This is a genomic window from Tunicatimonas pelagia, assembly GCF_030506325.1.
GTDB classification, from domain to species: domain Bacteria; phylum Bacteroidota; class Bacteroidia; order Cytophagales; family Cyclobacteriaceae; genus Tunicatimonas; species Tunicatimonas pelagia.
In genome coordinates, this window is sequence record NZ_CP120683.1 from 3,110,689 (window position 1) to 3,167,197 (window position 56,509).

General features: G+C 44.4%; 61 protein-coding genes (2 of these 61 running past the window's edge). 24 read left to right on the forward strand and 37 right to left on the reverse strand.

Features of this window, described 5'->3' with window-relative positions; translation table 11 throughout:
• A protein-coding gene (locus P0M28_RS13265; protein WP_302210391.1) for a DUF4270 family protein crosses the window boundary here: on the reverse strand, positions 1-316 show its start. The gene continues 1,019 nt to the left of window position 1, outside the view; only the first 316 of its 1,335 coding nucleotides appear in the window; its start codon is at positions 314-316; its stop codon lies beyond the left edge, outside the window.
• Positions 300-1,112, reverse strand: coding sequence for a glycogen/starch synthase (locus tag P0M28_RS13270; RefSeq protein ID WP_302210392.1), 813 nt, complete (start codon positions 1,110-1,112; stop codon positions 300-302). The genes P0M28_RS13265 and P0M28_RS13270 overlap by 17 nt, the downstream gene beginning before the upstream one ends.
• 125 nt (positions 1,113-1,237) lie before the next feature.
• On the opposite strand from P0M28_RS13270, the gene panC reads away from it, so the two are divergent.
• The 6 genes from panC (at position 1,238) to P0M28_RS13300 (ending at position 6,879) form a co-directional block, all read left to right on the forward strand.
• Entirely contained in the window at positions 1,238-2,113 is an 876-nt protein-coding gene (panC, locus tag P0M28_RS13275) for a pantoate--beta-alanine ligase (protein WP_302210393.1), read from the forward strand.
• 48 nt (positions 2,114-2,161) lie between these two features.
• Positions 2,162-2,512, forward strand: coding sequence for an aspartate 1-decarboxylase (gene panD, locus P0M28_RS13280; protein WP_302210394.1), 351 nt, complete (start codon positions 2,162-2,164; stop codon positions 2,510-2,512).
• A 3-nt stretch (positions 2,513-2,515) separates the two neighbouring features.
• Positions 2,516-3,544: a lysylphosphatidylglycerol synthase transmembrane domain-containing protein gene (locus P0M28_RS13285; RefSeq protein ID WP_302210395.1), complete on the forward strand. Its 1,029-nt coding sequence runs from the start codon at positions 2,516-2,518 to the stop codon at positions 3,542-3,544.
• A 114-nt stretch (positions 3,545-3,658) separates the two neighbouring features.
• Complete coding sequence (locus P0M28_RS13290; protein WP_302210396.1) at positions 3,659-4,363, forward strand: zinc metallopeptidase; 705 nt, start codon at positions 3,659-3,661, stop codon at positions 4,361-4,363.
• A 289-nt stretch (positions 4,364-4,652) separates the two neighbouring features.
• Entirely contained in the window at positions 4,653-5,792 is a 1,140-nt protein-coding gene (locus P0M28_RS13295; RefSeq protein WP_302210397.1) for an acyl-CoA dehydrogenase, read from the forward strand.
• Between the two features lie 163 nt (positions 5,793-5,955).
• Entirely contained in the window at positions 5,956-6,879 is a 924-nt protein-coding gene (locus tag P0M28_RS13300) for a helix-turn-helix domain-containing protein (protein WP_302210398.1), read from the forward strand.
• Positions 6,880-6,932: 53 nt separating this feature from the next.
• Here P0M28_RS13300 and P0M28_RS13305 read toward each other — a convergent pair whose 3' ends face one another.
• The 4 genes from P0M28_RS13305 to P0M28_RS13320 form a co-directional block, all read right to left on the reverse strand.
• Complete coding sequence (locus P0M28_RS13305; RefSeq protein ID WP_302210399.1) at positions 6,933-7,391, reverse strand: methylglyoxal synthase; 459 nt, start codon at positions 7,389-7,391, stop codon at positions 6,933-6,935.
• A 17-nt stretch (positions 7,392-7,408) separates the two neighbouring features.
• The gene (locus P0M28_RS13310) at positions 7,409-7,870 is read right to left on the reverse strand and encodes a hypothetical protein (RefSeq protein ID WP_302210400.1); all 462 of its coding nucleotides are present in this window, start codon (positions 7,868-7,870) and stop codon (positions 7,409-7,411) included.
• 70 nt (positions 7,871-7,940) lie between these two features.
• Positions 7,941-8,678, reverse strand: a complete 738-nt coding sequence (locus P0M28_RS13315) for a YqjF family protein (RefSeq protein WP_302210401.1) — start codon at positions 8,676-8,678, stop codon at positions 7,941-7,943.
• Between the two features lie 23 nt (positions 8,679-8,701).
• Positions 8,702-9,307 (reverse strand): IMPACT family protein, encoded by a 606-nt coding sequence (locus tag P0M28_RS13320; protein ID WP_302210402.1) that lies wholly within the window; start codon positions 9,305-9,307, stop codon positions 8,702-8,704.
• A gap of 342 nt (positions 9,308-9,649) precedes the next feature.
• On the opposite strand from P0M28_RS13320, the gene P0M28_RS13325 reads away from it, so the two are divergent.
• Positions 9,650-11,776 (forward strand): GAF domain-containing protein, encoded by a 2,127-nt coding sequence (locus tag P0M28_RS13325; protein ID WP_302210403.1) that lies wholly within the window; start codon positions 9,650-9,652, stop codon positions 11,774-11,776.
• Here the strand turns inward: P0M28_RS13325 and P0M28_RS13330 are convergent.
• Entirely contained in the window at positions 11,773-13,296 is a 1,524-nt protein-coding gene (locus P0M28_RS13330; RefSeq protein WP_302210404.1) for an NAD(P)H-hydrate dehydratase, read from the reverse strand. The genes P0M28_RS13325 and P0M28_RS13330 overlap by 4 nt on opposite strands.
• Positions 13,297-13,440: 144 nt before the next feature.
• Between P0M28_RS13330 and P0M28_RS13335 the strand changes: the two genes are divergently transcribed.
• Both P0M28_RS13335 and P0M28_RS13340 read left to right on the forward strand, forming a co-directional pair.
• Complete coding sequence (locus P0M28_RS13335; RefSeq protein WP_302210405.1) at positions 13,441-13,821, forward strand: Rid family detoxifying hydrolase; 381 nt, start codon at positions 13,441-13,443, stop codon at positions 13,819-13,821.
• Position 13,822: 1 nt separating this feature from the next.
• Positions 13,823-14,302 carry a hypothetical protein gene (locus P0M28_RS13340; RefSeq protein WP_302210406.1) on the forward strand — a complete coding sequence of 160 codons (480 nt, stop codon included), beginning with the start codon at positions 13,823-13,825 and terminating at the stop codon, positions 14,300-14,302.
• A gap of 50 nt (positions 14,303-14,352) precedes the next feature.
• Here P0M28_RS13340 and P0M28_RS13345 read toward each other — a convergent pair whose 3' ends face one another.
• Positions 14,353-15,711, reverse strand: a complete 1,359-nt coding sequence (locus P0M28_RS13345; protein ID WP_302210407.1) for a glutamine synthetase family protein — start codon at positions 15,709-15,711, stop codon at positions 14,353-14,355.
• A gap of 283 nt (positions 15,712-15,994) precedes the next feature.
• On the opposite strand from P0M28_RS13345, the gene P0M28_RS13350 reads away from it, so the two are divergent.
• Positions 15,995-16,189, forward strand: a complete 195-nt coding sequence (locus P0M28_RS13350) for a hypothetical protein (RefSeq protein ID WP_302210408.1) — start codon at positions 15,995-15,997, stop codon at positions 16,187-16,189.
• A gap of 9 nt (positions 16,190-16,198) precedes the next feature.
• Here the strand turns inward: P0M28_RS13350 and P0M28_RS13355 are convergent, their stop codons facing one another.
• The 12 genes from P0M28_RS13355 to P0M28_RS13410 form a co-directional block, all read right to left on the reverse strand.
• On the reverse strand, positions 16,199-17,044 hold the full coding sequence (locus P0M28_RS13355; protein WP_302210409.1) for a TMEM175 family protein: 846 nt from the start codon (positions 17,042-17,044) through the stop codon (positions 16,199-16,201).
• Between the two features lie 20 nt (positions 17,045-17,064).
• Positions 17,065-17,547, reverse strand: coding sequence for a DUF2306 domain-containing protein (locus tag P0M28_RS13360; RefSeq protein WP_302210410.1), 483 nt, complete (start codon positions 17,545-17,547; stop codon positions 17,065-17,067).
• 5 nt (positions 17,548-17,552) lie between these two features.
• Positions 17,553-17,858 carry a winged helix-turn-helix domain-containing protein gene (locus P0M28_RS13365; RefSeq protein WP_302210411.1) on the reverse strand — a complete coding sequence of 102 codons (306 nt, stop codon included), beginning with the start codon at positions 17,856-17,858 and terminating at the stop codon, positions 17,553-17,555.
• Positions 17,851-18,414, reverse strand: coding sequence for a hypothetical protein (locus P0M28_RS13370; RefSeq protein ID WP_302210412.1), 564 nt, complete (start codon positions 18,412-18,414; stop codon positions 17,851-17,853). Before P0M28_RS13370 ends, P0M28_RS13365 begins: the two co-directional genes overlap by 8 nt.
• 217 nt (positions 18,415-18,631) lie before the next feature.
• Positions 18,632-19,690: a glycoside hydrolase family 5 protein gene (locus P0M28_RS13375; RefSeq protein ID WP_302210413.1), complete on the reverse strand. Its 1,059-nt coding sequence runs from the start codon at positions 19,688-19,690 to the stop codon at positions 18,632-18,634.
• On the reverse strand, positions 19,683-21,578 hold the full coding sequence (locus P0M28_RS13380; protein WP_302210414.1) for an ADP-ribosylglycohydrolase family protein: 1,896 nt from the start codon (positions 21,576-21,578) through the stop codon (positions 19,683-19,685). Before P0M28_RS13380 ends, P0M28_RS13375 begins: the two co-directional genes overlap by 8 nt.
• A complete protein-coding gene (locus P0M28_RS13385; protein ID WP_302210415.1) occupies positions 21,575-21,757 on the reverse strand; it encodes a hypothetical protein in 183 nt (60 codons plus the stop codon). Before P0M28_RS13385 ends, P0M28_RS13380 begins: the two co-directional genes overlap by 4 nt.
• Positions 21,754-23,163, reverse strand: a complete 1,410-nt coding sequence (locus tag P0M28_RS13390) for a purine-cytosine permease family protein (RefSeq protein WP_302210416.1) — start codon at positions 23,161-23,163, stop codon at positions 21,754-21,756. The genes P0M28_RS13385 and P0M28_RS13390 overlap by 4 nt, the downstream gene beginning before the upstream one ends.
• Positions 23,164-23,414: 251 nt before the next feature.
• Complete coding sequence (locus tag P0M28_RS13395; protein WP_302210417.1) at positions 23,415-24,896, reverse strand: sulfatase; 1,482 nt, start codon at positions 24,894-24,896, stop codon at positions 23,415-23,417.
• A gap of 34 nt (positions 24,897-24,930) precedes the next feature.
• Positions 24,931-26,193, reverse strand: coding sequence for a M14 family metallopeptidase (locus P0M28_RS13400; RefSeq protein WP_302210418.1), 1,263 nt, complete (start codon positions 26,191-26,193; stop codon positions 24,931-24,933).
• Between the two features lie 73 nt (positions 26,194-26,266).
• Complete coding sequence (locus P0M28_RS13405; protein WP_302210419.1) at positions 26,267-27,187, reverse strand: bile acid:sodium symporter family protein; 921 nt, start codon at positions 27,185-27,187, stop codon at positions 26,267-26,269.
• Positions 27,188-27,240: 53 nt separating this feature from the next.
• Positions 27,241-27,648, reverse strand: coding sequence for a DUF4332 domain-containing protein (locus P0M28_RS13410; RefSeq protein ID WP_302210420.1), 408 nt, complete (start codon positions 27,646-27,648; stop codon positions 27,241-27,243).
• Between the two features lie 316 nt (positions 27,649-27,964).
• On the opposite strand from P0M28_RS13410, the gene P0M28_RS13415 reads away from it, so the two are divergent.
• The 3 genes from P0M28_RS13415 to P0M28_RS13425 all read left to right on the forward strand — a co-directional run bounded on the left by P0M28_RS13415 (position 27,965) and on the right by P0M28_RS13425 (position 29,399).
• A complete protein-coding gene (locus P0M28_RS13415) occupies positions 27,965-28,258 on the forward strand; it encodes a type II toxin-antitoxin system HigB family toxin (RefSeq protein WP_302210421.1) in 294 nt (97 codons plus the stop codon).
• Entirely contained in the window at positions 28,255-28,644 is a 390-nt protein-coding gene (locus tag P0M28_RS13420) for a helix-turn-helix domain-containing protein (RefSeq protein ID WP_302210422.1), read from the forward strand. The genes P0M28_RS13415 and P0M28_RS13420 overlap by 4 nt, the downstream gene beginning before the upstream one ends.
• A 98-nt stretch (positions 28,645-28,742) precedes the next feature.
• Positions 28,743-29,399 carry a carbohydrate-binding family 9-like protein gene (locus P0M28_RS13425; protein WP_302210423.1) on the forward strand — a complete coding sequence of 219 codons (657 nt, stop codon included), beginning with the start codon at positions 28,743-28,745 and terminating at the stop codon, positions 29,397-29,399.
• A 105-nt stretch (positions 29,400-29,504) separates the two neighbouring features.
• Here P0M28_RS13425 and P0M28_RS13430 read toward each other — a convergent pair whose 3' ends face one another.
• The gene (locus tag P0M28_RS13430; RefSeq protein ID WP_302210424.1) at positions 29,505-30,119 is read right to left on the reverse strand and encodes a hypothetical protein; all 615 of its coding nucleotides are present in this window, start codon (positions 30,117-30,119) and stop codon (positions 29,505-29,507) included.
• A gap of 102 nt (positions 30,120-30,221) precedes the next feature.
• Here P0M28_RS13430 and P0M28_RS13435 point away from each other — a divergent pair, with 102 nt between their 5' ends.
• From P0M28_RS13435 to P0M28_RS13455, 5 genes are all read left to right on the forward strand, one after another.
• A complete protein-coding gene (locus P0M28_RS13435; RefSeq protein WP_302210425.1) occupies positions 30,222-31,691 on the forward strand; it encodes a hypothetical protein in 1,470 nt (489 codons plus the stop codon).
• A gap of 20 nt (positions 31,692-31,711) precedes the next feature.
• Positions 31,712-32,659, forward strand: coding sequence for an SMP-30/gluconolactonase/LRE family protein (locus tag P0M28_RS13440; protein WP_302210426.1), 948 nt, complete (start codon positions 31,712-31,714; stop codon positions 32,657-32,659).
• Between the two features lie 368 nt (positions 32,660-33,027).
• A complete protein-coding gene (locus P0M28_RS13445; RefSeq protein WP_302210427.1) occupies positions 33,028-33,606 on the forward strand; it encodes a hypothetical protein in 579 nt (192 codons plus the stop codon).
• 222 nt (positions 33,607-33,828) lie between these two features.
• Complete coding sequence (locus P0M28_RS13450; protein WP_302210428.1) at positions 33,829-35,256, forward strand: PQQ-dependent sugar dehydrogenase family protein; 1,428 nt, start codon at positions 33,829-33,831, stop codon at positions 35,254-35,256.
• A 233-nt stretch (positions 35,257-35,489) separates the two neighbouring features.
• Positions 35,490-36,221 (forward strand): SGNH/GDSL hydrolase family protein, encoded by a 732-nt coding sequence (locus P0M28_RS13455; RefSeq protein WP_302210429.1) that lies wholly within the window; start codon positions 35,490-35,492, stop codon positions 36,219-36,221.
• A gap of 34 nt (positions 36,222-36,255) precedes the next feature.
• Here the strand turns inward: P0M28_RS13455 and typA are convergent, their stop codons facing one another.
• Positions 36,256-38,067 (reverse strand): translational GTPase TypA, encoded by a 1,812-nt coding sequence (typA, locus tag P0M28_RS13460; RefSeq protein WP_302210430.1) that lies wholly within the window; start codon positions 38,065-38,067, stop codon positions 36,256-36,258.
• 60 nt (positions 38,068-38,127) lie between these two features.
• A complete protein-coding gene (locus tag P0M28_RS13465; RefSeq protein ID WP_302210431.1) occupies positions 38,128-39,057 on the reverse strand; it encodes a mechanosensitive ion channel family protein in 930 nt (309 codons plus the stop codon).
• 720 nt (positions 39,058-39,777) lie between these two features.
• Here P0M28_RS13465 and P0M28_RS13470 point away from each other — a divergent pair.
• Positions 39,778-42,810, forward strand: coding sequence for an AsmA family protein (locus P0M28_RS13470; RefSeq protein WP_302210432.1), 3,033 nt, complete (start codon positions 39,778-39,780; stop codon positions 42,808-42,810).
• Positions 42,811-42,977: 167 nt separating this feature from the next.
• Positions 42,978-43,982, forward strand: a complete 1,005-nt coding sequence (locus P0M28_RS13475; protein ID WP_302210433.1) for an isoaspartyl peptidase/L-asparaginase family protein — start codon at positions 42,978-42,980, stop codon at positions 43,980-43,982.
• A gap of 278 nt (positions 43,983-44,260) precedes the next feature.
• On the opposite strand, the gene P0M28_RS13480 is transcribed toward P0M28_RS13475, so the two are convergent.
• From P0M28_RS13480 to P0M28_RS13510, 7 genes are all read right to left on the reverse strand, one after another.
• The gene (locus tag P0M28_RS13480) at positions 44,261-44,596 is read right to left on the reverse strand and encodes a nucleotide pyrophosphohydrolase (RefSeq protein WP_436841387.1); all 336 of its coding nucleotides are present in this window, start codon (positions 44,594-44,596) and stop codon (positions 44,261-44,263) included.
• Between the two features lie 107 nt (positions 44,597-44,703).
• Positions 44,704-45,156: a D-aminoacyl-tRNA deacylase gene (gene dtd, locus P0M28_RS13485; RefSeq protein ID WP_302210434.1), complete on the reverse strand. Its 453-nt coding sequence runs from the start codon at positions 45,154-45,156 to the stop codon at positions 44,704-44,706.
• Positions 45,153-45,833 carry an oxidoreductase gene (locus P0M28_RS13490; protein ID WP_302210435.1) on the reverse strand — a complete coding sequence of 227 codons (681 nt, stop codon included), beginning with the start codon at positions 45,831-45,833 and terminating at the stop codon, positions 45,153-45,155. The genes dtd and P0M28_RS13490 overlap by 4 nt, the downstream gene beginning before the upstream one ends.
• On the reverse strand, positions 45,830-46,858 hold the full coding sequence (locus P0M28_RS13495) for a metal-dependent hydrolase (protein ID WP_302210436.1): 1,029 nt from the start codon (positions 46,856-46,858) through the stop codon (positions 45,830-45,832). The genes P0M28_RS13490 and P0M28_RS13495 overlap by 4 nt, the downstream gene beginning before the upstream one ends.
• 3 nt (positions 46,859-46,861) lie before the next feature.
• Positions 46,862-47,491, reverse strand: coding sequence for a thioredoxin family protein (locus tag P0M28_RS13500; RefSeq protein ID WP_302210437.1), 630 nt, complete (start codon positions 47,489-47,491; stop codon positions 46,862-46,864).
• 7 nt (positions 47,492-47,498) lie between these two features.
• On the reverse strand, positions 47,499-47,927 hold the full coding sequence (locus tag P0M28_RS13505) for a YkvA family protein (protein WP_302210438.1): 429 nt from the start codon (positions 47,925-47,927) through the stop codon (positions 47,499-47,501).
• 150 nt (positions 47,928-48,077) lie between these two features.
• A complete protein-coding gene (locus tag P0M28_RS13510; RefSeq protein ID WP_302210439.1) occupies positions 48,078-48,605 on the reverse strand; it encodes a DUF7935 family protein in 528 nt (175 codons plus the stop codon).
• 114 nt (positions 48,606-48,719) lie between these two features.
• Between P0M28_RS13510 and P0M28_RS13515 the strand changes: the two genes are divergently transcribed.
• Positions 48,720-49,007, forward strand: a complete 288-nt coding sequence (locus tag P0M28_RS13515) for a HesB/IscA family protein (RefSeq protein WP_302210440.1) — start codon at positions 48,720-48,722, stop codon at positions 49,005-49,007.
• A 52-nt stretch (positions 49,008-49,059) separates the two neighbouring features.
• The gene (locus P0M28_RS13520) at positions 49,060-49,491 is read left to right on the forward strand and encodes an NUDIX domain-containing protein (protein WP_302210441.1); all 432 of its coding nucleotides are present in this window, start codon (positions 49,060-49,062) and stop codon (positions 49,489-49,491) included.
• A 59-nt stretch (positions 49,492-49,550) separates the two neighbouring features.
• Here the strand turns inward: P0M28_RS13520 and P0M28_RS13525 are convergent, their stop codons facing one another.
• The 5 genes from P0M28_RS13525 to P0M28_RS13545 form a co-directional block, all read right to left on the reverse strand.
• Complete coding sequence (locus tag P0M28_RS13525) at positions 49,551-50,054, reverse strand: Dps family protein (RefSeq protein WP_302210442.1); 504 nt, start codon at positions 50,052-50,054, stop codon at positions 49,551-49,553.
• Between the two features lie 201 nt (positions 50,055-50,255).
• Positions 50,256-51,095 carry a ChaN family lipoprotein gene (locus P0M28_RS13530; RefSeq protein WP_302210443.1) on the reverse strand — a complete coding sequence of 280 codons (840 nt, stop codon included), beginning with the start codon at positions 51,093-51,095 and terminating at the stop codon, positions 50,256-50,258.
• Between the two features lie 23 nt (positions 51,096-51,118).
• Positions 51,119-51,478, reverse strand: a complete 360-nt coding sequence (gene folB, locus P0M28_RS13535; RefSeq protein WP_302210444.1) for a dihydroneopterin aldolase — start codon at positions 51,476-51,478, stop codon at positions 51,119-51,121.
• 11 nt (positions 51,479-51,489) lie between these two features.
• A complete protein-coding gene (locus tag P0M28_RS13540; protein ID WP_302210445.1) occupies positions 51,490-52,368 on the reverse strand; it encodes a DivIVA domain-containing protein in 879 nt (292 codons plus the stop codon).
• 28 nt (positions 52,369-52,396) lie between these two features.
• Entirely contained in the window at positions 52,397-53,335 is a 939-nt protein-coding gene (locus tag P0M28_RS13545) for a WD40 repeat domain-containing protein (protein ID WP_367281911.1), read from the reverse strand.
• Positions 53,336-53,353: 18 nt separating this feature from the next.
• Here P0M28_RS13545 and P0M28_RS13550 point away from each other — a divergent pair, with 18 nt between their 5' ends.
• Entirely contained in the window at positions 53,354-53,986 is a 633-nt protein-coding gene (locus P0M28_RS13550) for a 4'-phosphopantetheinyl transferase family protein (RefSeq protein WP_302210446.1), read from the forward strand.
• 94 nt (positions 53,987-54,080) lie between these two features.
• Positions 54,081-54,680 (forward strand): redoxin domain-containing protein, encoded by a 600-nt coding sequence (locus P0M28_RS13555; RefSeq protein ID WP_302210447.1) that lies wholly within the window; start codon positions 54,081-54,083, stop codon positions 54,678-54,680.
• Positions 54,681-54,682: 2 nt separating this feature from the next.
• Here the strand turns inward: P0M28_RS13555 and galU are convergent, their stop codons facing one another.
• The gene (gene galU, locus P0M28_RS13560) at positions 54,683-55,552 is read right to left on the reverse strand and encodes a UTP--glucose-1-phosphate uridylyltransferase GalU (protein ID WP_302210448.1); all 870 of its coding nucleotides are present in this window, start codon (positions 55,550-55,552) and stop codon (positions 54,683-54,685) included.
• A 3-nt stretch (positions 55,553-55,555) separates the two neighbouring features.
• Positions 55,556-56,509: the 3' portion of a mevalonate kinase family protein gene (locus P0M28_RS13565; RefSeq protein ID WP_302210449.1), read on the reverse strand. It continues 51 nt past the right edge of the window; the window shows 954 of its 1,005 coding nt (coding positions 52-1,005); its start codon lies off the right edge, out of view; its stop codon occupies positions 55,556-55,558.

Sequence of the window (56,509 nt, forward strand, 5' to 3'; positions counted from 1 at the left end):
ACCTGTCCTCTGCTTCCACTTCTGCACGGGTATCTACGCCGAGTTCGGCAAACGTTGTTGCTTGCGTTTCGCCAAAAATCTCGCTTCGATACGTACCCGCTAAAAAGCGGTAAGAATCATCGTTAGGCAGTCGATTGGTGGCAACTGAATCTAACTGTACCAAGGAGTAACTAAGAGGAATTTCTTTAAAGAGAAGGCTTAAGGCTTGGTCGCCGGGTTCTTGAGGTAAACTGAGTATTTCTTCACTTTCACACGAAAAAAGAAAGGGGGTGAGCCAAAATAGCCACCCCAGTTTTTTTCTAACTAACAAGTTCATTATAAAGGTTGTAGTAGGAGTCCAATAAATCATCGCCCTGCTCAATAGTGTCAATTTTCTTTTCTTTATTAAACTCATCGAAAAGCTGAACTAAATCTTCGCTGTATTCTTCTTCAGCCTTAATTACGGCATCAGAATACTGCACTCCGATTTTGATGAAGCCTTCGTAGTCGGCTGATTGAAGATTTGCTAACATACTATCTTCAATATCCATCATTTTCACCTTTTCAATGAGGTCAGTATTGAATTTGTGTTCAAACTTGTTGTTGTAAACGGTAAAAACGGTTTTGGTAGTATGAAATAGCGGATCGTTTTTGTACGTAGTTTTCAGATACATCGGAATAAGGCTGGTCATCCAGTCGTTACAATGCACAATATCGGGGGCCCAACCTAATTTCTTCACCGTTTCAATTACTCCCTTGCAGAAGAAAATGGCTCGTTCGTCATTATCAGCGTGGAATCGGTTTTGCTTATCAAAGAACACGGACTTGCGGTGGAAGTAGTCCTCGTTATCAATAAAATAAACTTGTAACTTAGCATTGGGAATAGATGCCACTTTAATGGTTAGTGGTTTCTCTTCGTCGCCTACGGCAATATTAATTCCCGATAAGCGTACTACTTCATGCAATCGATTCTTCCGCTCATTGATCAGCCCGAAGCGAGGCACCAATATCCGGATTTCCATTCCTCGCTCCTGCATACCTTGCGGCAACTTCCGCACGAAATCGGCCACTTCAGAAGTCTGTAAAAAAGGATTAATCTCACTAGCTACATAAAGGATACGGAGTTTCGACATATTTTCGTGGATTTTTAAATGTAAGTGGAATGCAAACACAAAAGTACGAAATTATTAGCATATTTCCACTTTTTCCCCCATTTAGGCGTTAATTAGCCTCTTTAAGTACATGATGTCCCCTACTAATGAAACTGCTGCAAGATGTAAGTTCTGTACGAAATTTCACCCAAAAGCAAACTGCTAAGCAAGAAATAGGGCTAGTACCCACTATGGGGGCACTACACCGCGGCCACCGGGCACTATTGGAAGCATCCTTGCAGAATAACGATCTGACTATATGCAGTATTTACGTGAATCCAACGCAGTTTAATAACCCAGATGATCTGGATAAATATCCCCGCACTCTTGAGCACGACTTGAAGTTTCTGGAAGAGGTTGGCTGCGATGCCGTATTTTGCCCACCTAACCAGGTAATGTACCCTAAAAAAGAGCAGCAGTTGCTTCAATTAAGCTTCGGACATTTAGACAAGATACTGGAGGGGCAACACCGCCCAGGCCACTTCAGCGGAGTAGGATTGGTAGTGAGTAAACTGCTTAATATTGTGCAGCCACGGCGGGCTTATTTTGGGCAGAAGGATTTGCAGCAGTTAGCTATTATCCGTCAGATGGTGCGGGAGTTTTGTATTTCGGTAGAAATTATGTCGGTACCCATCGTTAGAGAAGCATCAGGATTAGCCCTTTCGTCGCGTAACCAGCGGTTAAGCTCAGAAGAAAAACAAGTTGCCACCCAGTTGTACCGCACATTACTTTTTGCTCAGCAGCAATACGAGATTGGTATCGATTTAACTACCATTAAACAACAAGTACTCGATCGGCTTAGTCGCGATACTGGTATTCGGGTAGAATATTTTGAGGTAGTACGAATAGATGACTTTCACTTGATTGAAGAAGCTGATAAAAGCGGAGCAATTGCTTTTTGCGTAGCAGCTTACGTGGGTGATGTACGACTGATTGATAATATAATTGTACCTCCGGCAAAATCTACACAGCAGGAACACTGATGAGGTTCTGCTCGTTAGAACAGTCGACCATTAGTAGGAGACTGAATAATGAACATTGAAGTTTTAAAATCGAAAATACATCGGGTAAAAATCACCCAGGCAGAGCTACACTACGTAGGTAGCATTACCATTGACGAAGATTTAATGGATGCCGCTAATTTTATCGAGGGTGAAAAAGTGCAAATTGTGAATGTAAACAATGGCGAACGCCTGGAGACGTACGTAATTCGAGGGGAGCGAGGCAGTGGTATGGTTTGTATGAATGGCCCCGCCGCCCGGAAGGTACAGGTGGGTGATATTGTAATTATTATTTCCTACGCTTCTATGCCCATTGAAGAAGCTAAACAGTTTCAGCCTACTATTATTTTCCCCGACCAGAACAATCGTCTGATTTACTAGTGAATGAAGGGTTCCCTGAATATTAGGAGTATTGCTAAGTACGTAGTATCGTTAGCGATTGCCGGAGGGTTGCTATACTTAGTATTTCGCAACGTAGATACTACTGCTATACTAAATAAGTTGCGGGAAGTACAGTATCAGTGGGTGATCTTGGCGGTCGTCATATTTATCGTTAGCCACATTGTTCGGGCTTACCGCTGGAATCTGATGCTGCAACCACTAGGCTACCAGCATCTTCGTACGTTCCGTACATTGCTGGCAGTACTTACGGCCTATTTTGCCAACCTTATTATTCCCCGAATGGGTGAGGTTACCCGCTGTGGTGTGCTCCGCCAATTAGATAAAGTACCGGTAACTACCTCACTAGGCACCGTGGTTGCCGAACGTCTGGTAGATTTATTATCCTTGTTTGCCCTAATGGCGTTACTGTTTCTTACAGAATTTGGTCGCCTCAGCGATTTTATTACCGGATTCTGGGAGGAGAAATTTAGTAACTTGGGTGAGCAGGTATTTGCTATCTACGTATTTACGGGTATCGCAACAGTTGGATTACTCACTGCTTTCTTTTTAGTCCGGGCTTTCTGGGATCGCTTGCAGCAAAACGCATTATTTCAAAAGACACAAACTTTACTGCGCGAAGTGCTCCGAGGAGTGACCAGTATCGGAAAAATTAAGAAGCAAGGGCAGTTTTGGCTGGCCACGGTTAGTATGTGGTTTATGTATTTCCTAGTATCGTATACCGTATTTTTCGCGATTCCGGAAACCAGCAATTTAGGAGCCAGTGCCGGACTAGCCGTATTAGTAATGGGCAGCTTGGGTATGGCGGCTCCGGTGCAGGGTGGTATTGGTACATTCCACGCTTTAGTAAGCGGAGTTTTACTACTCTACGGTATCGAGCAGGGCGATGGGGTGTTATTCGCTACCCTAATTCACGGGATGCAAACCCTCTCATTCATTGTTATGGGTGGTTTTGCGTTCTTTATGGTTTCAGTCTTATCTTCCCGTAAAATAAAGACCGCAACTACTTCCTGAAAGTAGAATTTTTTAAAGTAATTGCTTGTTTCTAATCAATAACCTTCACTGCTCCGTTTTCGTAGAAAATTAACAATGAGGTTAGTAACCACACTTATTTAACATACAAATAACATGTCTTTATACATTATATTATTTATAGGTGTCGGCATCCTGAGTTTTGCCGTCAGCCGACGATTGAAAAACAAATTCAGAAAGTATTCCCAGATTCGTTGGAATGCTGATTTAACTGGGCGAGAGATTGCCGAAAAGATGCTGCGGGATAATCGTATTCACGATGTAGAGGTTATCTCAGTACCAGGCAAATTAACGGATCATTATAACCCAGCTAATAAAACAGTAAACTTGAGTGAGGCGGTTTATCACGGTCGTTCAGCAGCCGCGGCAGCCGTTGCGGCTCACGAATGCGGTCACGCGGTGCAGCACGCCACGGCTTACAGTTTTCTGGAGTTTCGCTCCGCAATGGTACCAGTACAAAACGTAAGCGCCCGCATTCTAAATATGGTCGTACTATTTATGTTCTTCGGAGGAATGTTCATCTTCGGGATGGAAGGCGCTTTCCTTAATACTGCATTGCTGGTAATTATTGGTTGTTATACCGTAATTACGCTGTTCTCGCTGGTTACCTTACCGGTAGAATTTGATGCCAGTAAACGGGCCTTGGCTTGGATTCAGGCTCAAAATATTGCTTCTCCCGATGAATATGGTCAAGCGAAGGATGCCCTGAAGTGGGCCGCCATGACATATGTAGTAGCCGCTTTAGGCTCAATTGTGGGTCTGCTCTATTGGGTTTCTATTTACCTCGGAGGTCGTGACTAAGGTTTACTGACCATGACTGTTTATCATTAGCAAAATAATTGTAGCACCTTGACGCTGATCGGGGTGCTTTTTTTTATCTCAGTATGTCAGTATATTGCAAAATACTCGTCATGCATACTATTTTAGTTGAAAATTGACATTGGAAAATTGATAATGAATAATTAGTAATGACAAATGAGCAGCAAAGAGCTGAGAGCATGGTGTAGGGAGTAATAACCTCTATCGCCCCGCCCCAGGCTCACGGCTCCTTGTCATTGAGCAGTTGAACAATAGAATAATCGAGAAAGACATGAACTTTACACTAACGGAAGAACACATAGCAGTGCAGGAAGCAGCCCGGGAATTTGCTCAGAAAGAGTTATTGCCCGGCGTAATTGAACGAGACGAAGAGCAACGGTTTCCGAAAGAACAGATTAGGCAAATGGGGGAGTTAGGGTTTATGGGGATGATGGTTGATCCAAAACACGGTGGCGGAGGTATGGATACCAAATCTTACGTGCTGGCGATGGAAGAAATATCTAAGATAGATGCTTCGGCTTCCGTTTGTATGTCGGTGAATAACTCGTTGGTTTGTTGGGGTATTGAACAGTACGGCACCGAAGAGCAGAAAGAGAAATATCTTAGTCGTTTGGCCACCGGAGAAATTATCGGAGCGTTCTGTCTATCCGAACCTGAGGCCGGCTCCGACGCCACTTCTCAAAAGACGACAGCGATTGACCAAGGCGATCATTATCTGCTGAACGGTACCAAAAACTGGATAACAAACGGTAATAGCTCATCCGTCTATATTGTAATTGCCCAGACTGATTCGGAAAAGGGGCACCGAGGTATTAATGCTTTGATAGTAGAACGCGAATCGGAAGGTTTTGTCGTTGGTAAAAAGGAAAACAAAATGGGTATTCGGGCTTCCGATACGCACTCACTCATGTTTACTGATGTAAAAGTACCCAAGGCCAACCGAATTGGTGAAGATGGATTTGGGTTTAAATTTGCTATGTCGGTGCTAAACGGCGGACGCATCGGTATTGCCGCACAAGCCCTTGGCATTGCTTCGGGAGCGTATGAATTCGCGCTACAGTACGCTCAAGAACGCAAAGCATTCGGAAAAGAACTTGTACAACATCAAGGAATCCAGTTTAAGTTAGCCGATATGGCAACCCAAATTGAAGCGGCTCGCTTGTTATGCTTGCAAGCAGCAGACCTAAAAGACCAAGGGCTTCCCTATGCTAAGCAAAGCGCAATGGCCAAGTTATTTGCCTCGCAAGTAGCGATGGACGTAACCACTGAAGCGGTACAAGTACACGGGGGCTACGGCTATGTGAAAGAATACCATGTGGAACGATTGATGCGTGATGCTAAGATTACTCAGATTTACGAGGGGACTTCCGAAATTCAGAAGATTGTAATATCTCGAGAATTGATACAATAAGTAAGTTGTATGTAAGATTTCTGATGGAAATCGATAAAATTTGCATTTTCTTGAATAAGAATCCAAAAAATATTTGTAAAGTTACATAAGTTTTGTAATTTTGATTATCTTACATCTACCAGAGAAACGTATATATTCTACACAAATTTAGCGATTTAGACGAATGGAAGACTATAATAAGATAATTGAATCCCTCAACGTTCGATTTATCAAATCCAAAAATATCAGAATCTTACAACCGGTCAAGATTCAGAATTATTACGATGTTGAGAATTCTATCCTTATTTTGAACCGAGGTGAAATTCACTACGGGGAAGATGAAGATGTAGTATCAGACGAAAGTATTCTCTTCATTCCCGGTGGAAAAATGATGTCTGTCACCTACGGTTCGGGTGATCCAGTAAGTTTGTCAAACGACGACTTTATCAATAATAAAGAATTATACTTCCAATCGCTAGAGACAACTGACATCACCAAACTTGAGGTAGAGAATTTTAGCTTCATTAATTTTGAAGCAAAAGTTTTTGATTCGGTAAACTTCTTTGCTTCACTGGATATTCCTCCGTTTGAGATTAAAGATAATCCGAGGATCGTAGAGATTATCAAAGACATTACGGGCGAGAACAACTCGGAGACTCCAGGGAAAGATCGGATTATTAAGATTAGCACTGAGCGATTGGTAATTGAAATTGTTCGCCACATTCTGGAAACTCGAATGTTTGTGGAGCAGTTGGCCACCAATAGCACCTACTTTAAAGACCCTCGCTTGATCGATATTTTTGCTTACATTAAGAATAATATTGGGGGCGATTTGTCTAACAAGGTACTAGCCAATGTAGCTAACGTATCTGAAGATTACGTAGGTCAGTATTTCAAAATGTTGACGGGTATTAATCCGCAAGACTATATTGAATACCAACGAATGGAACACGCGGTTAATCTGCTACGCACCACCAAAAAGAGCATCCGCGAAATCGGTAAAGAAGTAGGGTACAAAGATACTGCTTACTTCTGCCGTCGGTTTAAGATGATGTTCGGTATTCCGGCCGGAAAAATGCGCCGTCGCGAATCTTTGATGAACGTCTAGAAAATCAAATTACTGTGTGAATTAATTTAAACCCCGAGCAAACCGGGGTTTTTTTATGACTTTTGGTGTACCGACCGTTGAAGGTAATCACTAAAATCGGGGGCTTGCCGTTGGTAATTGTCCGCTTCTTGCGCTGAGGAAAACAAAAAGTTAGCCGAAGCTCGGTTACAAGCAAACGGAATATCCCAAGTGACGGCAATCCGTAGCAGTGCTTTTACGTCAGGGTCATGGGGCTGCGGTTCCAACGGATCCCAGAAAAAGACCAGAAAATCAATTTCGCCCTCGGCAATCTTCGCTCCAATTTGCTGGTCGCCCCCTAGCGGACCGCTCAATAGCTTCTGTATTTGAAGGGCACCTACGTCCTTCGTTCCATTCTCTAGAAAATTGCCCGTAGTACCTGTCGCATACAGTCGGTAATTTACCATTAAATCAATGTGCTCCCGAACCCAGTCAAGCAGGTCAGGCTTTTTATTGTCGTGGGCTACCAGAGCCACGTTTTTTTTATTTTTCATCGGCCTACGGTATCTATTTAATCTATAATTCTTTCCAATTTTTGGTAAATCAGATTTACTTCTTCTTCTCGGTTCTCTACGCTGAACTTCAATCCTGCTAGTTCAGCACCTCTATACGATTTGCCTTCTACCCTTCTTATATTTTCAATTTTCTCATCCCACTCTTTAACAAACAAAAAGCCCTCAGCACAGATATTGTCTCCCTGAATATGGATTTTCATAAATTCTTGTCCATCGTTTTCAACGTATTCACTAAACCAATAGGATAGCGAAGTAAGACCATTTTCTTCTATTTGAGTAGCCAGTTCCTTCTTGTACTCTAAAGAGTTTGACGGAAATGTCGTAAATATTCTGTTCGTAGTATCGCAACCTGGCCTATCACAAGAATAAAACACTGCGGTAATAAGACTAAGTATTATGATTTTTTGATTCATCTTTTCCTTTTTTACGCGCTTAATAGCGGGAATAACTAAAAACATAAATTCATTCTTTTAAAGTAATCAGAAATGGTAGGGAGCGAATAATAGACTGAAACTCAAACCTGCTCTGCTATTTCACCTTAATTTTACCTCCTTGCCGAACTACTACATTAGAGCCATCAGCAATAAATACTGAATCAGGTTTACGCTCAAGATACGGAACAAAGGCTGAACCATAAAGGGCTTTAGTGTGATAATGTGCCTCAAAATCAGTTACCGGAAAATACGACCAAGCCGGATGTTCCACTCCGTACTCTAACGTAGTTTTTTTACTGTACGCATTGTAGCCCCAGTAGTGTTGAGCAATAAACTCTTCAATAGAATTCGGTGCTAATGGCTTTGTTGTTGGCTGAGCTGTTGCCATTATAAAATTACGGGTTCCACCTTTCTTCCAGGTATACTCAACACTTAGCTCATCTTTTTGATGGTCAATCCAATATTGGGTTGGGGCGTAGGTGTAGTGTTCCCGATACACCAGATTCGCCACCCAGGCGATAGCAGGTTTAGGCACAATCTCACTAATAAAAGATGTACCTCTCCGCCAACCTTGCTGGCTGCGGTAGCGGACATAAAAGCGCAGGTTCACTTCAGTGAAATTCCGATGAAAGGGTACCGGAATACCTAACAACTTAGTATCCAGAAATCGGAAGCCCACAATACTTACGTATGTTTTGCCCTGAAAATAGTCTAGCTCGGTGGCTTGGGGAACGTAGGGTTTTAGTACCGATGGATCTACTGCGTAGTTGGCCATTAGTAGATACTTCCACCGGGCGGTTAAAAAAGCGGATTTAGGTGAACCTGATTTCATAGGGTGTTAACCTGTCAAAAAAATCAATGTTTTACTTTCACTTGCTCTAGCGCAGAGAAGCCTGCTAAAGCCGCTTCGTAATCGCGCAGTCGCACTGATAGGTAGTAGTAACAAATTTCGGTAAAAGCCTGATCGATAATAGTCAGGGAGTAGTGGTCAATAATTTTCATTACAGCACTAGTAGCCGCATAATCAAATTCGACACTAATCGTTCGTTCTACGTATTTTTCTAAAATAACACTGTTACTCAGCGCATCGGCGGCAGCGGTTTTGTACGCATTTATTAGCCCAGCTACACCTAGCTTAGTTCCACCAAAATACCGAACAACTACTACCAATACATCCAGCAATCGATACGACCGAATCTGCCCCAAAATAGGATCTCCCGCTGAATGGGGAGGCTCGCCATCGTCACTGGCGCGGTAGGTCTCTTCTTGTCCTGGTTGTGGTTTCAGCACAAAAGCGTAGCAGTGATGCCGAGCTGTATGGTGAAGTTTCTTCAAGTCAGCTAAGTGTTGCTGCACCTCAGTTTCTGAACTGACTGAATAGGCATACGCCAGAAATTTACTTCCCTTCTCTCGATAAGAACCTTCGGATTTGTCTGATAGCGAAAAGTAATGGTCAGGCATTTTTTTAACCGATAAACAGCAAACGGAGGTTCATAATTACGATTTCACCTCAGCAGATGCATGATAATGGAATTCATAAAATAGCAAAATATTTCGTGAAGCATTCATTCTGCTTATGGCACTTGCGGTGCGTACCGGATGGGTAAAACTCACACAAAAATTACTATGTAGGAAACACGCTCAAAAGTCTTTGTCCTGGCAGCATATTCTTTCTAGTATTAACGAACGGCTTTACTACAAATTTTTATGGAGTCAGGATCAGCGTCAAAATGGTCAGACAAGTTCAGGTTATCTACCCTGAGAGGGCGTATTACCGGATTAGTTGTATTTCTTTTGCTAATCATGCTAGCCTTCTCGCTAACTATGTGGCAGCAAAGTAAGCAAGTGGAAGGTGCCATGAGGCATGTGCTGGATACCCGAATGTACATTCGAGATCAGTTAGATGCCATTGCTGCCCAAGCAAATGGGCAAGTATCGGAAGCGCGAGGTAGTGTAATCCGGCATAGTGAACTGACTAAAGACAAAAATGGGCAATTTCCGCAGGAGATTGCTATCTGGGCATCCTTCCAGCAACTTGACAGCCTGGAGAGTTATTTGTCTGACAGTGTTGATCTGACCGAACTAGAGATAAGCATAAATAAGTTTAATCAGGATTTTTATGTGGCTGATAGTCTGTGGCAAGCCACGTTGGAGGCGCAAAAAAACACTGCAATTCGTTTGAATAAAACTGATCCTGCCCAAACGCATTATCGTGTCGCTAGTGCCGAAGAGCAAAACTACTCACTGCCTTCCGATACCGTAGCAGAGCTGACCATAGAGGCGGAAGAGGCTTACATGCAAGGTGCCTTTTTAAACTACACTCACGCCAACTACCGAGGAAAGGGGTACGCAGATTATACTAACAAAGATCAGGATGTAGTAGAATGGAAATTTGAGACCGAGTGGAGTGGTACTCATCTAATTTCGTTTAGGTATGCCAACGGTGGAAAAAGTGATCGCCCTCTTCGTATTGAATTAGATAGCCTATTGTTAGATTCAGCCCTGTCTTTTCCCGTAACTGAGCGAGGGGCTTGGACGCAGTGGGTATTTACTGAGACTATTCCTGTGTCGCTCAATGCAGGAGGGCATACGTTGCACGCGACAGCAATTGGCAGCAGTGGAGCAAATATTGATTTCGTAAAGATTGTTACCCCGGCCCCGTACGCCGACTCGTCGCTTCTTAACAACACTGTTTACCACAAGGGGGTAATGGATGAAGAAGCCTTGGCTGAGTTTATGCAACAGGTAGCTGGACAGCAAGATGCTGCCAATACCATGAACGCTATTGCTGACATACTTAGGAATGCTGGAGTGAAATTGCGGCGAGCCATCAGCTCAATACGTGCACAAAACGAAAGCCTACTAGCATCGGATATGGCTCAGTTGCAAGACACCCTCTATCAGGCAACGCTCTTTAACTTCGGTATGTTAGTAGCGGTAATCTTGTTAGCTGCTTTTGCCACATCCTACGTACTCAAATCAATGAAAAATTCCATCGCAAAGCCTACGCAGTTCATCTATCAGTTAGCAGAAGGAAAAGTCAACGACAATTTGGTAGAAACGAAAGATGAGTTAAATGAGGTAGTGCAAGCGGGGAACCTGCTGGGTCAACAACTGCGAAAAGCTCGGGACTTCGCTATTCAGGTGGGAGATGGACAGTTAGACCAACCCTTTGAACCAGCTAGCGAACAAGACATGCTAGGAAATGCCTTACTGCAAATGCGGACTAAGCTAGTCGAGATGGCCGAAGAAGAAAAAAACCGTCACTGGATGAATGAAGGCATTACGAAGTTTTCGGAACTAGTACGCGCTAAATACGAGGATAAGCAAGAATTCGCGGTCAAGTTGGTATCAGAAGTAGTTAAGTATGTAGGTGCCAATCAAGGGGGGCTATTTATCCGAGAGCAAGGAGAGGGAGAGGGAGATGAAGTACTTGTACTGCAAGGCTGTTATGCTTACGAACGAAGAAAGTTTATAGAAAAAGATGTGATACCTGGTGAAGGGCTACTCGGACAAGCGTACCTAGAAGGAGAAACAACCTACTTAACCGAAATTCCGGATAAGTATATCACCATCCGATCAGGGCTTGGTCAATCCGACCCTAATGCTATTCTGATAGTTCCACTTACATCTAATGAGCAATTAACCGGAGTGCTAGAGCTAGCTACTTTTCGAGAGTTTACTCCCCACGCGATTGAGCTGGTAGAGAAAGTTGCAGAAATTATAGGAGCCCATATTGCCAATTTAGAAGCTAATGAACGTACCCAGCAGTTGCTGAAGTCAACGCAGGAACAAGCTGAAGAACTCCGATCTCAGGAGGAAGAAATGCGGCAAAATATGGAAGAGATGAAGGCCATTCAGGAGCAAATGCACCGCGACCAGCAGGAGGAACAACAGGCGGTGAGCACTGACGAAGCGAAACAAACCTAGCGAAGCGATACGAAAGCTGCCCCCAAGTGCTCAATAATATCCGAAGCAATCAGTGATTCCTGAGCACGTTTTTCTGCGGCCAGATCACCTGCCAAACCGTGGAGATATACTCCGAGTAAGGCGGCTGAGAGCGAGTCATACTTTTGGGCGATGAGGGCGGTGAGAATTCCAGTAAGCACATCGCCACTGCCCCCGGTAGCCATTCCGGGATTTCCACTGCTATTGAAATAAACTGAGCCTTTGGGAGTACCAATTGCAGTATGAGCGCCTTTTAGGGTGGTGTACACGTGGTATTTTTGGCAAAAGTCCCGCAATAAATCTAATCGATGAAAATCGTTCTGAGCTTTTTCGGTAAGTCGTTCAAATTCTTTAGGGTGCGGAGTTAGGATGGAGTTTTCAGGGATGAGTTCTAGCAATTCGCGGTTTTTTCCGCAAATATTCAAAGCATCGGCATCCAGTACTATTCGCATTCCCCGATCGTTAGCTGTTTTTAGCATCGCTTCCAGTCCTTGTACGGTCTCTTCTTCGGTACCCAAACCGGGGCCAATCCCAATGACATCGTAATTCTCCAAACTAGTAGCACCTTGCTGGGGTAAACTGCTGAAATACTCTTGGTGCCTGTCTACCGTAACCATAGCTTCGGGCACTGAGATTTGCATGATTTCGTAGCCACAACGCGGTACGTGCACGGTAAGTAAACCCACTCCGCTTCGAGCGCAGGCTCGGCTGCACAGTACAGCAGCTCCCATTTTCCCGTAGCTCCCGCTAATCAGTAGCGTTTTGCCGTAGTTGCCTTTATGAGAATGTACCTTTCGCTCCCGACGAAGTTCCTTCATCCAATCGTGAGTAAGGTAATGATACTGTGTATCGATTTCTTGTAAAAATTTAGTATCTAACCTAATATCCACGGTCACCCAACTGCCTACGTATACTTCGTTTTGGGGCAGGAGAAACGCCAGTTTGGGTAATTGGAAAGTGTAGGTGAAGTCCGCCTGAATAACCGGATCATTTTCATTGACCGAAGAATCAGCGTACAAACCCGACGGAATATCGACCGCTACTACCGTACAACCACTTTCATTAATAGCTTCTACTGTTTGGGCGTACAAGCCTTCCAAAGCCCGGTTCAATCCAGAGCCAAACATCGCATCGATGATGATACTCAAATTGGGTAGACTCGGCAACTGCGCTTCATCGGTTACCCGATGTACGGAAGGATGATCGGCCAACCGCTTTAGATTAGTCTCAAAATCGTCTGAACCAGCTTTACTACCGATGATAAAAACCGAAACATCGTACTGCTGCGCCAGAAGCATTCGGGCAATTGCCAGTCCATCGCCTCCGTTATTACCTAAGCCACAAAAAATATAGACCGGGCAATTATGCTCCGGAAACTGCTGCACAAAACGTTGGGTAAATTGATGGGAAGCTCGTTTCATTAAGTCAATAGAAGCAATGGGTTCGCGCTGAATCGTCGCCGCATCAGCCTGCCGAGTCTGAGAAGCCGTGAGTATTTTCATCGATCAGAGGTTAGATGTTTGCCGTTTACCTGAATAGACTATTTTTGCCAAACAAAGTTTTGACCGAATGTCGGAAGAGAGAAGCCCGAAGTCGGAAGCAATGACAGATAATAATTTTTCAATTTGTAATTTTCAATCTATATCATGCCTAAAAAAATCATTCAAACCTCGGAAGCCCCCGCACCTATTGGACCCTACAATCAGGCTATACTGGTTGGGGATACGCTGTATGCTTCGGGGCAGATCGCTATTGATGTTGCATCGGGAGAACTGCTGACCGATAACATTACGCAGGAAACCCACCAAGTGATGAAAAACCTAGAAGCTGTTCTTCGTCAGGCGGATATGCAGTTTTTAAATGTAGTTAAGTGCAGTATTTTTGTTCGGGATATGGGGCAGTTTGCTACCATCAACGAAGCCTACGGACAGTACTTTCAGGCTGACCCGCCCGCTCGGGAAACAGTTGAAGTGAGTGGCTTACCCAAAGATGTAAACGTAGAGATTTCTTGCATTGCGGTAAAATAATATGCAGTTACTTCCGGCGGAGAGTGAAACTCTGGTACTACCGTACTCGGGAAAGGAGGTTTTTGAGCGAATCCGGCAAGTAACCCGCCCACTGGAACCTTACCTCCCTCTTTCGGTGCAGGAAGAAGATTTTCGGTTTAATGGAGTGGTAGAAACGGATGAGTTTCGGCTCTCGCGAAAGATTACTCGCCCTAATAGCTTTTTACCGATCATCATCGGGAAAGTGGCTCCTACTTCTAAGGGTTGCTTGGTCTTTCTATCGTACAAACTGTTTTCATCTACTTTACTATTTATCGGCTTCTGGTCGGTGCTCACGCTGCTAATTTCACTCTACTTTTTTTTCTACGAGAAACTCTACGGCTACGGCAGCATTGCTATCGTAATCGGGATTTTCAATTACGTGATTGCATTGCTCAATTTTCAGAAGCAGGTAAAGATTAGCCGCCAGTTGATTAAACATACGTTACAAGTAGGAACGTGACGGTTCACCGTGCGATTACTGGCGCGGCCACCGTCATGTCTCTACGAATATTAAATTACCTCAAAATACCGTTTTACTTCCCAGTCGGTGACGGTCTGGGCATACTGTCGCCATTCCCACTCACGGGTACGGACAAAGTGATCGACAAAATCTACTCCGAAGAGTTCTTCGGCCAATTCGGAGGTTTTCATCGCTTGGGAAGCTTCCCATAAATTGCGGGGCAGCACTCCGTACTGATCATCTTCGTAGCCGTTTCCTACCGTTTTGGGCTGATCGAGCTTCAGCTTGTTTTTAATACCGTATAAACCACTGGCCAAAGCGGCAGCTAATGCTAAATAGGGATTTACATCCGAACCCGGAACCCGGGTTTCTAATCGGGTAGATTTTTTACCTCCAGCTAACACCCGCAAGGCAGTCGTCCGATTATCGGTTCCCCAAGTAAGCGTAGTGGGAGCCCAGGCTCCTTCCACCAATCGTTTGTAGCTGTTGATAGTAGGAGCGTACATCGGTAGAATATGCGGTAAACAATGCAACTGTCCGGCTACGTAACTTTGCATCACTGATGACATAGCATTTTCAGCAGATTCATCGTAGAACAGATTATTTTGCTGGTGGCTATCCCAGAGGCTTTGGTGGATATGACCGCTACAACCGGGCAGTTGTTGATTGGGTTTAGCCATAAACGTGGCCATAATGCCGTGCTGGTAGGCAATCTCCTTTGCTCCCGTTTTGAAAAGTACCGCTCGATCGGCCGCTTCCAGAATATCGCCGTACAGAATAGCTGCTTCGTACACTCCCGGTCCGGTTTCGGTATGCAAACCTTCTAGTGGTACATCAAATTGGAGCAGCAAATCAAACAAATCATTAAAAAACGGGCTATTCAGCGAGCTACGCAGCAGCGAGTAGCCAAACATACCGGGCGTAAGTGGCTCAATGTTAGTAAATGACTTCTCCTTCAGCGTTTCGGGCGTTTCGGCAAAATTAAACCACTCAAACTCCTGAGAGAACTGCGGAACATATCCGGCATCAAGGGCTTCCTGTTTAACTTTTTTTAGCAAACTACGCGGACAAACAGCTAAGCCTTCACCCGACTCATTAACAAAATCACCCAGAAAAAACGGCAGGTTTTCCTCCCAGGGAATCTGACGAAAGGTATTGATGTCTAGCTGAGCATCAGCATCAGGGTAGCCGGTGTGCCAACCTGTGTATTTGGCATTATCATAAGCCGTATCTACCGCATCCCAACCGAATACCACATTGCAAAAGCCAAAGCCCCCATCCAGAACAGACATAAACTTATCTTTATGTACTACTTTTCCCCGCAAAATGCCGTCAATATCAGTGATAGCAAGTTTTACTTTGTGAGCCGGATGGTCGTTGACTGCCTGTTTGATTTCTTTCTGTGTCATAAAAGTAGCGTGAGTATTGATGTGTTGTAGTACTAAAGGTTTTGAGTTTGACATTTACTGTACCTAGAACCATGAATACCTAAGCACTACAATACAATAACACCTTAACACCTTTTTGTTCAGGAGTGGACTCAAACTGTCCGATAGCGAACATATCACCTAGCCAAAAAACGCGATTAACGCCATTTTAGGTTATTTTTTGCTTTGGCACAGCAGTTGAAATATACTATTGCAAAGACGTAAAATTTTACGTATCAACATTTACCCAAAAATTTAAATAACCATGACAACGCAAATTAATATCCCCAACACTTTACTTATTGACACTGAGTTCGCAGCTATTCCTTATTCTAAAGCTACCTTAGAGCTAAACGAGCAATTAGGAATACGAAGAAACACCACTCCTTTCTCAGGTATGGAAACCGGTAAATTTCGCAGACTCTTCAACCGACATACTACTGCTTTCCGACGACGCTAGTAGCTAAAATCAACTATCGGGGTCTAAAGAAGTATCCGTAGCAGCGGAATCTATACTGATTGCTACGGGTACTTTCGCTACTTCCGACGGTTTCTTCTTCTCGAAGACTCTATCTAGAATATAGATTGCTACCCCTATCAGGAAATACGCAAATCCCCCGGCGACAGCGTACCAAGGGGCATTAGTCCATTCGGCCACTAAAGAAATGAGTATTGATACGATTGCTACACCGGCCTGAATAAAGTACTGAAACATCGTTTTAGATGATTTCCACCGTTCCCAATCGGTAAGAGAGAGAACTTCTTTTTGGCGGTTAGCGTGGCGATAAAGCAGGGCAAAGGCCAACATTAGTGAAAAATAACCCGCACTGTAAATAATCATAATGGTAGGTAGTGTCTCCCAGCTAGATACCGAAGTTACTAACGCATAATAAGCCTCCCGGTCAAAATCAATTCCAAGGAGTATAAGTAGTCCGTAGCCCAAGTAGCGTAGTATAAAACTGATGACAAATTTGAGCGGATAGACATAGAATAAGACCACCAGCAATAGAAAAGTGTTGAGCACAACTGTGCGCTTATCCTTTAAGTTAAATCTCAGAAAATACAAATAGTGCTGATACCATATGGCAATGAGAACGATAGTGCTAGCCGCAAAGGCCAGAATATCGCCCGTAAAGCTAATCAGTTCTTCACTCGTTTCCGGAATTTTTGATGAGATCAATAATAAAGTAATAGCCAGAGCAAAGACCCCATCGCTAAGCTGCTCTAAGCGGGAAGAGCCTTCCCCACGTTGCTGATAGATACTTGTTGATGGTGATGTTATTGCCCCTTTCTTCAGTTGCGATCTTATTCTCATGTGCTATCTTCTAAGCTGAATTACGATTGATTAAACTGCTGGTTCCACTGTTCTTTGTGGCGACGAAAGTACCAAGAAGCTGTAATCATAATGCTAAACGTAGCCACTCCCACCATTCCGAAAAAGGGCGTTTCAGGAATTCGGGTAAGTGTTTCAGAGGCAAAAGCAGCGTACAACCCAATGACTGACCAGTACATAAAACTGAAATGATAACTCATATACTTTTGCTTTGGTCGTTTGGTAAGTACCGGAACCATACCCCCGAGCAACGTCACCAGACTTACGACCGCGGCAATATGAAATATTCCGAAGCCTCCCCACAGTCGGTAGATGCTAAATGCAGTAATGTTGACCAACAGCATGGAGATGGCGTACACATACCCGATTTGCGTATGGCTAACGCTTCCCTTAGGCAGCAATAAAACCAAAGTGCCCGTAATCAAACTTAAAACGGCTACTCCCAAGTGAAAGGCACCGAGTGGATCATGTACTAAATTTTTCATAAGGATTAAGCATATTTAGGTTTGGCGTTGATGTATGATTTGATAGCCACGACGTAAGCTTCAAAAGCTTCTACCCCCTTTCGGGTAATTTTGCAGGTAGTCAGCGGATAATTGTGTTTGAAGGTTTTCTGCACCTCTAAGTACCCGGCATCCTTTAGCTTATTGATCTGCACACTAAGATTTCCGGCACTTGCCTCCGTTTTCTCTTTAATGTAAGTAAACTCAGCCTCCTGTACTCCAATAAGTAGCGAGATAATTGCCAGCCGAAGTTGGGAGTGCAAGAGCGGATCGAGTGGCGCAAAGCTAGGCATGTTTATACTGCGATTTGAGCAGGTATCCTGGAATGATATACCCTACCATCGTCGCTAATGCTAGTAATAACAACTGAGTTTGAAAGGGCACGAAATAGGCTGCTAGTGCAATTACCCAGCATCCTACTCCACCGATAATTAGAGGAATAAAACGGAACAAACTTCCTGAGATAAAGATACCCATTCCGTACAGCAGCAGTATAACCGGATAAGCGATTTGATAACCTGTTACCAACGCAGCCGCTACCAGTGTAATCATAATTCCAATGAAAACCGCCAGCCATGAGCTTTGCATAAGCACACCAACGTAGGTTTTTACTCGCTGCCTTCGGTACTTACTCACCTTCCAAATTGTAGCTCCGACCCCTATTAGCATCAGCAGCCATACTGCGTACGGATAGGCAAAGGCGGTGAGGGTGAGTAAAAAATAGTGGCTCATACTAGCAGCCAATACCAGTTGTCCCCAAAGTAAGTAGAGATAACCATCATTTCTAAGATTCTCCCTAGAGTTAGCAATCATCTCTTGAATGATCTTCCAAGATTCAGCCTCGGTCATGTTTTTTCAATCTATTTTTCCGCAAACTAGTTTACGTTATAAACCAGATTCAGGTTATGAATAAAGCCGCATCTTTACTACTTAACCAGAACTGTGTCAAGCTTTTGGTACTAAATCTAACCTTGCGATACTTCGCCCTTTATGCTTTTTCTACGTAGATAGACTTCAGTGGCATTTCTTTTACTACTACTTTAGGTCGCAGCTCCAAGCGTTAATATTACTCTTTGTTTTGATCAAAAAAGCGAGTCAGCAATTCTAAACGAGGTGTAGTGGTTTGACGGATGGTATCGGCCGCGTCAGTGTTAGATTGCTCAGCGTCCCAGACGCTAGCTTCGCGAAAGGCGTGGTAGGTCCAGGAAATGCTGTGCTGCTCCGTCACTTGAATAATGTCTTCTAAATACTGATTGCCCATTTTACCCAGCCAACGCGGACTACTGAACTCGCCTAGAAACAACGGAACCTGCGGATACCGTTTTTGAAAATCCCGAACAGGTTGATAAACTGCATAGATCTTTTCTTTATTCCACCTAGCTCCCTCGATTTCGCCAGGATACTCTATTAGATCACCATCTTGCTTAAGCACCCCCTGGTGGGAAAACGCCTGAGGCTCGTACATATGAAATTCTACTGCCAAATGTTCATCGTTCGGCAATTCCATTATCGGCAATCCCCGGATGTAAGAACCTCGCCCCGCTTCATTCATTACGCGAGGAGCGGCCAGGATAATCGTATGCTGAGTATCGTATTTACGAATAGCTTCCGTTAGCTTAGCGTACAAAAGATTCAAATCGCCTGGCGAGCCAGCTTCTATTGGTTTGGGTAATCCCGGTTCATTAAGCAAATCGTAACCAGCAATCACGTCGCCGTACTCAGCGTAGCGTTGGGCAATCTGTTCCCATAGCCGAATGGTATGTTCGTGCCAAGCGAAATCTTGCCAAAACGGGTCAGAGCCGAGCATCGTCCACTGGTGTTCGGTGCCAGGGTAACGATGCGGATCAATCACTACGCCAACGCCGTATTTCTCTGACCAATACAATACACTATCTAGATAAGCAAAGGCTTCCTCATTGAAACCATAGGGCGGTTCAATGTCCATCAGCGGATTGGATGGAAAACTTAGTCGGATCAGGTTACCGCCCAGGTCAGCTAGCGCTTTTACGTCTTCCTCCACCAACGTCACTCCGCAATTAACACCTCGGTAGGTAGTGTTCTCAAAAGTGGATTGTGCCTGACCCGCAAAGGAAATTAGTAGAAGAAGAATCAGAATTCTATACATACGGTACCAGATCAGTATTCCAGAAGCTTTGGTGAGCGTGTTTTCCAGCAAGATCTTTGAAGCCGAGTTCCAGGCTGATTTCATCTACCGGAGAATCTACCCGAATCAACAGATTATTTTCTCCCGCCTGTAGCGAGATAAGCTTCCGTGTGGCGTAAGGCCAGCACCGCTGAATCTCCTTTTGATTATGCACCAGTTCGCTATTAGCCCATACCCGGAAATAGACGCTACAGCCCATCGTCAGCCAAACCTGTCGAGCCTCGGCACTCCGCAGTTTGGTGTACAGATACAGCGTTCGTTCCCCTCTTCCCAAATAATAATCGTTCAGATTAATGACAAAACCCGACGGCTGAATTTCCTGCACCATAAACGGCTGAGCATCGTACTCTTTCTGGCCAGCAATTTCCTGAACTTCTTCTCGCGTAATAAAATCCGTATCAGTATTAACCCGATCTTGGTTCATGTAGTGGAATGACGGCAAGGAAGCCAACCCGTGGTCGGGGTATTCCTCATCCATCGGCACCAAATCCGGATCGTCCTGAATGAAAGGACCCAGCAGCAACCAACTTCCGTAGTGAGGCAACGATCGCTCCAGCGTCGGCACCCGTTCGCCATCAACCTGCACTTCCACCGAATACGCCCGAGCGGATTTAGAGAAAGCAGTGTCAGGTATTTGATACGTTACCGTCCGCTCAATTACCGCTCGGCCTTCTACCGACAATTCTAGGGTAGTCTCGGAAAAAGATAAATCATCTGATTGGAGAACCAGTTGGGCTGACTGAGAATGATCGGTCAGGTTTTCGTACTTTACGATAAGCTCAGAAGCATTTTCTGAACTACGGTATACGTTTACATGGCAAGGCAATAGAGACGACAGATCAACATCAGGGGCATTAGTCAATTGGGTTTCATCAAAGTGTTGGATAAAGGCTATCCCGGCCTGAGCCGTTTCCTGGGCTAGACCACTGATGGTATTCGCGTGCTCAATGCCTATAATTTCGGGACTAACCAGCAGTTCGTCGCCTACCAGTTCTTTCCACTTGGGATCTAGATTTTCGTAGCCTTTGGCGATTCCCAGCAGAGCGCCGGCCGTAGCTACTACACAGTCGCTGTCGTGACCTAGGTGCAAGGCATCCATAATTCCATCAAAGCTTCCTTCTGATCGTAACAGGGCTAATAGCGTGAATGCTATGTTCATGGGAGCCGAAGTAAAATCAGCATCACCGTAGAAGCTTTTGATTTTGCCCATTGCTACTTCGTAGCTGCATTTCTCTGCCCAGTTCATCACGGTCGTGACCATCTGGTGTAACTCACTTTCTTCGGAAAACAGACTAAGACCTACACGGAAGATACTCCGCAAATCGCTCTCAAAGAAGGCTTCGGCTGCACAAGCCGATAGAAACTTCTCGGCATCGATAGAAAATCGGCGATGATCTAGACTGGAATCTATTTCGGCGTAGAAAGCGGCTCGTTCAGGCATTCCCGGGCACAGCATTCCCCAAATTTCGCTGCGGATGGGTGAACCCATGCCCCGGTACCAGTAGTGATTATTGTGTGTACCTGACTCCGGTGGATACACCCCTAAATCAATATTGCGGGAAGCCACTCCGTACTCACCCCAAGGAAAGCGGACGTGTTGCTTCCAGTGATCAGCAAAATCATTTTCGCGCACCCAAGGCCCTTTCTGTTTCACCATATCCAGCCAGAGTACCTGTAAATCCAGATCATCATTGGGAAAATTAGTCTCGAATAATTTTTCGGACAGTTCAATCTGGTTGAATGCTTTGATGCCCTCAATAGGCGCGCCCAGGATGCCTCCGGCACATTTTCCAATCCAGCCGCCGTGAATCTTGTCGAGATAGGTCGTATAATCTAATGTTCTGCTCATGCGTTAGAAGTTTTCTTTTTGTTCATCCAAAAGGGTGCAGTTCCTAGCCACAGTAAGGTTCCGATCAACGCCAATGTTTTGTGATTAGCGAAATCAATAACTTCGTGGTAGACTAAAAAAGCCGGAATAACCGTTAGGGCTAGTCCCAGAAATGATAGTATAATCAATAATTTTCTCATGCGGTGGTAGGTTTATTCGCGACCATTTTAGGCTGAAATAATTTGCTCAGAACGATATACAGAACTGCCCCAATAATCCAGCCGGGCACTGCCATAAAGAACATAAAATCAGCTCCGGTATAAACGTAAAGCCAGTAACAAACACCCAAAGAAACCGCCCAGGTGACGAACACAATCGAGTTGAAAGACGAACCAGTTACTTCAGCATAATTGCTCTGAAGCCCCAGACGAGGAAAAAGAAACACATCGATCAGCACCACGGCACCAACCGGAGCAGCTACTAGCGCGTAAATACCCAGAAACTGATCTAGTTTGGAAACCAGCCAAGGCGAGCACGCCAGCAGCGTTGCAATCACCCCAATAATCATGGTTAACCGCCAGCGTTTTTGTTTAGGTAACACTACCTGAAAGGCCAGTCCGGCCCGATAAATCGTAGGGTTGGCAGTTGTCCATCCGGCTACGATTACGCAGATAATTCCGGCTAAGCCTACGCTGTAAAAAGCAATCTCACCCGGTGAAGGATTTAGATTTCCAGCTTGTAAAGCGGTAGCGCACAGAATACCCGAAGCAAGCCAGGCCATATAGTGCCCCACAAACATCCCTACCGCTGAAGCCAACCCGTAAGTAGCTCGCTTAGCGTAGCGATAAATCGACATATCAGTAAGGCCAATGTGCATGGCGGTATTGCACAGCCAGGAAAACATAATCACATGCCAGATAGTGTACTGCGACAGCCCTTCTACTGCCGTACCCGTCCAGATTTTAGCATTGGCTACTTCCCAGAACCGATCTAGCGAAGTAACTCCTAGTTGGGGCAGTACTGCCACTGCTCCGGCAATGAAAATCAGTGGCATCCAAGGCGCAAAAATATTGGCAAAATTGGATACCTGATCGTAGCCCATCGTAGCCACAATCGCGATGACCGAGCCAATAGCGACTACAATTAATATCGAGAGAATATTGCTAGGATAAACATCAGTGAGACCGGGCATGGGTACATCCACCAGTAAGCCTACCGCCGTAGACGAAACCCCAATCATGGCTGCTGCCGTCGCACTGAACAGCAAAATATTAACCACGTTGTAAATAGTCACCAGCTTGAAACCGCAGATGCGCTCCAGTTGGTAGAAGATCGTCGTGCGGGTTTTCACTGCCGTAGGCGCACAAATGAACGTCCAACTTAGCGTAGCTAGAATATTCCCAATCAGTAATCCTAGAAAAATATCGCGAGCGGTGACACCATGCAAAACGAAGAGAGGGCCGATGACGAACTCGGTTCCGGCAATGTGTTCTCCAGCCACCATTCCTACAAAGCTGCGAAAGCCCTTTACTTTGTTTTCCGGTACCGGCTCCCGTTCGTACTCATTTACTTCAGCGAGTTGGTCGGTTATGTTTTTTTCAGCCATGAATTTTTGTTTAATATGAGCTCTGGGGTAGATTTTATCGGTGGCGGCTTATAAGTACTTGATTTCTTGATGCTTGCCTTTGAGCCGGGCGGGCTTCTACCGCATCGGCGGTTCGGTTTTCCATTGATGAAAAGTAGACAAAAATCTAGAAAATCTTGAAACCGCTCGGGCGGCTCCGTCGCTTCGCTCAAATAGCAAGATTTCCCATGACAAGTAGAGACTGCGTTATTCTAATCCATAGTTCATATTACTTACTTATTCGTTAGAGAGCGTGTCCACTCTTCCGTCAATAAATCATCTAGTTGCTGAACTGTATCTGCGTACTCGGCTGAGGCAGCTAAGTTCTGGTAGGCAATGGGATCGTTTTGATGATCGTATAGTTCCTGGGCAACCATTGCTCCTGTTGTGTCCTGCCAGCGGGTGTAGCGGTAGCGGTCGGTTCGCATAGAGTAGCCCATAACTTCTCCTCGTTGACGGGGGAACTGGCTTAATGCCACTTGCTTCCACTCTTGGTTCGGGTTGCTCATCAGGGGAACGAAGCTTTTGCCTTGCAAATGGTTAGGGAGAGGCAATCCAGCTAGTTCGCAGAGCGAAGGATAGATATCGACGAATTCTACCAATGCGTTAGTTTGCTTTCCGGTGGCTTCCATTTCTGGGGCACTTACAATGAGCGGAGAACGAGTGTCTAATTCAAAATTGGTGTGTTTGCACCAGTCGCCGTAGTCGCCCAGTTTCCAGCCGTGGTCGCCCCACAGAATGATAATAGTATTTTCTCTCAGTCCTAACTGCTCTAGTTCATCTAGCACCTTACCAATCTGAGCATCGGTGTAGCTTACGCAGGCGCGGTAACCGTGAATCATGTTGCGCGCTATGGTATCGTTTACGTTTTCTTCCGGCGGTATTAGCGAATACGCCCGAAGTTCATCCCATTCAGTCAACGCTACGTCAGGTGCGCCCTCGGGCGGAGTGTTCTGGTTGGGCAATTCAATATCGGCCGGGTCGTATAAGTCCCAGTATTTTTGAGGAGCGTTGAACGGTAAGTGAGGCTTGTAGAAACCTACACCTAAGAAGAATGGCTGATCTTGCTGGCTCAACTTTCCTAGTGTTTCTATTGCTCGCTGCGCCACAATTCCGTCGGGATAAGCGGTGTCGGGCACTACGGCTCGTTCGTAGGGTGGGCCACCACCGTCGTTTTGGTCAGCCATTGCGTTGCTTTCGTTGGTTACATAAGCCCGCCAGTTTTCCATCGGCCACTGCGGTTCAATCCGCCGATCTTGATTACCTCCTTCTACACTCCAGGACGCGCTATCCAGAATAGCCGCGTGGAAGATTTTCCCCCAAAACTCAGCGTGGTAGCCCTGCTGCATAAAGTGCTCCGAAATAGTTGTCACTGAGGAAGGAACTACATCGCGGAAGTAGGTTTGCAAATCGTAGACGTGAGAGGAGTCTGGTCGAAGTCCCGTCATCAGACTGGTACGAGACGGAGAGCAAACGGCCTGCTGGCAGTACGCCCGATTAAACACCAAACCCTGACTAGCCAGTCGGTCAATATTAGGTGACTGGATATAGTCTTTACCGTAGCAACCCAGTTCGGGACGCAGGTCGTCTACCGCGATGAACAGCACATTAGGTGGGGATACCGTTTCAGTAGTAGTTTCGGGGGCGGGTGATTGGCAACTCGAGAAACTAAGTATTCCAAGTAAATAAATAGGTAATGAACGAATAGTGAGCATTATTGGGAAATAATAGATTTTGTGCAGAAATTTTCTATTCTCTATCCAGTAGCAACCGCATCAACTGTTCTGCGGCGACCTGTCCTTTTTGGCGGACAAACGGACGGGGAGTATTGTCACCTACTTCGTAGACTAGGCTCTCGGCACCGAACTCACGGAACAGAAAGTTTTTGGAAACGCCCGTACCATTCACGCTACCTTTAGCATTGATTTCGTAATCAGGAATATTGTCTTCAATAGAACTGAGCCACTCGGCCATCAGTCCGGGAGTGTTAGTCACCGATACGCTGTCTAGCGTGTAGTAGATATCGTCCCAGGTCGAGTGAAAATCAACTCCGAAGTAGAGTTTGGCTCCCTCATCTGTTTTTTTCCGTAGAAAATCGCGCACCGCCCGGGTTTCGGGATGATAAAACTGGTTCCAGTCCCGATTCAGATCTACCCCTCCGGCACTATGGCGCCAGTGGCCTAAATCGACCCCATCGGGGTTCATGAGTGGCACTACGTAGGTGGTATATTCTTTTCTGAATTTCTGGGCGAGTTTGCTATCTCCGGTCAAGGTTTCTACAAAAGCTTTCATCGCTAGCCATCCGGTTACCTCCGGCGGATGCTGTCGTCCGAACACCATTACGATTTTATCTTCCTGCTTACCTTCGCTGATTTTCATATTTCGCATCGGTCGCCCTAATCGGCTCTCGCCAATATCGGAGTAGCTGATGTAGGACTGTTGTGACAAGCTATCAATCCAGGCAAAAATATGCTTACTGGTCTGCAACTCCTGCCCAGCTACCCACAGCGTATCGGCATCCAGTGATAACTTTATTACCACTGTTTCGGGAAGGGAATTCGGCCCAAAGTCCGCTTCGCCTTTATTAAATTCCTGATAGTTCGCGGAATCCAGCGGTTGCCAGCTTTCACCATCACGACTGAGTTTAGGAAAGTAACGATGCTTGGCATTTTGGTAGGTAAATTTTACCAGTGCTTCTTTCGGCTCGTCTGACCAAATTTTGAAGGCATACCAGGGGCTAGGATTAATAGGTGCATTTTCGGGAGTGATCCACACCATCAGCGTATCTTCTTTCATTAAAGCTCCGTTAAGCCGGGCTCCGTCAAACTCGTTACTAATGTAAATTCCAGCATCCTCAAACGCAAACGTAGTTTGGTACTGCTGCTGAATAGGTCGGGGACTGGTATCTACTTCCTGAACCTGGCCCTGGCCTTGGTATGTTTTCTTGGGAGTCTGCGACCAGCCAATCAAGCTACTGGTCAGCATTAGTAAAATGATAAGTGTAGTGTGCATAGTAAATGATTGCGAAGCAAACTAAATAACATCAATCCACCATCCTTATCTGTCCTGAATGGCTCCGCTGAATCTACGAATATTTTGCTAATGGTTGCCCCTTACCTACTCTAGCGAAGCCCCAAGCGAGAAGCAGTCCGGTAATAATATCCCAGATGCCCCACCAACCGGCCAGAAACGCCATACCTCCCAGCCCATCGTAAAAGTTGAAGATAATCACCAGGGCTAGACCCGAGTTCTGAATGCCCGTTTCTATTGCGATGGCTTTTCGGTCAGACAATTTGAGCCCAAATAACGCACTTATTCCGTAGCCAAGTAAATACGCCAACGTGTTATGAGCCAGCACAATCAGCAACAGTAAATGAACGTACTGTAGGAATAGGTCAAAGTTCGCCGAAAAAGCGGCAACGATAAAGACTGCGAATATAATCAATGAGAAAATTCGCATGGGTCGCCGCGCTTTCTGCGTGAACTTAGGAAAATACCGATTAACCAGCATCCCTACCAACAATGGCAGTCCAACTACCCACAGAAGCGTGCCGATCATCTGACCTACTGATAAAGAAATGGCCGACACTTCGCTCTGCGACTGTAGATACAAACCTGACCAAAAAGTAAAGTTAAGCGGTACGGTGACCACGGCTACCAGCGTAGCCAAAGCGGTTAGGCTTACCGATAAAGCTCCATTGCCTTTCGCCATCACAGTAAACATATTGGATAGGTTACCCCCGGGACAGGCGGCCACTAACAGCATGCCCAGAGCAACACTGGTGGTGGGCTGAATTATCCGAATAAGTAGATAACTGATAGCAGGTAACAACAAAAGTTGAGAAGCCAATCCGACTAATACGCTACGCGGAGAACGAAACAGCCGTTGAAAGTCGGCAACGGTTAACTCTAGGGCTACACCGAACATCACCAAGCTCAGGCAAAAATTCAGCAATTGCAGACTTTGCTGATTGAAGTTCAGCGTGAGTTTATCGAGTACTTCCATAAACGAAAAAAGCCATCTCTCGGGAGATGGCTTCTTTAGTAGCTACGTTTCATTTAATGGGTAACCATTGGATCTAGCTTCTTCGCTTGCTCCACAAAGTCGGTGATTTGCTTTACTCCGGGAACCACGCGGGTTAGCTTTTTGGCTGCATTGGTTTCCAAAAGTTTGGCATGCAGATTTTCAGGGTTACGGTTACGCAATTCCTTCACTGTGTCTACTCCTGAAGCTTTCAGTAGCTCAGCAAATTGCCCAGCAATGCCTTTGATACGGAAAAGATCGGCCATGTTTACATAGGTCAGAATTTTGCTTTCGTCAATTTTACTGGCTTCAGCAATAGCTTTTCGTCCTTTTTTGGTCGCTCCTTCTTTCAGCAAGCCACCTACAGAGCGAACGCCCGCTTTGGCTAACTTCTTCTGAACGGTAACGCCAACGCCTTCAATGTCGGTGATAGTTTTTGACATGGTAAGAGATGTTTGGTTTATTATCGATTTATTAAATGAATCGTTTGAAAGTCACTTCTGAAAGCAAGAAAAGTAATTGTATTTCACTCTGGTTACCAAAATAGAAAAAAAATCAATAGCAAAGCTATTCTAGTACCTTAAATCACTTTTTAGTCAGATTAAATTGAGAAGTTTATGAATATTGGAAGTCTATTATCTAAGATTATTAGTAGACCATCGTACTTAGATTAATGTCATGATCTAATATCAGGTATTTATTATTCGTTAGTATGTTTGCAAAAACGCAAACAATTGTATAATTTTAGCGTAATAGCAAATGAGAGTTATTGCCAAAAGAACATTACGAGAGTTTTGGGAAAAGCATAGTGATGCTCAGTCTGCTTTGGAAGAGTGGTATCTGAAAGCTGAGCGAGCGAATTGGCAAAATCCAAACGATATTATCAGCAATATCTCCAACGCTCGCTATTTAGGTGACAATAAGTTCTCATCTAAAATAAAGGGTAACCAGTACCGATTAATTGTCAAGGCAAATTTTGCGTATCAAGTAGTTTATATCCGGTTTATTGGTACTCACGACGGATACGATAAAATTGACGTAACGAAGTTATGAGCCACAAAATAATCTTACATAAACCAATTCGAAATGAAGAAGAGTTAAATGCGGCTTTTGCTCGCATTGACGAACTTATGAATGCTCAACTTGGCACTCCTACAGGAGAAGAACTAGATTTGCTTAGCGAGTTGGTGTGGGCTTATGAACAGCGACATTATCCTATCGGCGCCCCTGATCCCATTGACTTATTAAACTTAAAAATTGAAGCGGGCGAAATTACTTTGGAACAATTAAAAGAAGTCCTACCCAATCGTTCCACACGCTCTCAAATACTTAATAAGCATCGCCGTATTACCACACAAGCGGCCACAGAAATGGTTAACCGTCGCTGGATACCTGCCGAATCCTTTTTTCTAACTTCGTATTGGAATTCTTTAGATTGAAATAGTAAAACTCATTGTATCCCACAGTCTCTGAACTATATTTCCTATTGATGTACAGCATTGCTGTTTCCTTGCTTTTATTGTTAGCTTCACCTGCTATGAGTCAAGATACCACCCTTCACATTCAACCTACTGAAAATTTTGAGATTGACGGTGAGGGTAGTTATTCCGCCTGGAGTAAAACTGAGTGGGTAACGCTATTGCTCCAGCACGGTCCATCGCAAGAACTACTCACTCAAGCCAAAGTACTGTACTCCGAAACGGGTATTTATTTTCTGATGCAGTGCGAAGATGAGCAACTCACTGCTACGCTGACCGAAGATTTTTCTGATTTATACAAAGAAGATGTGGTAGAAGTCTTTCTGTGGACGGATGAAGCTCAACCGCTTTACTTCGAGTACGAGCTTTCTCCTCTGAACTACGAGTTACCCATTATCATCCCCAACCGCGATGGTACGTTTTTTGGCTGGCGACCCTGGCACTACGAAGGCGAACGACGCACCCGTCACGCTACTTCCGTACAGGGTGGAGAGAGGGAAAGCATGGCAAAAGCTAGCGGCTGGACGGCGGAATTCTTCATCCCTTACGCTTTACTTAAACCATTGGGAAATGTTCCACCCCAAGCAGGCACTCGCTGGCGAGGTAATTTGTACCGAATAGACTATGATTTGGATGAGCCTCGCTACTGGCAGTGGCAACCTACCTCGGGTAGTTTCCATGAATATCAGAAGTTCGGTACCTTTGTGTTTGAATAATTTTCTGTATTTCCGTTATCTCTAGTGCGTACGCGTTTAACGCAGCATAACAATTTCAATCCACAGTTGGCAGTAAAAATTCCCTCGGGGATTAAAATAGAATTATTATTGATACACCTCTCGGTAACGCTCTACTAGCCAAGCTAATTCCGCACCGTTAGTAGAAGATATTTTTTCCTGTTTAGCAAACTCCTCAAGTTCAAGAGAGTGATAGCAAAGCAAGTAGATAAGATGCTCTACTGACTTTACCATAACTATATCGCTTTCAGACCTTATCAAATAGTGCTGGTCATCCTTACGATCAAAACGAAGAGGTACTGAGAGTCCCACGCTCATTTTAGTCACGATAGCCGGAAATTGAGAGTTCCATATTCTTACAAATCCTGATAGGTCTAAGTTATTGCTTTCATCCAGGTAGATAAACGCTTCACCTCCAATGGTCACACTATCGAACCGATTTGGTGTAGCAAAAGCATAAATTGAGTCATTATTGATGTATTGCAGTTCGTCGTGATAAAGGTTCAGCCTCATCGGGATGTTGGTAAACTTGGTTTTATTATCAAAATATACCGTCCCAGGCAGGAAATCGTCGTAGAGAAACCGACTTCCCTTGATAGCATCAATTTCGTAACCGGAATTAGCGTCTTGGCCAATTGCCGAATAAGTTAGCGAGGCTAATATAAAAATCAGTGCAAGGTATGTTCCTGTTGGGCTAACCATATGAGCGTAATCAAAAAAATAACTCAGCCTATTATGTCTAATCTAATGGTTTTTAATTAGTTTTCCTAGCGTTACTCACACCCTAACTTCGCCCTTCGCTCTATGCGCCACCTACCAATCTCGTCATTGTTTTTACTATTTAGCTCAACTGTTTTTGGGCAGGATATTAATTATTTTCACTACGTAAAAACGCACTGCGACAACCTGATTGAGCACGGAAGAGACAACTACGGAAGTGTTTCTAATAATCTGATTGCCTCAGTAATTGATACCCGCGACATGAGCGTGCCTAAAGCCAACGTTCCGCCTACCGAAGGTACCCGCGCTCATGACCGAGCCGTGGGTGGCAGCAACTTTTATCATGATGTAGAAACCATCAAACTTTTTCTCGCCCTAAGCAAGCTTACTGGTGAAGACCAGTATCAGCGTACCGCCGATGCTTACGCCCGAGACCTTCTAAAGTATTGCCAAAATCCCGCTACCGGACTGCTGGCTTGGGGCGAACACTTGTACTACAACTTTTACGCTGACTCGGTGATGGTGGGTGATCTGGAAAATCCTCGCGATGATATTTACCATGAGTTTTTAGCGGAAACCCCACCCTGGGAATTTCTATGGAACATTGACACTTCCGCCGTCCGCAAGGCAATCTCCGGGGTACGCTACCACTTTCGTAGTCCAACCACGCAGACTTTTTTGTTCAATCGCCACGCTCGCTGGCAGAAAGTTGATAAGCCTGATTATCGAGGTTTAGCCCAGTATCAAGATGGCGGGCAACCGTGGATCAAGCACAGTGGCTTGCAGTGTTACTCATTTTCCTTTCTGTACAGTAAAACCGAAAACCCACTGTGGAAGAAATGGACGGAAGGCAGTGGCTCGCTTTACTGGAAATACCGTAATCCCGAAACAAACCTAACGGTTTCCTGCATTGATGATCCTCGTGATATTGCCCGCTACGCTTCGCTCAGTCAAACTTCTCTACTTTGCTATTATTGGCTTAAATCGGCTCAGCAGCATCCGAAGTTTAATTATTTACAGGAACGAGCCGAAGTTATGCTCAAGTCGATTGAGAAATACTCCTGGCATCCAGAAAAACACAGTTATTACAATCTGCTACATCTGGATGGACAAACCCTCAACGAAGGCGTCATTCCCGTTATCTTCACTGGCTACGGCGGTTCCGATGTAATTCAGTTCGGCCGGATTGCCGCTTATTTCTACCAAACTACCCAAGACCCTGCCTATAAAGAAATGGTGAAGAAAGTAGCCGATATGCTGCTAAAAACCGGTTGGCCGGATGACTTCGTGGTAAACAGTCTGGCAAATGCTCTACAATTTACGCTGGATGCTCACGAAATTCTAGAAGATGATCGTCTGCTGCAATCTGCTCAAAACTACGCCAACATTGCCGTAGAGAAACTCTGGAGTGGGCAACTATTTGTTCGTCAGCCTAACGATCCTTATTACGAAGCTAAGCTAGAAACCAACAACTTGGTTGCTGGACTACTCCGCTTGCATTTGACTGAAAGTAATCAGCTCAGCCACAACTCACTAACAGACTGGTCGTTTTAATTAATTATTTTACTGCCACTATGCAATATCTTGTTTCTCGCTATCTCTTTGCTTTTTTTCTTCTTCTTGAGCTAGCCTGCTCTTCTTCCAACCAATCATCCGAAAACAATACCCACTTCCGAGAAGAAATATCTGAAAAAGACAGTCTCTACCAAAGTCAAGATTTTACTGAGCTGCAAGGCTTTACTAAAGGCATTGAAGGCCCGGCAGTAGATGCGGAAGGACGTGTCTACGCGGTTAATTTTCAAAAGCAGGGAACCATCGGGAAGATTACCGCTGAAGGTGAGGCTTCTGTATTCATTGAACTGCCCGAAGGAAGCATAGGCAATGGAATTCGCTTCAATCAGGCAGGCGATATGTTGATCGCCGATTATCCGCAACACAACATCCTGAAAGTGAACATGGCTAGCCAGTCCGTTTCCGTATTCGCTCATAACGACTCTATGAACCAGCCTAACGATATTGCTATCACCAGTAAAGATGTACTGTTTGCTAGCGATCCCAACTGGTCGGAAAGTACTGGGCAACTCTGGCGGATTGACCCGAACGGCAACACTGCTTTGCTGGAAGAAAATATGGGTACTACCAACGGCGTAGAAGTTAGTCCTGATGAAAAAACGCTCTACGTCAACGAGAGCGTACAACGGGTAGTGTGGGCTTACGACCTATCCCCCGACGGACAGATCAGCAACAAACGCAAACTCATCACTTTCCCCGACTATGGCATGGACGGAATACGCTGCGATGTAGCGGGCAACCTCTACATCACTCGCCACGGTAAAGGCACAGTTGTAAAAGTTTCACCCGAAGGCGAAGTGCTCCAAGAAATTAAGATGACCGGAGAGCTTCCTTCTAACATTGCTTTTGGCGGTTCCGACGGAAGAACTGCTTACGTTACCTTGCAAGACAGAGGCTGTATTGAAACGTTCCGAGTAGAAAAGCCAGGACGAGCTTGGGAAATGCATTAACCTGACTAATTTTCTGCAAAATTACTAACTGAGGGGTGGGTATAACTTAAGAAGTTAGCGTTATAGTAATAAGACTATCAGTGGCGTGGCCACCGTCACTTAACCTACACTGACTTATGGAAATATCTGAGAAGATACAAACATTAATGCGTTTTCTTGCCACAACAATTGAAAAAACAGAAATGGTACCTAAAAAAGCCCTCCCCTATAACATCCCGAGTTACCGACATGAAAATCAACTAAAAAACTTTACGAAGAAGGTCAAATTTATTAAGAAATTGCATTGAATATACGCTGAAAAAGGACAGATACCGAGAGTGCATTTAGACTTAGAGTTTTTGCGAAACAACAAATAAAAATCAAGTTTTATGGATCATTTGATTGGGGTACTTATAGGACTTTCAATGTTCCTCCTCTATCCCATAATTGAATACTTAGGGAAAAGAGGGTTTTCAAAAAATGAAGGAGATCCTGAATTATGGTATTTGCAAGACTATGGATTTAGATTAGTGATTAGAAGTCTTCCAAAAAAAATTATGCTTTTTGATTTAAAGTATAAATCACGAATAAGAAAAGTAATACCCACAACAAGAGATTCTTCAGTTTCAACCTTAGATGAAGAAATACTTGTAAATTCAGAGGATTTCTTCCTTTTACCAGGTTATGACCAAGTAATTCTTTCATTCCAATTAATAAGAAGTGAGGGTATTCCATACCTGATTCGCACTAATAAAAATGAGGGAGAACAAAGTAAATTCAAACTAGATGATATTGATTACTTAGTATGTGATTATACTGCTCATGTAGATAACAGATTTCATTTTGATGTTTTTGTTGGAAGGAGAGTCGAGATAAAAAAAGCTGATTTAAAAGAGTATCTAAATAGAATTGAAACTAATAATCAAGAACAATCAATGAAACTAAGAGAAATCATCAACATTGAATAGAAAAAGAAGGTAAACACCCAGAAAAGGATGAAATATTTATAGCCAGACCATTGTAACGGTGCTAAGTGTTTAGGAAGGTGATTTTTGCTTTGTTGACTCGGGAGGCTTTCGTATGGATAGAAACCAAAAGCTGGAGTGTGAGTTAACTATCCGAGAAGGAAAAGTCATGTGGGATTTACACAGCATCTCCCGCCCCTATTGGATTAAAGAAGAAATAGGCCAATGAATATTTTTCAAAGTGCTATTGTGGTAGCTGGCTCACTACTCTTCGCCTGTAGTACCCCTTCGCCCCCCGAATATTCTGAGCAAGCTGACTTGCCAAAAGAAGAGTATCCGGTTGCGCTGCGCGAAGGAATAACCATTGAGAAATTTGCTTCTCCTCAGCGCGGAGGTATCCGAATCAACTACGATTCAGTTACCAAAAGTATTCTCTACAATACCAAGCAGGGCGATGTTTATCAGCTCAGCCAAGATGGAAAATCAGAAGAATTAATTGCTACGGCTGAAGGTCACGGGATCACTAGCTTGCAGGGCTTTCGCTTATATGGCGACTTACTATTTCTGGTAGGGAACATCCCGTCAAATAGTGACAAAGGGACTAAGGGCAAAGTTGTTCGGGGGACTCGGCAACCCGATGGCAAATATCATTTTGAATCAGTTGCTGTTACTGAAGACTACGGGCGCACGGCAACCATCTACAGCCATGAATTTAACGGTATTGCCGTTGATTTGGACGGAAAATACATCTACGTAAACAGCGGGGCCCGAACCGACCACGGCGAAATACAAGATAACGATGGGGAGTATCCAAATGCCCGGGAAGTACCGCTTACTGCTTGCATTTTTCGCTTACCGGCTGATGGTAAAGATATTTTGCTAAAAAATGATTCGTCGTACTTAGCAACAAACGAATACTTGTTTTCCGACGGAGTGCGTAATGCTTTTGATCTGTATGTTTCGCAAGAAGGCAAGCTGTTCGGAGTTTCCAATTCGTCGGACTACGATCATCCCGAAGAAATGAACTGGTTTCGGGCGGGGCGGCATTACGGTTATCCCTGGGAGATGGGTGGGGTTTTGAACCCTCAGCAGTTTCCTGACTGGGACCCTGATCCTGAGAAAGATCCATTTATTAATCCCATGTCCTTTGCTCACCGAGGGAAACAGTTTCGTAATGATCCCGGCTTTCCACCCAAACCTGCCAACGTAGAGTTCGTTCCCGCCATTCAGAATCACGGCCCTGATGCCAATATCTATCGCGACCGGGAAACCGGACTGGTTATGGATGCCGATACTACCGGAGTTACCGTTGGCACATTCACCCCCCACCGCTCACCTTTGGGCTTATTCTTTGATCGGGATAGCCTGTTGGCTGATCCGTATCAGGGCGATGCCTTCGTGCTAAGTTGGTTCGATGGTGTAACCCAACCGTTAATGAGACCTTTTTCATCGCTAGGCGCAGACCTGCTACATTTGGAGCTAACTTACGAATCAGATATTGACAACTATTCCGTCCGTAGCCATCGCATTGTTGACAGATTTCAGGGCCCAACTGATGCCGTTCAGGTAGGCGAACACATTTACGTAATTGAAAACCGAGGCAGTATCTGGAAAATCACGATGCCATCCAGCTCTACCCTCGCTCTGAACTAAACATTATGAAATACTTCCTTTTTCTAGGGCTACTCGGAGCAGTAGCTTGTCATTCCTCTGACCATACCTTCTACGCAAACTTCCAAAAAGAATCACTATCCGATGCTTTTAGCTGACCATCCAGCATTGATCCAACCGTAGATTTTCAGCGATATATATTTTATGTACAGTCTAAAGCGAATGCCACTCAGGCGGAATTTTGGTTGCAACCCGCTGAAGGACAAGCTGCTTCTTTGAAAGAGATCATGATTAATCCGGCAACAAGCGACCAAGAGGTAAAACAGTGGGCCGATAGCGTTTACCAAACTATTCCTTCCGTCATCTTCTCACCGCCCGAAGACCGATTTCAATATCTGGATAAAACGATAACTGCTCTCAGAAATGGTGAAAAAGTACGAGTAGTTATGCTGGGAAACTCGATTATTAACGATACCGGAAACTCCGCCTGGGAAGCATTGGTAGAGGACATGTACCCGGGAGCTGATCTGGAAGTAATTACTTCAGTGCGCGGTGGCACCGGATGCACCTACTACCAGCACGAAAATCGAATTGATACTTTTGTAGTACAGTACCAGCCTGATTTACTCATTATCGGCGGTATTTCTCACCTGAGCGATACCGCCGCAATCCACAGCGTGATTAGGCAAGTACGCGAGCGCATGGAACCTGATCCGGAAATTATGGTAATGAGTGGCCCGGTAGGTCGCGATGATGATCCACGTACCAACCCTGAGTTTACGCTAGAACCATCACCAGATGATTTCAGAACTCAATTAGCAGAAATGTCAGAAGATGCTCAAGTAGAATACTTTGATATGAAATCAGCCTGGGGCAATTATTTATCTCAAACCCACGCATCCTACGACTATTTTCTCCGCGACCCGGTACACGCTAATGTTCGCGGTAGGCAAGTGCTTGCCCGGTTATTGGAGGCTTACTTTGAATCGGATAGAAATAATCTGTAGGAACGTCATTAACGACGTTCCTACGTTGGTAATTTTATTGTGCCTCTATCTTAGCATTCATGCGTTTGCGCTCGGTTTCATCCAGATAAATCTTCCGCATTCGGATGGACTTAGGTGTAACTTCTACGTACTCATCCTTTTGAATATATTCTAGGGCTTCTTCTAGTGAGAATTCCTTCTTGGGAGCAATTTTGCTGTTATCATCTGAACCAGAGGCTCGCATGTTGGTCAACTTTTTTCCTTTCAGAATATTGATCACCAAATCATTACCTCGGGTGTGTTCACCAATTACCTGCCCCATGTAAATTTCTTCACCGGGATCAACGAAAAATACTCCTCGGTCTTGCAATTTGTCAATTGAGTACGGCGTCCCTACTCCCATATCCATTGAGATGAGTGAACCATTAATTCGTCCGGGTACCGGGCCTTTGTAAGGTTCGTAAGCTTTAAATCGGTGGGTCATCACCGCTTCCCCAGCAGTAGCCGTCAGCATCTGGTTCCGCAGACCGATCAAACCCCTAGCCGGAATACCAAACTCTAGGTGCTGCATATCACCCTTGGGCTCCATAATTAGCAACTCACCCTTACGCTGAGTAGCCAGTTCAATCACTTTACCAGATACGGTGTCAGGTACATCCACTACCATTGTTTCAATTGGCTCGTGGCGTACTCCATCTACTTCCTTAAACAGCACTTGGGGCTGCCCTACCTGAAACTCGTAGCCCTCGCGACGCATGGTCTCAATCAGCACCGCCAAGTGCAAAATTCCCCGCCCGTACACTAAGAAACGATCTTCCGAGTCAGTTTCTTCAATTCGTAAGGCTAAGTTCTTCTCCGTTTCTTTGAATAGGCGATCCCGCAGGTGACGAGAGGTCACAAACTTACCTTCTTTTCCGAAGAAAGGGGAATTATTAATCGTGAAGAGCATACTCATGGTGGGCTCATCAATGGCAATGCGGGGCAGTGGTTCCGGCTCTTCAAAGCTGGTGAGGGTATCGCCAATCTCGAAGTCTTCCAGACCAACTACAGCGCAAATATCGCCACTCTGTACTTCGCTTACTTTGGCTTTTCCTAAACCTTCAAACACCTGAAGTTCTTTAATCTTTACCTTCTTAATGCTATCATCGCGTTTAGAGAGTCCCATTGTAGCACCTTCCTCTAACTTACCCTGATACACCCGTCCAATGGCAATCCGACCAACAAAGGAAGAAAAATCCAAGGAAGTGATTTGCATTTGAGGAACACCTTCCCGCTGGGGTGCTTCGGGAATATGCTCCAGAATAGCATCCAGCAGTGGAGTGATATTATCGGTGGGTTTCTGCCAGTCGGTAGACATCCAACCCGCTTTGCCCGAACCGTAGAGTGTGGGAAAATCCAGTTGCTCTTCGGTAGCATCCAGGTTAAACATTAGGTCAAACACCTGCTCGTGTACTTCGTCAGGGCGGCAGTTAGGCTTATCCACTTTATTGACAACCACAATCGGCTTTAATCCGAGGGATAATGCTTTGCTTAGTACGAAACGAGTTTGGGGCATTGGCCCTTCAAAAGCATCAACTAGCAGTAATACGCCATCCGCCATTTTCAACACTCGTTCTACCTCACCACCAAAGTCGGCATGACCGGGAGTATCAATAATATTGATCTTTACATCTTGGTAACGTACCGACACGTTCTTCGACGTGATAGTAATTCCGCGTTCCCGCTCTAGATCGTTACTATCCAGAATTAGCTCACCCGCTTCTTGATTCTCCCGGAAAATTTTAGAGGCGTAAATAATTTTATCTACCAGGGTAGTTTTCCCGTGGTCTACGTGGGCGATAATTGCCACATTGCGTATGCTCTGCATGTAAATTGTATTCGTTTTCCCAATAAAGCGCAAAGATAGGGAAATAGGTTCGGGAAAGGCTCAGTCTTTCTTTAAAGATGAAGTCCTAGCCGTAATAAATTGCTGCAATATGGTATGAATCATCTCCTTTTTTCGGCTGGGACTGCTTGTTTTGCTACGAAACTGAACAGCTAGTTGTACCTTGTCAGCACTTACGCCCTGCAAACGAACTTTCACTTTAGCGATGTTCGTATGCGAATGAAAAGGTTGAAGGCTTTCTTTTATTTGGGTTTCCCACTCAGTAATATCTCCTACCGCATCCGGATGAAGTTCAACCGGAACTTCTATCAGCTCACCCTTCTGCTGATTGTAGTTAATTACATCGGCTGCAAATACCGTATTGTTTGGAATGATGATGTGGTTTTCTTCTTCATCTTCCAAATACACATTGCTCAATGTAATGTCTTTAATCGTTCCTTCGTGGGCACCAATTTTCACCCGGTCGCCCAGTGCTAATTGGTCCGACATCATGTTGATTAATCCATTTACGGTGTTAGAAATGTAGTCCTTGGTCAACAACACCGTAGCCACGGCTACTAGACTAAACGTACTAAAAAAGTCATTCCACTCTAACTCAAACAATAAAAATCCACCGACCACAATTACAGTAATATTGAGCAAGGTAGCGATCCGGTTAATGGCTAGTACAACGTTACTCTCGCGAGAACGCTCACTTCTCTGACGGATGTAAACTGCCACCAGAATGATTCGAGCCAGGGAGATCAGCAAGTTAGAAGTCAGAATAAACAGTAAGGCTCGGAAGACCCGGGCTACAGGGACGGCCAAATCTGGATTATTCGCCGTAAAAAAACTGATCCAATAATCGTAGCGAATATTGGTGTAGATAAGTCCGGCAACCAGCAGCAGCTTCAGCAAGAAGCTAATTCGCTTACGATTTTCTTTCTTTACTAGCTGGGCTTTTTGTTGACTAACCGCAGATAGCTTATTCATAAGGCATATTTTTCATGTAGTGACAGACGATATACGCACACCCTCCAACAAAGTTCTCTACGGTATATCTATTATTTATCCCTCATCCAAAACATTTAGGGGGGTGAATATCAGTCTGACGCAATGGTATTACTATAATATTTTGAGGTTGAGACGCTTATGACCTTGTTAGGCGAGCACGTATTCCACTTACATGAGGCTTGCTGCGGAGTAGTTGTATGTTTTGTAGCTAACAATCACTTTTGTAAGAAAATTAGTAATGCCTATTCATCAACCTACAATAGCACTCAGCTTATTTGGTTGTTTAAATGTACGTCAGCCAAGGCTGTCCACTAGCTTTTTGGCAAACTCCGTAATCTCGATCATTTTAGTGGGAAAATATTTATTTTTAGCACGTAAAACACGCTATTGTATCAATAGTATAGTAAAATTGGCAGAGTGTAGGTAGAAAAACAAATTATTCTGCTTATCGTAACTTTACCAAGACAAAATGCTAACTCAGCAGTATCGCTGATTAATGTGTATATTCACCGTAAGGGTGATAGAGCACCGCAACCGCGTTTTTTCTGCCACCCAATAAAGTCGCTGTTCGTTAAGGTTGTACGTTTTAATTGCGAGCGTTTTTAATTGATTTATTACATCGATAAGGCTGCGCCCAATGCGCCTAATCTCTTGGTTCAGCCTTGCGTAATTTCACATGACCGATTTAACAGGTAGACCATGAAGAAGCTATTTATTGTATTAGGGGGATTTTTTCTATTGCTGCTGGCAGCAGTATTTATTCTACCCATCATATTTAAAGATGATATTCGCAAGATCGTAGATCAGGCTATTGCCGAAAATGTGAATGCCGAAGTATACTACGCTCCCGAGCAGTTCAAACTTTCTTTAATCAAGAATTTTCCCAATGCTACCGTTTCTCTAGGCGACTTTGGGGTAGTGAACCGAGCGCCTTTTGCCGGAGACACTCTACTGGCGGTAGATGAGTTTAATATCTCCGTTGATATTATGAGCATTGTCTTTGGCGGTCAGCCTCGCATCAGTGGTATTGTTTTAAACCAGCCAAACATTCACGTGCAGGTGCTGGAAAACGGCGTAGCGAACTACGACATTGCCATCGCCTCCGAAGACACAACAGTAGTAGAAGAAGATACCTCTTCGAAGGAAGTGTCGTTTACGGTAGATCACTGGGAGATTAATGAGGCCAATGTGGTGTATGAAGACCTTACGATGCCAATGTATATGGCTATTGAAGGGATGAATCACGAAGGGAGCGGGGATTTCACCCTGGATGTGTTTGATCTGGAAACGCTCACCGAAGTGAAAAGTCTCACGGTGAATTACGACGGGGTAGAGTACCTAAGTAACAAAAAACTAATGGCAGACATGACTCTAAACATGAATCTGCCGGAGGGAAGATACACGTTTAAAGAAAACTCCGTAGCCGTCAATGACTTCACCCTGGGTTTTGATGGTTTTGTAGCGATGCCCGGCGACGATATTGATATGGACATTACCTTCGCTGCCCAGGATAATACGTTCAAAAGCTTACTTTCGCTCGTGCCCGGCGTGTATATGGAAGGCTTTGAGCAGGTGAAAACCGAAGGGGAACTAGACTTTAACGGTTTTGTAAAGGGTATTTTCAACGAGGAATCTATGCCGACCTTTCAGGTGAAACTACTCACCCAAGACGCCATGTTTCAGTACCCTGATCTGCCTACAGCGGTTACCGATATTGATGTAGATCTGCTGATTGATAATGCCGATGGAAACCTCGATAACACGGTAGTTAATCTTAAATCATTCCACGCCGACCTGGGAAGTAATCCGCTAGATGCTCGCTTCTTACTGAAAGGGTTAGCCAGCTATACCATTGATACCGAGGTATCAGCTAAGCTCAACTTAAGTGAACTGAACCAGATGTTCCCGATAGATAGCTTGGAGATGCGTGGTATCTACAACGTTAACTTGGTAGCTAACGGTACTTACGATAGCGTGAGTAACCAGATTCCCCAGATTGATATGGCTATGAGTATGCAAGATGGCTACATCAAACAGGCGGAGTATCCACCCCTAGAAAATATCAGCTTCACCTCTACTGTAAAAAACGAAAGTGGCCAGTTAGCTCAAACCGACGTTCAGGTCAACGATTTTGACATGACCTTAGCGGGAGAGCCTTTCCAAGCCAATTTATTTCTCACCAACTTAGATGATTACACCTGGGACTTAACTGCCAATGGTACGGTAGATTTAACTAAAGTTACCCAATTGTACCCGATGGATGGGATGAACTTAGCCGGAATTATCACTGCCAATGTTCAATCAAAAGGAAAATTATCTGACGTGGAAGCCGAACGTTACGCCCAGTTGAAAACCAGCGGCTCGGCCACCATTAAAAATTTTAACTATACTGCCAAGGATTTTCCTCAAGGCTTTACTATTGCCAATGCTGAGGCTACGTTCAATCCCGAGCGGGTTACGCTAGCGAGCTTTGAAGGTGCGGCGGGCCGAAGCGATATGCGGATGAACGGCTACTTGGCAAACTATTTAGGCTACGCGCTTACCGAAGGTGAAGTGCTACGGGGTCAGCTAGATTTTAAATCAGGCAAACTAGATTTAAACGAATGGATGACTGACGAGGAAGTGGAGGTATCCGAAGACACTACCGAAGTTGCAATGGAAGTGGTAGAAGTACCTAAAAATCTGGACTTAGTGCTTAATTCTAGTGTGGCGGAGGTGCTGTACGACAATATGACTTTACAAAGCCTTGACGGAAAAATCACCGTTCGCGATGGTGTAGTCCGCATGAATAATCTGAACTTTAATTCGCTCGGCGGGCAGTTTGCCATGAATGGCTCCTACAACACCCAAGACATAGCACGTCCTTCATTTGATTTTGATCTGAACATCCAGAACGTAGCCATTAGCCGGGCTTACACTACTTTCAATACAATCCAGACGTTGGCTCCGGTAGCCGAAAAAATGGACGGTGATTTCTCTACCCGGTTTAAAATTGGTGGCTTGCTAGGTTCAGATATGTCGCCCCTGATGAATACACTGGATGGTAAAGGAATTATCCAGATAGCCGATGCTGCCGTTAAAGATTCTAAGTTGATAGGGGCGATTACTACCATTACCAAGCTTAGTAATACCGACAATGTATCGCTGAAGGATGTAGACATTCGAGCCGAGGTGCGTAGTGGCCGAGTGTACGTTGAGCCATTTGATGTGAACATTGGTAATTTTAAAACCGTGATTGCCGGAAGCAACGGCATTGACGGTAGCATTGATTACTTAATGAAGATGAACGTTCCTGCCGGAACAGTCGGCACAGCGGTAAATAGTGCTATTGCCAAATTCGCTGGTAGCGACGAAACTATTTCCTCCAACATCATCCTCAACCTAAAAGTTACCGGAAATTACGAAGATCCCAAGGTACGTCTAGCCGGAACCGAAGCCGGAGGTGGCGGAAAATCTAGCGTTCAGGCCGCCGCCAAAGCCAAAGTAGAGGAACAGGCTCAGGAATTGAAAGAAGAAATAGCCCAACAGAAGAAGGAAGCGGAGGACGAAGTGCGTCGTAAAGCTGAGCAAGCTAAAAAAGAAGCAGAAGAGGCTCGCCGTCGAGCCGAACAGAAAGCCAAGGAAGAAGCCGAACGTGCCAAACAAAAAGCGGAAGAGGAGGCGAAAAAAGCAACCGAGGAAGTGAAAGAAGAAGCTAAGAAGAAGCTAAAAAAACTTTTCCCGCCTCGTTAGAAGAAAATTTTCTAGCAGCATTGTATACTTATTCAAGAGGCTCACAATCCAGTATGGTGAGCCTTTTTCTTTTGCCCAGGAGCTAAAATGCCGTATATTCAACTTTTCAAATACACATCTATCCTATGAAAACCATACTTACCTTCGTTGCCATAATTTTTTGCACTATGTCCGCATCTGCCCAACAGTCTAAAGTCGCCATTGCTATTCACGGCGGGGCGGGAACCATTCTGCGGGAAAATATGACTAAAGAACGAGAGGCTGAATATCGGGCTAAACTGGATGAAGCCCTTAAAGCGGGATACGAAATACTGGAAGCCGGAGGTACCAGTCTGGATGCTGTAGTCGCTGCTATTCAAATTATGGAGGAATCGCCACTATTTAATGCCGGAAAAGGTGCTGTGTTCACTAACGATGGCAAGAATGAGTTAGATGCGGCTATTATGGATGGTAAAACCCGTAACGCGGGAACGGTAGCCGGAATTTCTACCGTGAAAAGCCCAGTAGCCGCCGCCCGACTGGTGATGGAAAACTCTCCCCACGTGATGATGATTGGTGCTGGTGCCGAGCAGTTTGCCCGAGAACAGGGTTTAGAAACCGTTGATCCTTCCTACTTCTACACCGACCGTCGCTTCGAGCAGTTGGAAAAGATTCGCAATACTGAAAACTCTCAGTTAGACCACGATGGCGACGAGAAATCTGAAGATAAAAAGCAAGGATATTTAGATAAGCACTTTCCCGATCGCAAATTCGGAACGGTAGGGGCGGTTGCTTTGGATCAGGACGGAAACATTGCCGCGGCTACTTCTACCGGAGGTATGACGAATAAGCGCTACGGCCGAGTGGGTGATGTTCCGATTATTGGTGCGGGAACTTACGCCGATAATGCTACGGCGGCTATTTCCGCGACTGGGCACGGTGAGTACTTTATCCGCTCGGTAGTCGCTCACGATATTGCGGCCATTATAAAGTACCAGAATAAATCAGTACAAGAAGCAGCCAATACCGTAGTGAAAGACAAATTGGTAGAAATGGGCGGTGGCGGTGGCGTGATCGCCATTGACGGTAAGGGAAACATCGCTATGCCATTCAACACCAAAGGCATGTACCGCGGCTCCATTGATACCGAAGGCAAAGTATACATCGGCATTTACGAAGATGAGCAGCCTTAATTTTGGTGATTAATGACTAATGATTGATCATGAGTGGCAGGTAAAATTTGGCATATCTAGAAGATAAATATCCCTACGTTATACCTTAGAAGCGATTTCCCCAGAATTCGCTGAGCCTTCCAGGCTGGGCCTCGTCCGGCAAGAATATTCTTCTGTTGTCCCCAAGTTAAACTGTCAGTACATAGAGAGGTTAGAAGCATAGAATGGGAAATGGACAAAAGACAAAAGCTATGTTTACGGTCTCCTGACTCCGGTTTTCCAGTCTCCGCTATACAGAGCTAACGCAACTTCTCATTCTGCTGGTGGCGGTCACTATCGCGCTGGGTTTTCTTCGCCATATTTTTCTGGAAGACTTCGGTGAGGTTTACTCCGGTTTGGTTGGCAATGCAGGTTAGTACCCACAGTACATCAGCTAATTCATCGGCCAGTTCTTTTCCTTCGTCTGATTTTTTAAACGATTGTTCGCCGTATTTTCGGGACATCAAGCGGGCGACTTCGCCTACTTCTTCGGTGAGAATAGCCATGTTGGTCAATTCACTGAAGTAACGTACTCCAGTGGTGTTAATCCACTCATCTACTTGTTGCTGCACTTCGGCTAGAGTTATGTCTTTCATTGTTAATATATTTTAACTCTTCAAATTACTAATCTGTCTGCAAAGGCTAACGAAGGTCGTTCACAACTCTCCATCTTGCTAACCATAAACCTCCCGTCCATTCTGATCTACTTTTTGTCTTTCGTGTCAATGATTATGGTAACTGGACCATCATTGAATAATTGCACTTTCATGTCGGCACCAAACTCGCCAGTTTGTACGGGCTTTTCTAACAGATCATTAGTTGCCTTTATAAACTTTTCGTACAGCGGAATGGCCGTATCAGGTTTAGCCGCTTTGATATAAGAGGGACGGTTACCCTTTTTGGTGCTGGCGTGAAGAGTAAACTGACTAACAACTAGCATTTCACCGCTTACATCCACCAGACTACGATTCATTACCCCCGATTCATCGCTAAAAATACGCAGGTTAGCAATCTTCCGGCTTAACCAATCAATATCTTCTTGACTGTCCGCCTCCTCAATTCCTAGCAACACCAGCAGTCCAATATCAATTTTCCCACTTATACGTCCGTCAATAGTTACTGAGGCTTCGCTTACTCTTTGAATAACGGCAATCATGATTCGCTGGCTTCGTAATCAGCCAATACTTGAATTTTGTCAGATTCAAAAATATAGCGTCCCTCCAGCTCCTTCTTGGCCATACGGTACATAGCACTGGCTACGTCTTTTCCTTCAATAGGTCGGTATTTTCCTAACGCTCCGATCATCAGGGGTGAGATGCTACCCATCACAATCTGAGCTACTTTTTCTCCGGTTCGCTGCTCGTCGCGCTCACCCATTAGCAGTGATGGGCGAAACACGTGAAAGGCAGAAAATTTCAGTTTGATGATTGCCTGCTCAGTTTCTCCTTTTACCTGATTATAAAAAATCGCCGATTTAGCATCCGCTCCCATAGCCGATACTAACAGGTACTGCTGCGCTCCCTTTTGGCGAGTAATTTCAGCTATTTTCAGCGGATAATCATAATCTACCTCCCGGAAGGCTTCTTTCGATCCGGCCTTTTTCATAGTGGTACCCAGGCAACAGAATACGTCAGTTACTGTATCTGGTATATCATCATCCGACAGTTTACTGTAATCGGTAATTATCGTCGTTACCCGCTTGCTAGAAGTTTCAACTTTACGACGACTCAGTATCGAAATTTTCTGGTAATGCCGTCCGCGAATTAGTAGTTGGAGTAATTCATTGCCAATTAGGCCGGTGGCCCCGGCGATAAGTGCGTGTTTTTGGCTCATGGTGTAGTTCCTAAAGTACGTTGAAAAAATCGCTGCAAGTCGGATGTAGTTGGTTGAACGGCCCGGTCTTGCTGCTGAATTAGAACAGTATCGTTTTCTTTATATACTCGATACGAAAAAATGTAGTCTTTCGTTAAATCAAACCATCCGGTGGTAATTCCGAATCGGAGATCGGAAAATTGTACACCTTCATTCAGCGGTTGCACCGCGTAAAACCCTTCGGTAAAATTGATTAAACCGTCTAATTCCTTCTTAGCTTCAGATGATTGTAAGTAGGGTTGCAGTAACTCCGCTTGCCGGGGAATGGATTTAAATTGTATAGTACGGTCATCGTCTAACAGCGAATAGTAACCAACCTGATACTGATCTTTCTCCTTCACGATTACTGACCATAACACACTATTGAAGAACGTAGGCGAAGTCAGGAATTTCCCGTAGGTGGATTGTTCGGTCAGATTTTCTCGCACCACTTGCTGAACGTGCAGTTTGACAATAACGGTTAGCACCAGATAAGAAGAACTCAGTAGTAACGCCCACCGATTGATTTGCTTTCTGCGTGGTGAATTTCGAGACAGAAATAGTATCGCCAACGTACCGATAAGCATCGGCAATGTATACAATGGGTCAATGATAAAAATGGTGCGCCAAGCTACCCGCACATCGCTAAATGGGAAGAATAGCATGGTGCCGTAGTTGGTGAAAGAATCTAACAAGGTATGGGTAACTAAGGCGAAAAAGAATAGCCAAGACCAGTCTTTCCAGCTGGCTACTGTTTTGCTGCGGTGCAGCCGCCATACTCCGTAACCAATAATCGGTGCCAGCAACGTGAGCACCAAAAGTGAGTGAGAAAATGTACGGTGGATTAATACTCCCTGCACATCGGATAAAAAAGGGTTGAGCAGTACATCCAAATCAGGAATGGTACCACCGATGGCTCCCCACACTACTGCCCGGTTACCAACTTTGCGGCCCAGTACGGCTTCACCTACCGAAGCTCCTAATACTAGTTGGGTAAGTGAATCCAATCGTTACGCGCTGGTTATGGCCAGCCAACTGGCAATTTCTCTCGAGAACTCTTCCTGAATAGCTTGGGTGCGGTCGCGGGCGTACCACAGTTGTAACTGCTCCGACCATTCGGAGTAATGATCGCGAAACTTATCGCCGTAGCGTTCTTTAAATTCGTCGAACAGTTGCTGGGCTGCCTCAGGGCGAGGCCCCCAAGAACCCAATGTTTCTAATTCTTCGTTGAGGCAGATTAGCTTGGGGATGGAACGACCTCCATTGGTCAGATACGCATCCATCACTTCTGGGTGTTCATCCCGCAGCAGTATGTGAAGCTGGATATTAGGCGACACTTCAGCCATTTGAGCAATTACTGGAACACTCTGAGCCGCATCACCGCACCAGCCTTCAGTTAGCAATACCCAAACCCAGGATTGATTTACTTTTTCTAGTTGAGCGATCAGTTCTGGCTGTAGCTTGGTGGTCTTCTCCACCCGGCGCATCCGGCGCACGTTAAGTTCGGTATACTTAACGTATGACTCGCTCTGATTTGGCCCGGTAGTTTTACTTTGATCTAAAAGATTATCAATAAGTTGGCGATAGGCCGAATACGACATACCTGCCTCCAGATGTTGTGGTTTGATTACGTTTGACATGCTATCCTTAACGAACCGGCTGAGCGTAGGTTTTTTCCCACTCCTCAAATTTTTCTACATCACCCCGCACTGAGTTTAAAATCCAGAGTAATACAGTAATATCATCCATAAAACCCAGTACCGGAATAAAATCAGGAACTAGATCAAGGGGTGAAACGAAGTAAATAACTCCGGCCGTAATGAGTAGCAGGCTTTTCCAAGGGGTGAACTTATAATTTCCCGCTTGGTACGATCGGATCATCCGCACAAAGGTGTTTGCCTGATTCTTCAACGTTTGCATTCCTTCGGTATCATCACGCAACTCCTTTAGTTTATCCATTGCCGCATTTGCTAAATTGCGTAAGCGTTTGGGGTCCTCTAAAATGCCTTTAGCTCGCCGTTTTGCTTTCTTAAAATACGCATTGTCGGTGGTGTAAGCTTGATCAAAAAATGCCATAATAATAAAAGTGTTATAGTTCTTGGTGTTAGAGTGTTATGGTGTTCTAGTGTTTATGTGTTCAAGATTACTGTACATTGGCACTTTAACACCATAATACTATAACACTATTAAAGTTGAAAAAAGAACGAATGTTTAACCAAATTGTGATTAGAATAACGCTCGCACTTCTTTTTTTACTTCAAATAGTGCTTGAGCAATAGGGTTAACCTCCTTCTGAGACTGAATTTCTAGCGTTTTCTTGGCCAAATCTAAGGAACGAGCCTCGGCGGGAAGCGTGTCGGCGGCTTGGTTCACAGTAGCGATTATATCTTCTACCGCCTGGGTGGTTAGCTGCCAAGCCTGATCGCCTACGTAAATTTGCTGCGACAGATTATGATTGTACTCTTCTCGAACACTGGTAGTTAGCACATGCTGAAACTCTTTAGCCGAATAGTTGCTATCGTTCAGGCGCAAAATCAAATTGTTGGGAGCAATCCGTTCCAGTAGCAAACTTAACCGTTCGTAGGCTTGCAAACGAATAGGTAGCGTGGTTTCTGCTCCTTTTACCTTTAGGTCGGCCATGCGCTCGGCTATATCTTTATTGAGAAAAGACTTTACCGTAAGATACATAGCGTACAAAACTGCTGCTGCCGGAAGCAGTATTTTAATGAACTCAATGATGACAGAATCGTTCATACATTCGTATTATCAAGCGTGTAGGGTAAAAGTAGGCTTTCTAGACCATACAGAGCAACAACTCTTAGCTCGATGTACAGATTATTTATCTTTTTGCATTAATTTTTGTTCGTTATGATACCAGTTTCTTTGTCTGACCGAGCACTTGAGGAAGTAAAGAATACACTAACCCATAAAAATATTCCACCGGGCTACGGGTTGCGAGTGGGTATAAAGGGTGCGGGTTGCGCAGGTATTTCGTATATTTTAGGCTTTGACCAGAAATCAGAGAAAGACATGGAATACAATTTAGAGGGTGTTCCTTTATATGTAGCCAAAAAAGACGTGATGTATTTATTAGGTGTGCAGGTAGATTTTTACGAAGGAAACGACGCGCGCGGTTTTACTTTTGTAAAATCATGAGTCTAAACCGGGATTCACAAAATTTTGCAAGATGAATAGAATTTGAATACGTATGAACTACCCCCAAAATATTAAAGTTACGGTAGATGCAGTAGTGTTTACCGACGATCATCAGGAAGTGCTACTTATTCAGCGTAAGAATGATCCGTTTCAGGGGCAGTGGGCGCTACCAGGCGGTTTTGTGGAAGACGACGAAGATTTGGACACCGCCGTAGCCCGGGAACTAGAAGAGGAAACTGGAGTAGACACGGACAAATTTTACCAAGTGCATACTTTCGGTAAACCCGATCGCGACCCACGCGGACGAGCTATCTCAGTGGCTTATTATACTATCGTACGAAAAGAAGATTTCCAACCAAAGGCCGCTACCGATGCGAAAGATGTTCGATGGTTTTCGCTAGAAAACTTACCAACACTAGCCTTTGACCACGCTACTATCCTTCAGCAAGCTCGTAAAGCTCTAAACCAGTATCCGTACAAATAGAAAAAGGAGGCGAAAACACCTCCTTTAACTTCTTCTTTTCAGTACTTATGCGACAGGTTTTATGCTTCTTGGGCTGCCTCAAACAGAAACCAGGTACGCTCCTCAGTCTGATCAATGTATTCTTCTAGCAAACTGGTAGTGGCCACATCATTTACGTCACTAGTAACGGCGTGCGCGGCTCGCATTCGGGCGGCAACTTCTTTGTTCTCGTTCATCAGTTCCAGTAGCATGTCCCGCGATTCTACAAAATCCCGGTCATCGTCTTTTACTTGCTGCAATTGAGCGATATGCCCGACCGAGCGCAATGTAGTACCTCCTACCTTACGAACCCGTTCAGCCAAAGGATCTACCACTGCCAAAATCTCAGCAGCTTGCTCATCAAACATCAGGTGATAATCGCGAAAATGCGGCCCAGCTAGGTGCCAGTGATAATTTTTTGTTTTTACGTACAGAGCCAAAGCATCCGCAATAATGGGATTAATAGCTTTAGCAATTTGCTCTCCAACTCCATCTTCCAAATCAGAAGGAGTGGCCAGTCGCTTATATGGTGTAACTAAGTCCATAACTTATTAATTAAATTTAGTAAAGAAATATTCTTGGTTCTTGATTTAAGAACGTGTTAGATAACCGTAGTGTTTACACTTTAGGGCAATTTGTAATTGATATAGATTGCTGAAATGGTGAGCCATTGGTCAACGGTTCACAGCTCACAATTATCAGTCATTCCATTGCTTGTTCTGCTTGAAAAATCTTCAGAAGATGCTCTAATAGGAGTGAGCCATGTCGGTAGGTGTTACAATGATGTAATCGGCCACACCCTGTTTTTCTTCCTCTAAACTATCTAACGTAGTTTGTTCTACACTAGAAACGGTTTTTATGTTCAAATCAGGCGAGTACTGCTTTAAATACCAGTAAATTCCCTCAAAATTATCGCTGTGGTAGGAGCCATTTAGGTGCAAGAATACTCCTTCACGCTCAATATTCTGCCGAATGAAGTGAGCCATTGTAGCGTCCTTTATCGCTTGGGCTTGTACCATTTTTTCACCACTCATGCCCCCGTGGCTGACGTTTCCCCCCATCATGTTCAGCATGTTTTGATAGCCGGGTAATGTAGTATCAATTTCTACTGGCAACGGAGCAATCCACTTCTTGGCCTGATCAGCCACACTATCTAACTTTTCTATTCCCTGCCGAGCAACCAAACTGGCGTAGCGACGGGGAATATTGGTGGCAATTACCGATACACCATTTTTCTTAGCAAAAGCTACTATTGGCTCGTAGTCGGTACGGTAGTTATCCCAGAGTTTTGCCTCCTGGACAAAATGCCGCTGCTCAATGGTTCCAGCCAGATATTCATTTACCAGTAGCTGATTATCAGCTTCTAGCATTTCTAAACCCAGTACCAAATTACTATCCTGAGCGTACAAATCTTTGGCAACTTGTAGCTCCAGCCAGTGAACTAGCGCGTTATTGTGAAGTTCGCCAAACAGCACTACATCGGCACTATCCAACGTATTTACCATTGACTCGTAAGAAACTTCGACTCCACTCCCATCAAAAATTCGGTACGCTGGTTTATCCATCACCAAAAGTTGCGTTGTCAAAATCAGACTAAGTACCCAATTTATCATGAGCGTTCCTCTCGTAAAGTAACACAGGCCCGACGGCATACCCCGCCCAATGGTGGGTTAAACTTAGAAACCTGCACCTCTACCGCATCTACCTGCGGAAATTGGTTGAGCACTTGTTGAATAATCCGGTGAGCAATATGCTCTAGCAGTTTAGCGGGCTGCTCCATTTCTGCTTTTACCGTTTGGTACAGTTTGGCATAGTCAATCGTCTCTTTCAGCTTATCGTGAACAGCCGCGTTCATCACATTAGCTTCTACAATTACGTCTACATTGTAGCGATTTCCGGTTTTCCGTTCCTCTTTGTGGTAGCCGTGGTACGCAAAAAACTCCAACCCCTCTAGCAGTATTTTCGCCATAGATTCAGTAGTTAGTCAATTTCATCGAAAAACGATTTCTTGGTAGACCGAGCCGTACTCACTGGTTGAGATACTGGTTCTGGCTCCTCCTCTATTCTTTCTTCTTCTTCAGATTCTTCCTGAGGTGCAGAAGCGTCAACTACAGGAAGTTGAGTTATGGGTTCGGGTTCAGCAGCTATTTCACTTTCCGGTTCTTCTTCAACAGAAGGTGATGACATAGATGATATGCTTTCTTCAGTTGGCTCCGACTTAAGAGCAGGAGAAGGTATCTCCGAAATTTTTCTCTCAAACTCTGAGGTTTGCTGGGATATGAAGGCATAATACTCTTCTTTGATCGCTGAGGCTTCAGGACCAGATGATTTATCTCCCGAAGTGCGTCGCTCACTAGCTCGTTCGGCAGTTTGCAGGGCTTTCTGAGCCGCATTTTCTAATTGAAATACTAAATCATCGTACTGATTTTCGGCAGCCTGATGGCGTTGCTTCAATTCCTGCAACCGTTGCCCCATTTCGTCAATAATGCTCTTCGATCTGGCTTTGGCATGCTCTAAAATTTGGTGAGCCTTCGCTTTGGCTTCATTTATAACTTCTTCACCCTTAAGTTGAGCCTCACGTATCTTCAGTTCGGCAGTTTTATTGGCCTGCTCTACTAAATTTGCTCCGGTATCTTCCGCCGTTTTAAGCGTTTTATACAGCGAACTTTCTACCTCCCTCAATTTTTCCACCTCTTTTTGCGAAGCGTCTAACCGATAACGCATTTCTCGGTTATCTTCCAAAATACGCTCCCATTCCTGCGACATGGTTTGCAGAAATGCATTGACTTCATCTTTATCGTACCCACGAAAGTTGCGTTCAAACTCTTTCTGTCGTATTTCGGCTGGGGTGATTTTCATAGTGTTAGTGTCTTAGTAGTAGATTTATTCAACTGGACGGCCATTCCATCTTCCATACGGATATGGTTCGATCATCGCTGGCAGAGACAATTGGCTGATGTAACCCATCTTGGGAGTAATTTAGCCACAGCAAACGGTTAACCGACGTTCCGTGTCCGGCGTGCCTTGCTTTGTCAATAACCTTTAATAACTGAAAACGTTCGGCATCCCATATTTTCACTGATTTGTCCATGCTACACGTAGCAAAAAGTCGGCCATCAGGTTGAAAATCAATATGATTGATCGCATACATATGCGCTACAATACTTTCGTGAAGTTCATAATTTTTTTGGGTATCCCAAATTTTCAGGTGGGCATCTCGGCTTCCCGACAGCAGAAATCGCTGATCTGGGGTAAACTGCAACGTAAAAACTGAGTTCTGGTGAGCGTTTATTGTTCTTTTCAGTTGATAGGTCGTCAGATCATAAATCCTAATAGAATTATCGCTATATCCTACTACTAATTCGTGGTTTTTAGGGTGAATGGCAATGCTACGGGCTCGTTCGGTTGAATCTTGTATGTGATGCAGAATTGCCAATTTCTGATAGTGTAGTACGGCGACTTGCCCATCGCTGGTAGCCACAAAAATACGATCCCGGTAGGTTTTAATATCGAAAATAGAGGCCTGAGTCATTTTTAATGATCCCAACGCTTTATTCTGTTCCAGATCAACAATATGAACACCTTCGTAATTTTGCCCAACAATTAAATGATTGAAATGCTTATTGAAGTGCAAAGCATATACCGAGGCTTCTACTTTGGCAATTACTTTTCCCCGCTCAGGTTCTTGCAAATCCCAGCGGACTACCATACCATCGCCGCCACCCGAAATGAATACTCCAGGCTCTGCAGTAGGAGCTAGTGTATAAACACAGTCGTTATGCCCTCGCAGGGTGTGAATCTTTTGTACATTTGGTCGGTTCATCATACGTCATTCAACCTAATTATGGCATTAGTAAAGTTAGAAAAGGTTAACCAGAATTCTTCCTGGGCTCTCTGGAAGATTGACGAAGACTTTAATCATTTAGTTCAGCAAACTCGACTTCATTCTGATGATTTGAGTGAGTTAGAAGATATTCATCATCCTAGAAAAAAACTAGAATGGTTATCGAGCCGAGCCGCTCTAAGTACTCTACTACAAGCTGAAAACTATGCTGATTTCCGAATCTGGAAAGATGAAAAAGGGAAGCCATACCTGCTAGATAACAGCTATCACATTTCTTTAGCTAACTCTTTTCCCTACGGAGCAGCTATTATTCATCGGCACCAACCTGTAGGCATTGATATTGAGAAACCTTCCACCAAACTACTACGAGTAAAGCACAAATTCCTCAATTCTAGCGAAGCTGAAGAAGCTCTGGATAATTTAGATAAGCTTTGTATCTATTGGGCTGTTAAAGAGTCATTGTATAAACTTTATGGCCGGAAGCAATTAAGTTTGAAACAAAATATTAAAGTTGGTTCTCCAACCAATCGACCGGTTTTGGCATCTATACTTTTAGAAGATCAGACTACCGAATTCCGATTAGATACATTCCTTTGGGACGAATTTTACGTTGTATTCAGCCATATTGATTAGCCATATTCTTATTTGCCCATGAACCTTACTTGTATCTTACATTGTTATCTTAGCAAAGCAATATTTTTTCTATTTTTGTTATAAAGATAGGGTTATGCTGAAGGTTATTTGCAATACGGTCGTTGGGTTATTCATAGGTACACTAAGCACATCATCGTCCTTTCAGTCCGATCAAATTCAGGATTTTACCTTACCTAATGTGGTTAGCGGTACTGATTTTTCTTTATCGCAATACAAAAATGCTGGTGCTGTTGTCATCATTTTCACTAGCCTGTACTGTCCCTATGCCAAATTTTACGAAGATCGAATTTCCAGATTGACCGATGTGTATCGTAATAACTCAAATATTCGTATTGTGCTAATCAGTCCTAATAATCCAGCTAAGAGTCGAGCTGATGCTGTGGAAAACGTTACCAATACTGCCAAACGTCGTCAATTGGGTGTTCCGGTTTTAATAGATCAATCCCAACAAGTTGCTGATTTACTTGGTGCAGCCAAAACGCCGGAAGCCTTTGTACTCACTCCTCACCAGGGCTCTTTCCGAATTGCTTACCAGGGGGCTATTGATGATAATCCTCAAGTTGAAAAAGATGTTCGGCACCATTACCTCCAGTCAGTTATCGATGCTGTATCTCAACGCCAGCCTATCGTTACTAGTAACACTCCAACCACGGGATGCATGATTAAACGATAGTGCTAAGAATGCTCTTGTAGTATTTCTTTCAGATACGATAAGAAGTCAGCCGAAAATTCTTTACGTTTTAGCGCAAACTCTACGGTTGTCTTTAAGAAGTCTAGCTTGTTTCCAATGTCGTACCGCTTTCCTTCAATGGTATTAGAGATGAGCATCTCTCGCTTCATTAACAAATGTAAAGCATCCGTCAATTGCACCTCATTGCCTTTTCCTTTTGGGGTATTTTCTATAGCGCGAAAAATCTCGGGAGTCAAAATATACCGACCAGCAATTGCTAAGTTAGAAGGAGCCTGCTCGGGCGAAGGCTTTTCTATTAAGCTTTGCACCTCTACTAACTTTTCACTAATGTTTTTCCCTCCAGCAATACCGTAACGCGAAACTTTGTCTTTGGGCACTTCTTCCACCGCGATTATAGAACAGCGATACTGCTCATAAGTATCTATTAGTTGTTGAGTTACCGGAATCACCGAACTTACGACCGTATCACCAAGAAGAACCGCAAACGGCTCATCGCCCACGTGTTGCCGAGCGTGATAAATTGCATCTCCCAAGCCGTTTACCTCTTTTTGCCGAATATAGTGAATGTTAGCCATATCGGCAATTCGCATCACTTCATTGTAGAAGCTTTCATCTTCCTTCTGAGCCAAGCGAGACTCCAACTCATAGTTTCGGTCGAAATGATCTTCAATTGTTCGTTTGCCTTTTCCTGATATAATTAAAATATCATCAATCCCCGAATCTACTGCCTCCTGTACCACATACTGAATAGTAGGAGTATCAATAATGGGGAGCATTTCTTTCGGTTGAGCCTTGGTAGCTGGCAAAAATCGGGTTCCTAAGCCCGCCGCCGGAATAATTGCTTTTCTAACCATAATCTAAAATATATAGGGCTTTATTACCCGTGCGTTGATTTTTTTGAGTTCTACTACCAATTTATTTAGTACTTCATCGTCTTTATACACTCCAATAATAGAACCGCCTGAACCCGTAAATTTAGCCGAAGCTCCGCAGCGACGAGCCGTAGCGATAAGGTCTTTATTACTGTCGCTGATATTCATGATCTTACATCGTAGATCAAAATTCTCGTTCATCAGCTCATGCAGTGCTTTCTCATCCTGCTTTAGAATAGCTTCCTTTCCTGCTTCCGCTAAAGAAGCCATTTCATTAATTGTTTTTATAACCTCTTTGTCGCCCTTATCAAATCGGGCACGAACATCGTTAAACACGGCACCTGACACTTTCCCCAAGTCAATTTTATACGCCATGTATAGCTTGGGCAGCAGCGCAGGATCGAGTCGCTCGTAATTTCCTCGCCTCTGCTGCTGCATAGTTTCTTCATTGAAATCCATGTACACACAGCCTTCGTAGACTTGCGCTACCCGATCTTGTAAACCCGCGTTGATACCTAACTCATCCATTTCGGCCGAAAGAATTAGCGTTGGTAATATTTCTACAGGTATTTCCACCTGATAGTATTCCATTAATGCTCGCATGGTGGCGGTGATGATAGCACTTGAACCAGCCAAACCCACCTGACGTGGAATTGAAGAATGATATCGGATAGTAAAGTTTTTACTAGTTAACCTGATCTGCTGCTCTTCAGCATATTCGCAAAACCGTTTAATGGCTGCCTTGATTAACCTCGAACCTCCGTAGTATCCAGTTAACTTCACTGAATCTACCAGATGATAAATATTCCGATATACGTTAATGTCCTGCTCTTGGGGTTCTATTTGTAGTTCCGGGGAGGGGTAAAGTGAGATTCTTGCTCCGAAATTACGAACAATGATAGATATTGTTTTTCCAAAGTACCCATCAGTAGGATTGCC

What these genes read in the sequence shown, in the direction of transcription:
- P0M28_RS13445 (WP_302210427.1), top strand. Translation starts at nt 33,028, where the DNA reads ATGGATCATTTGATTGGGGTACTTATAGGACTTTCAATGTTCCTCCTC.
- P0M28_RS13335 (WP_302210405.1), top strand. Translation starts at nt 13,441, where the DNA reads ATGCCTAAAAAAATCATTCAAACCTCGGAAGCCCCCGCACCTATTGGA.
- P0M28_RS13500 (WP_302210437.1), bottom strand. Translation starts at nt 47,491, where the DNA reads ATGTCAAACGTAATCAAACCACAACATCTGGAGGCAGGTATGTCGTAT.
- P0M28_RS13505 (WP_302210438.1), bottom strand. Translation starts at nt 47,927, where the DNA reads ATGGCATTTTTTGATCAAGCTTACACCACCGACAATGCGTATTTTAAG.
- P0M28_RS13345 (WP_302210407.1), bottom strand. Translation starts at nt 15,711, where the DNA reads ATGACACAGAAAGAAATCAAACAGGCAGTCAACGACCATCCGGCTCAC.
- P0M28_RS13290 (WP_302210396.1), top strand. Translation starts at nt 3,659, where the DNA reads ATGTCTTTATACATTATATTATTTATAGGTGTCGGCATCCTGAGTTTT.
- P0M28_RS13410 (WP_302210420.1), bottom strand. Translation starts at nt 27,648, where the DNA reads ATGTCAAAAACTATCACCGACATTGAAGGCGTTGGCGTTACCGTTCAG.
- P0M28_RS13305 (WP_302210399.1), bottom strand. Translation starts at nt 7,391, where the DNA reads ATGAAAAATAAAAAAAACGTGGCTCTGGTAGCCCACGACAATAAAAAG.
- P0M28_RS13440 (WP_302210426.1), top strand. Translation starts at nt 31,712, where the DNA reads ATGCAATATCTTGTTTCTCGCTATCTCTTTGCTTTTTTTCTTCTTCTT.
- P0M28_RS13405 (WP_302210419.1), bottom strand. Translation starts at nt 27,187, where the DNA reads ATGGAAGTACTCGATAAACTCACGCTGAACTTCAATCAGCAAAGTCTG.
- P0M28_RS13420 (WP_302210422.1), top strand. Translation starts at nt 28,255, where the DNA reads ATGAGCCACAAAATAATCTTACATAAACCAATTCGAAATGAAGAAGAG.
- P0M28_RS13310 (WP_302210400.1), bottom strand. Translation starts at nt 7,870, where the DNA reads ATGTTTTTAGTTATTCCCGCTATTAAGCGCGTAAAAAAGGAAAAGATG.
- P0M28_RS13380 (WP_302210414.1), bottom strand. Translation starts at nt 21,578, where the DNA reads ATGAGCAGAACATTAGATTATACGACCTATCTCGACAAGATTCACGGC.
- P0M28_RS13450 (WP_302210428.1), top strand. Translation starts at nt 33,829, where the DNA reads ATGAATATTTTTCAAAGTGCTATTGTGGTAGCTGGCTCACTACTCTTC.
- P0M28_RS13465 (WP_302210431.1), bottom strand. Translation starts at nt 39,057, where the DNA reads ATGAATAAGCTATCTGCGGTTAGTCAACAAAAAGCCCAGCTAGTAAAG.
- P0M28_RS13540 (WP_302210445.1), bottom strand. Translation starts at nt 52,368, where the DNA reads ATGAAAATCACCCCAGCCGAAATACGACAGAAAGAGTTTGAACGCAAC.
- P0M28_RS13545 (WP_367281911.1), bottom strand. Translation starts at nt 53,335, where the DNA reads ATGATGAACCGACCAAATGTACAAAAGATTCACACCCTGCGAGGGCAT.
- P0M28_RS13330 (WP_302210404.1), bottom strand. Translation starts at nt 13,296, where the DNA reads ATGAAAATACTCACGGCTTCTCAGACTCGGCAGGCTGATGCGGCGACG.
- P0M28_RS13285 (WP_302210395.1), top strand. Translation starts at nt 2,516, where the DNA reads ATGAAGGGTTCCCTGAATATTAGGAGTATTGCTAAGTACGTAGTATCG.
- P0M28_RS13355 (WP_302210409.1), bottom strand. Translation starts at nt 17,044, where the DNA reads ATGAGAATAAGATCGCAACTGAAGAAAGGGGCAATAACATCACCATCA.
- P0M28_RS13555 (WP_302210447.1), top strand. Translation starts at nt 54,081, where the DNA reads ATGCTGAAGGTTATTTGCAATACGGTCGTTGGGTTATTCATAGGTACA.
- P0M28_RS13315 (WP_302210401.1), bottom strand. Translation starts at nt 8,678, where the DNA reads ATGAAATCAGGTTCACCTAAATCCGCTTTTTTAACCGCCCGGTGGAAG.
- P0M28_RS13430 (WP_302210424.1), bottom strand. Translation starts at nt 30,119, where the DNA reads ATGGTTAGCCCAACAGGAACATACCTTGCACTGATTTTTATATTAGCC.
- P0M28_RS13270 (WP_302210392.1), bottom strand. Translation starts at nt 1,112, where the DNA reads ATGTCGAAACTCCGTATCCTTTATGTAGCTAGTGAGATTAATCCTTTT.
- P0M28_RS13470 (WP_302210432.1), top strand. Translation starts at nt 39,778, where the DNA reads ATGAAGAAGCTATTTATTGTATTAGGGGGATTTTTTCTATTGCTGCTG.
- P0M28_RS13360 (WP_302210410.1), bottom strand. Translation starts at nt 17,547, where the DNA reads ATGAAAAATTTAGTACATGATCCACTCGGTGCCTTTCACTTGGGAGTA.
- P0M28_RS13395 (WP_302210417.1), bottom strand. Translation starts at nt 24,896, where the DNA reads ATGCTCACTATTCGTTCATTACCTATTTATTTACTTGGAATACTTAGT.
- P0M28_RS13515 (WP_302210440.1), top strand. Translation starts at nt 48,720, where the DNA reads ATGATACCAGTTTCTTTGTCTGACCGAGCACTTGAGGAAGTAAAGAAT.
- P0M28_RS13350 (WP_302210408.1), top strand. Translation starts at nt 15,995, where the DNA reads ATGACAACGCAAATTAATATCCCCAACACTTTACTTATTGACACTGAG.
- typA (WP_302210430.1), bottom strand. Translation starts at nt 38,067, where the DNA reads ATGCAGAGCATACGCAATGTGGCAATTATCGCCCACGTAGACCACGGG.
- P0M28_RS13375 (WP_302210413.1), bottom strand. Translation starts at nt 19,690, where the DNA reads ATGTATAGAATTCTGATTCTTCTTCTACTAATTTCCTTTGCGGGTCAG.
- panC (WP_302210393.1), top strand. Translation starts at nt 1,238, where the DNA reads ATGAAACTGCTGCAAGATGTAAGTTCTGTACGAAATTTCACCCAAAAG.
- dtd (WP_302210434.1), bottom strand. Translation starts at nt 45,156, where the DNA reads ATGATTGCCGTTATTCAAAGAGTAAGCGAAGCCTCAGTAACTATTGAC.
- P0M28_RS13475 (WP_302210433.1), top strand. Translation starts at nt 42,978, where the DNA reads ATGTCCGCATCTGCCCAACAGTCTAAAGTCGCCATTGCTATTCACGGC.
- P0M28_RS13325 (WP_302210403.1), top strand. Translation starts at nt 9,650, where the DNA reads ATGCTAGCCTTCTCGCTAACTATGTGGCAGCAAAGTAAGCAAGTGGAA.
- P0M28_RS13370 (WP_302210412.1), bottom strand. Translation starts at nt 18,414, where the DNA reads ATGACCGAGGCTGAATCTTGGAAGATCATTCAAGAGATGATTGCTAAC.
- galU (WP_302210448.1), bottom strand. Translation starts at nt 55,552, where the DNA reads ATGGTTAGAAAAGCAATTATTCCGGCGGCGGGCTTAGGAACCCGATTT.
- P0M28_RS13525 (WP_302210442.1), bottom strand. Translation starts at nt 50,054, where the DNA reads ATGGACTTAGTTACACCATATAAGCGACTGGCCACTCCTTCTGATTTG.
- P0M28_RS13510 (WP_302210439.1), bottom strand. Translation starts at nt 48,605, where the DNA reads ATGAACGATTCTGTCATCATTGAGTTCATTAAAATACTGCTTCCGGCA.
- P0M28_RS13550 (WP_302210446.1), top strand. Translation starts at nt 53,354, where the DNA reads ATGGCATTAGTAAAGTTAGAAAAGGTTAACCAGAATTCTTCCTGGGCT.
- P0M28_RS13400 (WP_302210418.1), bottom strand. Translation starts at nt 26,193, where the DNA reads ATGCACACTACACTTATCATTTTACTAATGCTGACCAGTAGCTTGATT.
- P0M28_RS13480 (WP_436841387.1), bottom strand. Translation starts at nt 44,596, where the DNA reads ATGAAAGACATAACTCTAGCCGAAGTGCAGCAACAAGTAGATGAGTGG.
- P0M28_RS13520 (WP_302210441.1), top strand. Translation starts at nt 49,060, where the DNA reads ATGAACTACCCCCAAAATATTAAAGTTACGGTAGATGCAGTAGTGTTT.
- P0M28_RS13425 (WP_302210423.1), top strand. Translation starts at nt 28,743, where the DNA reads ATGAGTCAAGATACCACCCTTCACATTCAACCTACTGAAAATTTTGAG.
- P0M28_RS13435 (WP_302210425.1), top strand. Translation starts at nt 30,222, where the DNA reads ATGCGCCACCTACCAATCTCGTCATTGTTTTTACTATTTAGCTCAACT.
- P0M28_RS13390 (WP_302210416.1), bottom strand. Translation starts at nt 23,163, where the DNA reads ATGGCTGAAAAAAACATAACCGACCAACTCGCTGAAGTAAATGAGTAC.
- P0M28_RS13490 (WP_302210435.1), bottom strand. Translation starts at nt 45,833, where the DNA reads ATGAGCCAAAAACACGCACTTATCGCCGGGGCCACCGGCCTAATTGGC.
- folB (WP_302210444.1), bottom strand. Translation starts at nt 51,478, where the DNA reads ATGGCGAAAATACTGCTAGAGGGGTTGGAGTTTTTTGCGTACCACGGC.
- P0M28_RS13365 (WP_302210411.1), bottom strand. Translation starts at nt 17,858, where the DNA reads ATGCCTAGCTTTGCGCCACTCGATCCGCTCTTGCACTCCCAACTTCGG.
- P0M28_RS13300 (WP_302210398.1), top strand. Translation starts at nt 5,956, where the DNA reads ATGGAAGACTATAATAAGATAATTGAATCCCTCAACGTTCGATTTATC.
- P0M28_RS13385 (WP_302210415.1), bottom strand. Translation starts at nt 21,757, where the DNA reads ATGAGAAAATTATTGATTATACTATCATTTCTGGGACTAGCCCTAACG.
- panD (WP_302210394.1), top strand. Translation starts at nt 2,162, where the DNA reads ATGAACATTGAAGTTTTAAAATCGAAAATACATCGGGTAAAAATCACC.
- P0M28_RS13415 (WP_302210421.1), top strand. Translation starts at nt 27,965, where the DNA reads ATGAGAGTTATTGCCAAAAGAACATTACGAGAGTTTTGGGAAAAGCAT.
- P0M28_RS13320 (WP_302210402.1), bottom strand. Translation starts at nt 9,307, where the DNA reads ATGCCTGACCATTACTTTTCGCTATCAGACAAATCCGAAGGTTCTTAT.
- P0M28_RS13295 (WP_302210397.1), top strand. Translation starts at nt 4,653, where the DNA reads ATGAACTTTACACTAACGGAAGAACACATAGCAGTGCAGGAAGCAGCC.
- P0M28_RS13340 (WP_302210406.1), top strand. Translation starts at nt 13,823, where the DNA reads ATGCAGTTACTTCCGGCGGAGAGTGAAACTCTGGTACTACCGTACTCG.